The 56,549-nt window shown below is 72.6% G+C and carries 54 protein-coding genes and 1 riboswitch (1 of these 55 running past the window's edge); of the genes, 13 read left to right on the top strand and 41 right to left on the bottom strand.

Annotation, left to right across the window (positions count from 1 at the left end; translation table 11 throughout):
• Positions 1-360: the start of an MFS transporter gene (locus ABEA87_RS36710; protein WP_345637722.1), read on the bottom strand. The gene continues 894 nt to the left of window position 1, outside the view; 360 of the gene's 1,254 nt are visible here — the first part of the coding sequence; it begins with the start codon at positions 358-360; the stop codon falls past the left edge of the window.
• A 120-nt stretch (positions 361-480) separates the two neighbouring features.
• Positions 481-2,025: an MDR family MFS transporter gene (locus ABEA87_RS36705; RefSeq protein ID WP_345637720.1), complete on the bottom strand. Its 1,545-nt coding sequence runs from the start codon at positions 2,023-2,025 to the stop codon at positions 481-483.
• Positions 2,026-2,189: 164 nt separating this feature from the next.
• On the opposite strand from ABEA87_RS36705, the gene ABEA87_RS36700 reads away from it, so the two are divergent.
• Positions 2,190-2,936 (top strand): MBL fold metallo-hydrolase, encoded by a 747-nt coding sequence (locus tag ABEA87_RS36700; protein ID WP_345637719.1) that lies wholly within the window; start codon positions 2,190-2,192, stop codon positions 2,934-2,936.
• Here the strand turns inward: ABEA87_RS36700 and ABEA87_RS36695 are convergent.
• Both ABEA87_RS36695 and ABEA87_RS36690 read right to left on the bottom strand, forming a co-directional pair.
• Positions 2,933-3,142, bottom strand: a complete 210-nt coding sequence (locus tag ABEA87_RS36695) for a DUF1737 domain-containing protein (RefSeq protein ID WP_345637717.1) — start codon at positions 3,140-3,142, stop codon at positions 2,933-2,935. The genes ABEA87_RS36700 and ABEA87_RS36695 overlap by 4 nt on opposite strands.
• 184 nt (positions 3,143-3,326) lie before the next feature.
• A complete protein-coding gene (locus ABEA87_RS36690; protein WP_345637715.1) occupies positions 3,327-3,746 on the bottom strand; it encodes a hypothetical protein in 420 nt (139 codons plus the stop codon).
• Positions 3,747-4,231: 485 nt separating this feature from the next.
• On the opposite strand from ABEA87_RS36690, the gene ABEA87_RS36685 reads away from it, so the two are divergent.
• Together ABEA87_RS36685 and sigJ are read left to right on the top strand one after the other, a co-directional pair.
• Positions 4,232-4,672: a carboxymuconolactone decarboxylase family protein gene (locus ABEA87_RS36685; RefSeq protein ID WP_345637713.1), complete on the top strand. Its 441-nt coding sequence runs from the start codon at positions 4,232-4,234 to the stop codon at positions 4,670-4,672.
• Positions 4,669-5,691 (top strand): RNA polymerase sigma factor SigJ, encoded by a 1,023-nt coding sequence (sigJ, locus tag ABEA87_RS36680; protein WP_345637712.1) that lies wholly within the window; start codon positions 4,669-4,671, stop codon positions 5,689-5,691. Before ABEA87_RS36685 ends, sigJ begins: the two co-directional genes overlap by 4 nt.
• 85 nt (positions 5,692-5,776) lie before the next feature.
• Here sigJ and ABEA87_RS36675 read toward each other — a convergent pair whose 3' ends face one another.
• The 3 genes from ABEA87_RS36675 to glgC form a co-directional block, all read right to left on the bottom strand.
• Positions 5,777-5,986: a hypothetical protein gene (locus ABEA87_RS36675; RefSeq protein WP_345637710.1), complete on the bottom strand. Its 210-nt coding sequence runs from the start codon at positions 5,984-5,986 to the stop codon at positions 5,777-5,779.
• A 102-nt stretch (positions 5,987-6,088) separates the two neighbouring features.
• Positions 6,089-7,735: a phosphoglucomutase (alpha-D-glucose-1,6-bisphosphate-dependent) gene (gene pgm / locus ABEA87_RS36670; protein WP_345637708.1), complete on the bottom strand. Its 1,647-nt coding sequence runs from the start codon at positions 7,733-7,735 to the stop codon at positions 6,089-6,091.
• Complete coding sequence (glgC, locus tag ABEA87_RS36665; protein ID WP_345637707.1) at positions 7,735-8,967, bottom strand: glucose-1-phosphate adenylyltransferase; 1,233 nt, start codon at positions 8,965-8,967, stop codon at positions 7,735-7,737. Before glgC ends, pgm begins: the two co-directional genes overlap by 1 nt.
• A 70-nt stretch (positions 8,968-9,037) precedes the next feature.
• Here glgC and glgA point away from each other — a divergent pair, with 70 nt between their 5' ends.
• The 5 genes from glgA to ABEA87_RS36640 all read left to right on the top strand — a co-directional run bounded on the left by glgA (position 9,038) and on the right by ABEA87_RS36640 (position 16,200).
• On the top strand, positions 9,038-10,291 hold the full coding sequence (gene glgA / locus ABEA87_RS36660; RefSeq protein WP_345637705.1) for a glycogen synthase: 1,254 nt from the start codon (positions 9,038-9,040) through the stop codon (positions 10,289-10,291).
• A gap of 58 nt (positions 10,292-10,349) precedes the next feature.
• Positions 10,350-12,323 carry an alpha-1,4-glucan--maltose-1-phosphate maltosyltransferase gene (locus tag ABEA87_RS36655; protein WP_345637704.1) on the top strand — a complete coding sequence of 658 codons (1,974 nt, stop codon included), beginning with the start codon at positions 10,350-10,352 and terminating at the stop codon, positions 12,321-12,323.
• Positions 12,323-14,452 carry a 1,4-alpha-glucan branching protein GlgB gene (gene glgB / locus ABEA87_RS36650; RefSeq protein WP_345637702.1) on the top strand — a complete coding sequence of 710 codons (2,130 nt, stop codon included), beginning with the start codon at positions 12,323-12,325 and terminating at the stop codon, positions 14,450-14,452. The genes ABEA87_RS36655 and glgB overlap by 1 nt, the downstream gene beginning before the upstream one ends.
• Positions 14,453-14,527: 75 nt before the next feature.
• On the top strand, positions 14,528-15,181 hold the full coding sequence (locus ABEA87_RS36645; protein ID WP_345637700.1) for a hypothetical protein: 654 nt from the start codon (positions 14,528-14,530) through the stop codon (positions 15,179-15,181).
• A gap of 140 nt (positions 15,182-15,321) precedes the next feature.
• A complete protein-coding gene (locus ABEA87_RS36640) occupies positions 15,322-16,200 on the top strand; it encodes a DUF2726 domain-containing protein (RefSeq protein WP_345637698.1) in 879 nt (292 codons plus the stop codon).
• 24 nt (positions 16,201-16,224) lie between these two features.
• Here ABEA87_RS36640 and ABEA87_RS36635 read toward each other — a convergent pair whose 3' ends face one another.
• On the bottom strand, positions 16,225-17,046 hold the full coding sequence (locus ABEA87_RS36635) for an SAM-dependent methyltransferase (protein ID WP_345637696.1): 822 nt from the start codon (positions 17,044-17,046) through the stop codon (positions 16,225-16,227).
• 155 nt (positions 17,047-17,201) lie between these two features.
• Between ABEA87_RS36635 and ABEA87_RS36630 the strand changes: the two genes are divergently transcribed.
• A complete protein-coding gene (locus tag ABEA87_RS36630) occupies positions 17,202-18,413 on the top strand; it encodes a geranylgeranyl reductase family protein (RefSeq protein WP_345637694.1) in 1,212 nt (403 codons plus the stop codon).
• Here ABEA87_RS36630 and ABEA87_RS36625 read toward each other — a convergent pair.
• The 11 genes from ABEA87_RS36625 to ABEA87_RS36575 form a co-directional block, all read right to left on the bottom strand.
• A complete protein-coding gene (locus ABEA87_RS36625) occupies positions 18,410-19,246 on the bottom strand; it encodes an ArsR/SmtB family transcription factor (RefSeq protein WP_345637692.1) in 837 nt (278 codons plus the stop codon). The genes ABEA87_RS36630 and ABEA87_RS36625 overlap by 4 nt on opposite strands.
• A gap of 304 nt (positions 19,247-19,550) precedes the next feature.
• Complete coding sequence (locus ABEA87_RS36620) at positions 19,551-20,192, bottom strand: DNA-3-methyladenine glycosylase (RefSeq protein ID WP_345637780.1); 642 nt, start codon at positions 20,190-20,192, stop codon at positions 19,551-19,553.
• Positions 20,162-21,619: an argininosuccinate lyase gene (argH, locus tag ABEA87_RS36615; RefSeq protein WP_425571022.1), complete on the bottom strand. Its 1,458-nt coding sequence runs from the start codon at positions 21,617-21,619 to the stop codon at positions 20,162-20,164. The genes ABEA87_RS36620 and argH overlap by 31 nt, the downstream gene beginning before the upstream one ends.
• A 73-nt stretch (positions 21,620-21,692) precedes the next feature.
• Complete coding sequence (locus ABEA87_RS36610; RefSeq protein WP_345637691.1) at positions 21,693-22,214, bottom strand: arginine repressor; 522 nt, start codon at positions 22,212-22,214, stop codon at positions 21,693-21,695.
• Entirely contained in the window at positions 22,211-23,143 is a 933-nt protein-coding gene (gene argF / locus ABEA87_RS36605; RefSeq protein WP_345637689.1) for an ornithine carbamoyltransferase, read from the bottom strand. The genes ABEA87_RS36610 and argF overlap by 4 nt, the downstream gene beginning before the upstream one ends.
• Positions 23,140-24,324, bottom strand: a complete 1,185-nt coding sequence (locus ABEA87_RS36600; protein WP_345637686.1) for an acetylornithine transaminase — start codon at positions 24,322-24,324, stop codon at positions 23,140-23,142. Before ABEA87_RS36600 ends, argF begins: the two co-directional genes overlap by 4 nt.
• Complete coding sequence (gene argB / locus ABEA87_RS36595) at positions 24,321-25,214, bottom strand: acetylglutamate kinase (RefSeq protein ID WP_345637684.1); 894 nt, start codon at positions 25,212-25,214, stop codon at positions 24,321-24,323. The genes ABEA87_RS36600 and argB overlap by 4 nt, the downstream gene beginning before the upstream one ends.
• Positions 25,211-26,398 carry a bifunctional glutamate N-acetyltransferase/amino-acid acetyltransferase ArgJ gene (gene argJ / locus ABEA87_RS36590; protein WP_345637777.1) on the bottom strand — a complete coding sequence of 396 codons (1,188 nt, stop codon included), beginning with the start codon at positions 26,396-26,398 and terminating at the stop codon, positions 25,211-25,213. The genes argB and argJ overlap by 4 nt, the downstream gene beginning before the upstream one ends.
• Positions 26,399-26,403: 5 nt before the next feature.
• A complete protein-coding gene (gene argC / locus ABEA87_RS36585; protein ID WP_345637683.1) occupies positions 26,404-27,420 on the bottom strand; it encodes an N-acetyl-gamma-glutamyl-phosphate reductase in 1,017 nt (338 codons plus the stop codon).
• Positions 27,421-27,507: 87 nt separating this feature from the next.
• Entirely contained in the window at positions 27,508-30,180 is a 2,673-nt protein-coding gene (locus tag ABEA87_RS36580; RefSeq protein WP_345637680.1) for an AAA family ATPase, read from the bottom strand.
• A gap of 149 nt (positions 30,181-30,329) precedes the next feature.
• Positions 30,330-31,556 carry a metal-dependent hydrolase family protein gene (locus tag ABEA87_RS36575; RefSeq protein WP_345637678.1) on the bottom strand — a complete coding sequence of 409 codons (1,227 nt, stop codon included), beginning with the start codon at positions 31,554-31,556 and terminating at the stop codon, positions 30,330-30,332.
• Positions 31,557-31,965: 409 nt separating this feature from the next.
• Here ABEA87_RS36575 and ABEA87_RS36570 point away from each other — a divergent pair, with 409 nt between their 5' ends.
• Positions 31,966-33,780 carry a zinc ribbon domain-containing protein gene (locus ABEA87_RS36570; protein ID WP_345637676.1) on the top strand — a complete coding sequence of 605 codons (1,815 nt, stop codon included), beginning with the start codon at positions 31,966-31,968 and terminating at the stop codon, positions 33,778-33,780.
• 62 nt (positions 33,781-33,842) lie between these two features.
• Here the strand turns inward: ABEA87_RS36570 and pheT are convergent, their stop codons facing one another.
• The 11 genes from pheT to ABEA87_RS36515 form a co-directional block, all read right to left on the bottom strand.
• Entirely contained in the window at positions 33,843-36,386 is a 2,544-nt protein-coding gene (pheT, locus tag ABEA87_RS36565; protein WP_345637674.1) for a phenylalanine--tRNA ligase subunit beta, read from the bottom strand.
• A 4-nt stretch (positions 36,387-36,390) separates the two neighbouring features.
• Positions 36,391-37,452, bottom strand: a complete 1,062-nt coding sequence (gene pheS, locus ABEA87_RS36560) for a phenylalanine--tRNA ligase subunit alpha (protein ID WP_345637673.1) — start codon at positions 37,450-37,452, stop codon at positions 36,391-36,393.
• A gap of 113 nt (positions 37,453-37,565) precedes the next feature.
• Positions 37,566-38,465 carry a TrmH family RNA methyltransferase gene (locus tag ABEA87_RS36555; RefSeq protein ID WP_345637672.1) on the bottom strand — a complete coding sequence of 300 codons (900 nt, stop codon included), beginning with the start codon at positions 38,463-38,465 and terminating at the stop codon, positions 37,566-37,568.
• Positions 38,466-38,470: 5 nt separating this feature from the next.
• Positions 38,471-38,872, bottom strand: a complete 402-nt coding sequence (gene rplT / locus ABEA87_RS36550; protein WP_345637671.1) for a 50S ribosomal protein L20 — start codon at positions 38,870-38,872, stop codon at positions 38,471-38,473.
• A 30-nt stretch (positions 38,873-38,902) separates the two neighbouring features.
• The gene (gene rpmI, locus ABEA87_RS36545) at positions 38,903-39,097 is read right to left on the bottom strand and encodes a 50S ribosomal protein L35 (protein WP_345637669.1); all 195 of its coding nucleotides are present in this window, start codon (positions 39,095-39,097) and stop codon (positions 38,903-38,905) included.
• Positions 39,098-39,167: 70 nt separating this feature from the next.
• A complete protein-coding gene (gene infC, locus ABEA87_RS36540; RefSeq protein ID WP_345637667.1) occupies positions 39,168-39,776 on the bottom strand; it encodes a translation initiation factor IF-3 in 609 nt (202 codons plus the stop codon).
• 590 nt (positions 39,777-40,366) lie between these two features.
• Complete coding sequence (locus tag ABEA87_RS36535; protein ID WP_345637665.1) at positions 40,367-40,846, bottom strand: PH domain-containing protein; 480 nt, start codon at positions 40,844-40,846, stop codon at positions 40,367-40,369.
• Positions 40,847-40,893: 47 nt separating this feature from the next.
• The gene (hisG, locus tag ABEA87_RS36530) at positions 40,894-41,739 is read right to left on the bottom strand and encodes an ATP phosphoribosyltransferase (protein ID WP_345637663.1); all 846 of its coding nucleotides are present in this window, start codon (positions 41,737-41,739) and stop codon (positions 40,894-40,896) included.
• A gap of 45 nt (positions 41,740-41,784) precedes the next feature.
• Entirely contained in the window at positions 41,785-42,048 is a 264-nt protein-coding gene (locus ABEA87_RS36525) for a phosphoribosyl-ATP diphosphatase (protein ID WP_425571021.1), read from the bottom strand.
• Positions 42,049-42,152: 104 nt separating this feature from the next.
• Positions 42,153-43,211 (bottom strand): GerMN domain-containing protein, encoded by a 1,059-nt coding sequence (locus ABEA87_RS36520; protein WP_345637661.1) that lies wholly within the window; start codon positions 43,209-43,211, stop codon positions 42,153-42,155.
• Positions 43,208-43,774, bottom strand: coding sequence for a SigE family RNA polymerase sigma factor (locus ABEA87_RS36515; protein ID WP_345637659.1), 567 nt, complete (start codon positions 43,772-43,774; stop codon positions 43,208-43,210). The genes ABEA87_RS36520 and ABEA87_RS36515 overlap by 4 nt, the downstream gene beginning before the upstream one ends.
• Positions 43,775-43,840: 66 nt before the next feature.
• On the opposite strand from ABEA87_RS36515, the gene ABEA87_RS36510 reads away from it, so the two are divergent.
• The 3 genes from ABEA87_RS36510 to ABEA87_RS36500 are packed head-to-tail and all read left to right on the top strand — an operon-like array spanning position 43,841 to position 45,467.
• The gene (locus tag ABEA87_RS36510; RefSeq protein WP_345637658.1) at positions 43,841-44,461 is read left to right on the top strand and encodes a nucleotidyltransferase family protein; all 621 of its coding nucleotides are present in this window, start codon (positions 43,841-43,843) and stop codon (positions 44,459-44,461) included.
• On the top strand, positions 44,458-44,709 hold the full coding sequence (locus tag ABEA87_RS36505; RefSeq protein WP_345637656.1) for a hypothetical protein: 252 nt from the start codon (positions 44,458-44,460) through the stop codon (positions 44,707-44,709). Before ABEA87_RS36510 ends, ABEA87_RS36505 begins: the two co-directional genes overlap by 4 nt.
• Entirely contained in the window at positions 44,706-45,467 is a 762-nt protein-coding gene (locus ABEA87_RS36500; protein WP_345637654.1) for a metallophosphoesterase family protein, read from the top strand. Before ABEA87_RS36505 ends, ABEA87_RS36500 begins: the two co-directional genes overlap by 4 nt.
• 96 nt (positions 45,468-45,563) lie before the next feature.
• On the opposite strand, the gene ABEA87_RS36495 is transcribed toward ABEA87_RS36500, so the two are convergent.
• The 11 genes from ABEA87_RS36495 to ABEA87_RS36445 form a co-directional block, all read right to left on the bottom strand.
• Positions 45,564-45,899 carry an STAS domain-containing protein gene (locus ABEA87_RS36495; protein ID WP_345637652.1) on the bottom strand — a complete coding sequence of 112 codons (336 nt, stop codon included), beginning with the start codon at positions 45,897-45,899 and terminating at the stop codon, positions 45,564-45,566.
• 241 nt (positions 45,900-46,140) lie between these two features.
• Positions 46,141-46,611: a 6,7-dimethyl-8-ribityllumazine synthase gene (gene ribH / locus ABEA87_RS36490; RefSeq protein ID WP_345637650.1), complete on the bottom strand. Its 471-nt coding sequence runs from the start codon at positions 46,609-46,611 to the stop codon at positions 46,141-46,143.
• Positions 46,612-46,666: 55 nt separating this feature from the next.
• On the bottom strand, positions 46,667-47,902 hold the full coding sequence (locus ABEA87_RS36485; RefSeq protein ID WP_345637647.1) for a bifunctional 3,4-dihydroxy-2-butanone-4-phosphate synthase/GTP cyclohydrolase II: 1,236 nt from the start codon (positions 47,900-47,902) through the stop codon (positions 46,667-46,669).
• Entirely contained in the window at positions 47,899-48,495 is a 597-nt protein-coding gene (locus tag ABEA87_RS36480; RefSeq protein WP_345637645.1) for a riboflavin synthase, read from the bottom strand. Before ABEA87_RS36480 ends, ABEA87_RS36485 begins: the two co-directional genes overlap by 4 nt.
• Position 48,496: 1 nt before the next feature.
• Complete coding sequence (gene ribD / locus ABEA87_RS36475; RefSeq protein WP_345637773.1) at positions 48,497-49,516, bottom strand: bifunctional diaminohydroxyphosphoribosylaminopyrimidine deaminase/5-amino-6-(5-phosphoribosylamino)uracil reductase RibD; 1,020 nt, start codon at positions 49,514-49,516, stop codon at positions 48,497-48,499.
• Between the two features lie 168 nt (positions 49,517-49,684).
• Positions 49,685-49,838: riboswitch (FMN riboswitch) on the bottom strand.
• Positions 49,839-49,972: 134 nt separating this feature from the next.
• A complete protein-coding gene (locus tag ABEA87_RS36470; protein ID WP_345637643.1) occupies positions 49,973-50,929 on the bottom strand; it encodes a response regulator in 957 nt (318 codons plus the stop codon).
• Entirely contained in the window at positions 50,926-51,591 is a 666-nt protein-coding gene (rpe, locus tag ABEA87_RS36465) for a ribulose-phosphate 3-epimerase (protein WP_345637641.1), read from the bottom strand. The genes ABEA87_RS36470 and rpe overlap by 4 nt, the downstream gene beginning before the upstream one ends.
• Before the next feature lie 108 nt (positions 51,592-51,699).
• Positions 51,700-53,358 (bottom strand): RsmB/NOP family class I SAM-dependent RNA methyltransferase, encoded by a 1,659-nt coding sequence (locus ABEA87_RS36460; RefSeq protein ID WP_425571019.1) that lies wholly within the window; start codon positions 53,356-53,358, stop codon positions 51,700-51,702.
• Positions 53,355-54,290 carry a methionyl-tRNA formyltransferase gene (gene fmt / locus ABEA87_RS36455; RefSeq protein WP_345637639.1) on the bottom strand — a complete coding sequence of 312 codons (936 nt, stop codon included), beginning with the start codon at positions 54,288-54,290 and terminating at the stop codon, positions 53,355-53,357. Before fmt ends, ABEA87_RS36460 begins: the two co-directional genes overlap by 4 nt.
• On the bottom strand, positions 54,290-54,838 hold the full coding sequence (gene def, locus ABEA87_RS36450) for a peptide deformylase (RefSeq protein WP_345637637.1): 549 nt from the start codon (positions 54,836-54,838) through the stop codon (positions 54,290-54,292). Before def ends, fmt begins: the two co-directional genes overlap by 1 nt.
• A gap of 136 nt (positions 54,839-54,974) precedes the next feature.
• A partial coding sequence (locus tag ABEA87_RS36445; protein WP_345637635.1) for a primosome assembly protein PriA occupies positions 54,975-56,549 on the bottom strand: 1,575 nt, incomplete at its 5' end.

The raw sequence follows: 56,549 nt of genomic DNA, 5'->3' as shown, positions 1-56,549 counted from the left end.
CGCGAAGTGCCCATCGGCGCCCGAGCCGGCCAGCCCGTCGTACAGCAACGCCTCGACGGTGCCACTGATGAGCGCGACGCTGATGCCCCAGAGCGCGAAGCCCGCCGCGAAGCCGGGAAAGCTCGGCAGCCCGAGCCAGAGCCCGTACCCGCCGGCCTCCAGCAGGGCACCGGCGACCAGTGCGCCCCGGCGGGAGTACCGGTCGGCCACCACCCCGGCCGGCACCTGGGCCAGCACGCCGACCACCGACCAGATCGCGAATAGCGCGGAGATCTGGGTGCCGGTCAGGCCGGCGTGCGTGAACAGCAGCGCGTAAAGGGAGTAGAACGGGACGGTGCCGGACAGCGCGGCCCAGCCCACGGTCCGCCGGGCCAGCCGGCGCGCGGGCGCCGGTACCGCGGGCGTGGTTACGGTGCGTCAACCAAAGCGCATACCCGCGACTGTAATGGCCTCCCCGCGGCCTGACCAACGAATTGAGGGTCAGCCGGCGGCGTGCTCGGGCGTCACGGATTCGGCGGGCTCGGGGGTAGCGGTGCGCCGCGGCATGAACAGCAGCACCGCGATCCCCACCGCCGCCACCGCGATCAGCGCCTGGAACACGTGGTGCGTCGCCTCGTACAGGCTCGCCTTGAGGTACTCGGCGACGTCCGTCGGCTGCCCGGCGCTGCCCAGTACCACGCTGGTGGCGTCCGGGCCGCCGGGGATCCGGCCGGCCAGCGCGGCCGGCGGGTGCGACAGCCGGTCGTTGAGCGTCGCGTTGGCGATCGCGCCGAACACCGCCGCGCCCAGCGCGCTGCCGATGGAGCGGAAGAACATGTTGGTACCGGTGACCACGCCGCGCCGGTCCCAGCCCACCACCGACTGCGCCGCCACCAGGATCGGGCTGGCGACCAGGCCCAGCCCCACCCCGATGACGAAGCACGCCCCGGCGAGCGCCAGGGCACTGGTCCGCTCGGACAGCAGCGCGCACATCACGGTGCCGACCACTACCACGCCGCTGCCGATCAACGCGGTGTCGCGGAAGCCGATGCGCAGGTAGACGCGGCCGGACACCGAGGAGGCCAGCGGCCAGCCGATGCTCAACGCGGCCAGTACGAAGCCGGCCACCACCGCCCCCAGTCCGAGCACACCCTGGGCGAAGTTGGGCACGTACGAGCTGAGCCCGATCAGCACCGCGCCGACGATCAGCGCGGACAGGTTGCCGCCCACCAGGGACCGCTGCCGGAACACCCACAGCGGCAGCACCGGCTCGGGCGCCACCCGCTCGACGAACACGAACCCGACCAGCAGCGCCGCGCCGGTGGCGAAGATGAGCACGCTCGGCAGCGACCGCCAGGCCCAACTGGTGCCGCCCTGCAGGGTACCGAGGATGATCAGCGAGCAGCCGGCGATGAGCAGCGCCGCCCCCGGGTAGTCGACGCGGTGTTCGCGGCGGGTGATCCGCTCCTTGAAGTGCCGGGCGAGCATCCAGGACGCGGCCATGCCGAGCGGCACGTTGATGAAGAAGATCCAGCGCCACGACACGTACTCGGCGAAGACGCCACCGAGCGTGGGCCCGAGCACCGACGCGGCGCCCCAGACTCCCGCGAGGTAGCCCTGCACCTTCGCGCGCTCCTCGATCGAGTACAGGTCGCCGACGATGGTCATGCTGATCGGCTGTATCGCGCCCGCGCCGATGCCCTGCACCGCCCGGAACAGGATCAGCGTGAGCATGCTCCAGGAGAAGCCACACAGCACCGAGCCGGCCAGGAACACGGCGATGCCGAAGAACATCACCGGCCGGCGACCGACCACGTCGGCGAGCTTGCCGTACAGCGGCACGGTGACGGCCTGGGTCAGCAGGTACACGGAGAAGAGCCAGGGAAAGTCGGCGAACCCGCCGAGGTCGCGCACGATCGAGGGCACCGCGGTGGCGATGATGGTGCTGTCCAGGGCGACCAGCCCGGTGCACAGCATGACCGAGAGCAGCACGGGACCCCGTTCGGACCGGAACCCCACCCCGGCGGTCTGTACCTGACTCGCCATCGCACCGCCTTCCCTCGACCCGGCCACCGCAGACGCGTGGCTCTCATCGATGATGCCGGACGGCGGCGCCCTCGGGTCCCATCGCGTGGGCCGTGTCACGGTCCGGCCGACGGATTCGAAGATTCACGGCCCGTCCCGGCCCGACCCGGCCATAGAGTCGTGGCATGCGATTGACCGTGCTCGGGGCGTGCGGGGCGTGGCCCGCGGCGGGCCAGGCGTGCAGCGGTTTCCTCGTCGAGCGCGACGGCTTCCGGCTGCTGGTCGACGTCGGTTACGCCACCGTGCCCCGGCTGCTGGAGCACTGCCCCGCCAACCGGGTCGACGCGGTGTTCGTCAGCCACGGGCACCCGGACCACTGCGCGGACCTGAACCCGCTGCTGCGCGCGCGCTCGCTCGGCGCGGCCCGGCCGCCCCGGCCGCTGCCGGTGTACTCGCTGGCGGGTGCCCTGGACCGGGTGCTCGCGCTGGACCGCCCGGGGATGCTGGACGACGCGTACACGCTGCACGAGTTCGGCGCCGGCGAGCAGTGGGAGATCGGCCCGTTCCGGGCGTACACCCGCCTGCTGCCGCACTGGACGCCCAACGCGGGAGTGCGGCTGGAGGCCGGCGGGCGGGCGCTGGCGTACACCGGTGACACCGGCCCGAGCCCGGAGGTGGTGGAGTTGGCGCGCGGCGCCGACGCGCTGCTGGCCGAGGCCAGCTTCGCCGACGAGGTACCGGAGGACTCGCGGCACGACCTGACCAGTGCCGCCGACGCCGGACGACAGGCCGCACAGGCCGGGGTCGGTCGGCTGGTGCTGACCCACCTGTTCCCGGACACCGACCCGGATGCCGCGCGGGCCGCGGCGACCGGGGCGTACCGCGGCGACATCGCGGTCGCGGCCCCCGGCCTCGTGGTGGACCTGCCTTAAAGGCTGTTGGCGGTGGTCTGCGCCGGCGCTGTCCAGACCACCGCCTGAGCGACGATGACGTGCTCGCCGTCGTAGGTGACGGCCGGGCCGCCATGCAGGCGGTAGCCCAGGTCCAGTGCCTCACTGACCCTGCGGCAGAACCTCTCGTCATCCGGTCCGGTGAGCACCCGGTAACGCGGGAGGCCGTCCGGCGGCCCATCCTCCATGGCGACCAACCTCACCCACACCGCTCGCGACCAAGATCTGTCCACACGGTACCCGGGCAACGTGCGCTCTGGAGAAAGTCGGGTGGGCCGAGGTGTCACCCCGTACGGGAGACGGCACGCGCGGACAACCGCGGCGGCCGCCATCGACCCCGGCCTCACCCCCGTGAAATCGGGCCCGCGGCGGCTAGACGGCCGGGGTCTGGGGCGCGGCGGCCGGGGTCGCCTGTGCCGGAATCGCGGCCGGAACCACGGTCATCAACGAGTCGAATTCGTCGCGCCAGTACCGGTTGACGTTCAGCCGGGTCGGCTTCCCGCCGGTCGGGAGCTGCACGTACATCGAACTCCAGACCCGCCCCCGCTTGACCCGCTGCACCGGGAAGGCGTTACGCGGGAAGGAACAGACCACGTCGCCGGGGCGGTTGGTGAACCGGTTGGCGGAGTTGACGACCACCGTGGTGTTGGTGAGCGTGATGAAGTAGAACCGCCGCGTCAGCGCGACGATGAGGCCGAGGAACGGGATCTCGTCGAACAGTCCGTTGAGCCACGGGCTGGGCCCGGTCTCGCAGTGCACGCACGCGATGAACGTCTCCCCGGGCGGGGCCACGCTCGTCAGTTTCTCAATGACCTGCTGCTTTTGTTTAGCGCGACGAATAGCCATAACTCACCTGCCAGACAATCGGTACACCGCATCAACCGCGGTGAAACTGGCCGAGGTTAGCAGGCCGCCGTCGGCACGGTTAACCGCCGAACGGTCGATGGATGCGGGCTATCGGAGTGAATACGGCGGCCCGCGCGGCGCGGCGGCCACGACGGACCGGCCGGAACCGGCAGCAGGCCCGGGCGCTGTTGCGAGCCGGCGCGCGGGCGAGGCCGTCGCGCGCACCCGCGCCGACTCCTCGTGAACGGGCACGGCACGGCATGGCGGGGCAGCACGGCATGGCGGGGCAGCACGGCATAGCGGGGCAGCACGGCACGGGCCGCCGCGGCGATCGGTGACCCGAGTCATAATTCGCCGGAACTGTCACGCGGGGTGCGGTCGCACCCGTCTTCTCACTGTCTGCCACCGAGGTGAGAGGGGAATGACAGGCCATGAAGGAACGCATGCGGATGGAGAAGGTGGCACCGGGTGGGTACCGGAAAGTATTTGAATTGCACACCTACAGCCAGGAGAATGTGGACCCGGCGCTGCTGGAACTGATCAAGGTCCGGGCTTCGATGGTCAACGGTTGCGCCTTCTGTGTCGACATGCACAGTGCCGACGCGATCAAGGCTGGGGAGACTCCTCGGCGCCTGTTCGCCCTCTCGGCGTGGAGGGAATCGCCGTTCTTCTCGGAGCAGGAACGGGTCGCGCTGGCGTTGACCGACGCCGTCACGAAGATCGGCGAGGACGGCGTTCCCGATCAGCTGTGGGATGAGGCGCGGGCGATCTGGTCGGAGAAGGAAGTGGCCGACCTCGTGATGGCGATAATTATGATCAACGCTTTCAACCGGATCGCGATCACCACCCGCAGGCTGCCCGAAGACGTGTGAGTATCGCCGCACCCACCTCCGGGCGGCCGGATGAATACCGGCCGCCCCGGACGACTTTTTCCTATACTTCCGCGGTGGCAGAGGCTCCGAGTCAACCGCGGGACGAAGCGCCCGGTCGACCGGGAGACGAAGGTTCCGGTCGTCCGCGGGACGAGGAGGGCGCGGAGTTCCAGCGGCACCGGGCCAGGCTCCTGAAGGTCGCCTATGGGTTGCTGGGCAGCTTCGCCGATGCCGAGGACGTGGTCCAGGAGGCCTGGTTGCGGTGGTCCGCCGCCGACCGGTCGGCGATCGCGGTCCCCCACCGCTTCCTGATGACGGTGGTCACCCGACTGTCGATCGACCGGATGCGGCTGGCCTACCGCCAGCGCGAAACCTACGTCGGTCAGTGGCTGCCCGAACCCGTGCTCATCCAGGAGGGGCAGCCGCTGGGGCCGGCCGACACCGCCGCGCAACGCGAAACGCTGTCATTGGCCATGCTGCGGGTGCTGCAGCGGCTCTCCGCACCCGAACGGGCGGTGTTCGTCCTGCGTGAGGCCTTCGACCTGCCGTACGCGGAGATCGGCGAGATTCTCGGGCTGAGCGGGGCTCACGCCCGGCAATTGCACCGGCGTGGCGCCGCCCACCTGGCCGGCGACCGCGCCCGTTTCACCGTCGACCCCGGCGTCCACCGTGACCTGGTGGAACGGTTCGTACTCGCGGCCCGCACCGGCGAGAGGGAGACCCTCGACGGGCTCCTGGCCCGGGACGTGACGTTGTGGAGCGACGGCGGCGGCAAGGCGCGGGCCGCGCTGCGGCCCGTATCCGGCGCCGAGCGAGTCTCCCGATTCGTGATCGGCATCATCGCCAAGCAGTCCTCTGTCGACCTCAGGATCGCCGAACTCAACGGTCAGCCCGGACTGCTGATCCGGCTGGGCGCGCAATGGCAGGCCTGCTCGTTCGAGGTCGCGAACGGTCTGATCACCGGTGTGCAATTGATGGCCAACCCGGACAAGCTCGGGCGGCTCATTCCGGCGCGGTGAGCCGCCGCGCCCCGGGCGATCGGGACACGTTGCTCAGCGTGGACGCCGGCGGGCGCGCGACACGCCCGCCGGCGAGTCTGTACGACTACGCGCGGGAACCGCCCGTGCGGCGTGCCCAGCGGCCACCCAGTACCAGCAGCACCAGGCCGACCACGGCGACGATCGGCCCGATCACGGCCCACATGGTCTTCCCGCTCATCGCGGATCCGCCCATGACATCGAAGCCCTGCAGCGACCACAGCAGCCCGACCAGCACCAGCAGCACACCCAGGACGACCGAAACCCAACCCTTCACGGGTCGCCTCCTCGAAACCAGCGGGACCGATTCGAGGGCCGCACGCCGCCCCGGCGGCACGCGGCCCTCGCTCAATCAGCACGTCCCGTGGACCGATTCGGTTCAGCCCTGCGAGAGAACCTCCGACACGACCGCGCGGGCCTCCTCCTGGATGCGCTCCAGGTGCTCCTTGCCCTTGAACGACTCCGCGTAGATCTTGTAGACGTCCTCGGTGCCCGACGGCCGGGCCGCGAACCAGCCCGAGTCGGTGAGCACCTTGAGCCCGCCGATCGCCGCGCCGTTGCCGGGCGCCTCGGTCAGCGTCTGGGTGATCGGCTCCCCGGCCAGCTCGGTGGCCGGCACCTGCTGCGGCGACAGCGAGCCCAGGATCTTCTTCTGGTCGCGGTCGGCCGGCGCGTCCAGCCGCGCGTAGGCCGGCTCGCCGAAGCGTGCGGTCAGCTCGGCGTAGTGCTCGCTGGGTGACCGGCCGGTCACGGCCGTGATCTCCGACGCCAGCAGGCACATCAGGATGCCGTCCTTGTCGGTCGTCCAGGTGCGCCCGTCCATGCGCAGGAACGCGCCGCCGGCGCTCTCCTCGCCGCCGAAGCCGATGGTGCCGTCCAGCAGGCCGGACACGAAGTACTTGAAGCCCACCGGCACCTCGACCAGTGGCCTGCCCAGGTCGGCCGCCACCCGGTCGATCATCGACGAGGACACCAGGGTCTTGCCGATCGCGGCCCGCTCCGGCCAGCCGTCCCGGTTGGCGAACAGGTACGAGATCGCCACCGCCAGGTAGTGGTTCGGGTTCATCAGGCCGGCGTCGGGCGTCACGATCCCGTGCCGGTCGGCGTCCGCGTCGTTGCCGGTGGCCACCTGGTACGCGCTGCGCTGGTTGATCAGTGAGGCCATCGCGTACGGCGACGAGCAGTCGGTGCGGATCTTCCCGTCCGAGTCCAGCGTCATGAACGACCAGGTCGGGTCGACGGCCTTGTTGACCACGGTCAGGTCCAGGCCGTGCCGGTTGGCGATCTCCTCCCAGTACGCCACGCTCGCCCCACCCAGCGGGTCGGCGCCGATGCGCAGCCCGGCGTCGCGCACCGCCGCCAGGTCCACCACCGAGGGCAGGTCGTCGACGTACTTGCCGAGGAAGTCGTACCCGCCGGTGCTGTCGGCGGCCCTGGCCCGCTCGTACGGGATCCGGCGCACCTCGCGCAGCCCGCCGGCCATCAGGTTGTTGGCCCGCTCCTGGATCCACCGGGTCACGTCGGAGTCGGCCGGCCCGCCGCTGGGCGGGTTGTACTTGAAGCCCCCGTCATCGGGCGGGTTGTGCGACGGAGTGACCACCACACCGTCGGCGAACCCGGACTCCCGGCCCAGGTTGTAGCTGATGATCGCGTGCGAGACCGCCGGCGTCGGGGTGTACCCGTTCCGGTCGTCCATCAGCACCCGCATGCCGTTGCCGGCGAACACCTCCAGCGCGTCGCAGGCGGCCGGCTCGCTCAGCGCGTGGGTGTCCCGACCGATGAACAGCGGGCCATCGATGCCGTGAAGTTTGCGGTAGTCGCAGATGGCCTGGCTGATCGCGACGATGTGGTCGGAGTTGAACGCCTTGCGCAGGCTGGAACCCCGGTGCCCGGAGGTGCCGAAGGCGACCTGCTGGGCCGGGTCGGCCGGGTCCGGGTGCTCGTTGTGGTACGCGGCCAGCAGGGCCCCGATGTCCACCAGGTCGGACGGTTGGGCGGGCTGCCCCGCCCGCGAATTGCCGGACATCAGGCCTCCACCTTCTGACCCTTGCCGATGACCACGACGCCACGGTCGGTGACCTTGTAGCGTGCCCGGTCGTGCTCCAGGTCGACACCGATCTCGCAGCCCTCGGGCACCGTCACGTTCTTGTCGATGATGGCGTTGCGGATCACCGCGTGCCGCCCGATGTCCACGCCTTCCATCACCACCGATCCGTCAACGTGCGCCCAGGAGTGCACCCGCACGTTGGGCGAGACGACCGAATTCTCCACCAGCGATCCGGAGATCACGACACCGGGTGAGATCATCGATCCGACCGCCCGACCCGCCCGTTCCGGCCGGTCATGCACGAACTTGGCCGGTGGCCATGGCCCGTGACCGGTGAGGATCGGCCAGTCGGAGTTGTACAGGTTGAATACCGGTTGGACGGAAATGAGGTCCATGTGGGCCTCGTAGTACGAATCCAGGGTTCCCACATCCCGCCAGTACCCGCGATCCCGGTCGGTACTCCCCGGCACCTGGTTGTCCCGGAAGTCGTACACGTTGGCCTCGCCGCGCTCGACGAAGTTGGGGATGATGTTGCCGCCCATGTCGTGCCGGCTGCGCGGGTCCTTCGCGTCCCGGGTCACCGCGTCGATCAACGCGCCTGCGGTGAAGACGTAGTTACCCATCGACGCGTAGATCTCGTCGGGGGCGCCCGGCAGCCCGGTGGCGTCGGTCGGCTTCTCCCGGAACGCCCGGATGCGCCGGCCGTCCGCGGCCACATCGATGACGCCGAACTGGTCGGCCTGTGACAGCGGCTGGCGGATGCCCGCCACGGTGACCGCGGCGCCCGAGGCGATGTGGTCGGCCACCAACTGCTCCGGGTCCATCCGGTAGATGTGATCGGCGCCGAACACCAGGACGTAGTCGGGGTTCTCGTCGTAGACCAGGTTGAGGCTCTGGTAGATGGCGTCGGCCGAGCCGGCGAACCACTGCGGCCCGAGGCGCTGCTGCGCCGGCACCGGGGCCACGTAGTTGCCCAGCAGGGTGGACATCCGCCAGGTCATGGTCACGTGCCGGTCCAGCGAATGCGACTTGTACTGGGTGAGCACCACGATTTTCAGGTACCCGGCGTTGACGAGATTGGACAGCACAAAGTCGATCATTCGGTAGATCCCGCCAAACGGGACGGCCGGCTTGGCGCGGTCGGCGGTCAGCGGCATCAGTCGCTTACCCTCGCCGCCCGCCAACACGATGGCGAGCACCTTGGTACCCATGACAGGACGCTAACCACCACGATGGCTTCGCGCCAGTGCAGAAGGCCGATACGGGACTACTGTGCGGCGCATGGCCGCAAACTCCATGCCCGGCGCACCAGCGCCCGGCCACGCCACCGAGCCGGCCGCCGACCGGCCGCTCCGGGTCGACCTGCTCACCCGGGAATACCCCCCGGACGTGTACGGCGGCGCCGGGGTACACGTCGAGTACCTCGCCGAGAACCTGCGCACCCTGGCCGACGTGCGGGTGCACTGCTTCGGGGCGCCGGGGCCCCGGGCGCAGCCCGGCGTGACCGGGTACGCCACCCCACCCGGACTCCAGGGCGCCAATCCCGCCCTGCGCACCATGGGCATCGACCTGGAAATGGTCGCGGGTGCCGCCGGCACCGGCATCGCGCACAGCCACACCTGGTACGCCAACCTCGCCGGCCACGTCGCGAAGCTGCTGTACGGGGTGCCCCACGTGGTCACCACGCACAGCCTGGAGCCGCTGCGCCCGTGGAAGGCCGAGCAGCTCGGCGGCGGGTACGCGCTGTCGTCGTGGTGCGAGCGCACCGCCCTGGAGGCGGCCGACTCCGTCATCGCGGTGTCCGACGGCATGCGCCGGGACCTGCTCGACTGCTACCCGGCGGTGGACCCCGGCCGGGTACACGTCGTGCACAACGGGATCGACACCGATCAGTACGCCCCGGATCCGGGGACCGGCGTGCTGGAGCGCCTCGGCGTGGACCCGGACCGGCCGTGCGTCACCTACGTCGGCCGGGTGACCCGGCAGAAGGGCCTGCCCTACCTGCTGCGCGCCGCCGACCGGCTGCCGGCCGGCGCCCAGCTGGTGCTGCTGGCCGGCGCGCCGGACACCCCGGAGATCGCGGCCGAGGTCGAGGGGCTGGTGGCCCGGCTGCGCGAGCGCCGCGACGGAGTGGTCTGGGTCCGCCAGATGCTGCCCAAGCGCGAGGTCATCCAGGTGCTCTCGCACAGCACCGTGTTCGCCTGCCCGTCCATCTACGAGCCGATGGGCATCGTCAACCTGGAGGCGATGGCCTGCGAGACCGCGGTGGTGGCCACCGCCACCGGCGGCATCCCGGAGGTGGTCGCCGACCGGGAGACCGGCCTGCTCGTGGCGACCGAGCAGGCGCCCGACGGCACCCCGCGCGACGAGGAGGGGTTCGTCGCCGGCCTGGCCGCGGCGATTACCGAACTGCTGGAGGACCCCGAGCTGGCCGCCCGGATGGGCCGGGCCGGGCGCGACCGGGCGACGCGGCAGTTCTCCTGGGAATCGATCGCCGAGCGGACCATGCGGGTGTACCGGCAGGCGCTCGGATGAGCGCGGGCACCGATCCGCTCGGCGAGAGATCCGCGCCCGGCTGGTTTACGTTGAGACGATGACTGGACGGTTCCCGATCGAGGACGTCTCACCATGCGTCGAGTGCCGGCGCTACCCGGCCAAGGCGGTCGTCGGCGAGCTGGTGCCCATCGCGGCGACCGTCTACCGCGAGGGACACGCCGCGCTGGGCTGCGACGTGGTCTGGCACGGCCCGGACGGCCGGACCCGCCCGTTCACCCGGATGGCGGCCACCGGGTTCGGGCTGGACCGGTGGCACGCGACGATCATCCCGGACGCGGTGGGCTCCTGGGCCTTCGCCGTCGAGGCGTTCGACGACCCGTACCTGACCTGGCGCGACGCCGTCCGCAAGAAGCTGGACGCCGGCCAGGGCACCGACGACCTGGCCGCCGACCTGATCGAGGGCGGGCAGATCCTGGAGGAGGCGCTGGCCGGCGTCCCAGCGGAGGCGCACCGCCGGATCGAGGGGGCCTGCGCCGCGCTCGCCGACACCCGGATCCCCCTGTTCGCCCGGGTCTCCCCCGCCCTCGACCTGGCCGGCGTGCTCTGGCGGTACCCGGTGCGCAGGCTGATCAGCCGGTCCGAGGAGTACCAGCTCTGGGTCGACCGGCCCCGCGCCCTGTTCTCCGCCTGGTACGAGTTCTTCCCCCGGTCCGAGGGGGTACCCGTGCCGGCACCCGGCGAGCCGGCCCGGCACGGTACCTTCGCCACCGCCACCGCGCGCCTGCCCGGCGTCGCCGCCATGGGCTTCGACGTGCTCTACCTGCCGCCCATCCACCCGATCGGCCGGGTCAACCGCAAGGGCAGGAACAGCGCCCTGGTGGCCGGCCCCGACGACGTCGGCTCCCCGTGGGCGATCGGCGCGGCCGAGGGCGGGCACGACGCGATCCACCCGGAGCTGGGCACCGAGCAGGACTTCCGGGACTTCATCGCGGCGGCCCGCGAGGTGGGTCTGGAGGTGGCCATGGACCTGGCGCTGCAGACCGCGCCGGACCACCCGTGGGCCACCGAGCACCCCGAATGGTTCACCCACCGGCCCGACGGGTCCATCGCCTACGCGGAGAACCCGCCCAAGAAGTACCAGGACATCTACCCGCTCAACTTCGACAACGACCCGGCCGGCATCCGGGCCGAGGTACTGCGGATCGTGCTGCACTGGGTGGGCCTGGGCGTGCACGCGTTCCGGGTGGACAACCCGCACACCAAGCCGCTGGACTTCTGGCACTGGCTCATCGGCGAGGTCAGGCGGGTGGAGCCGGGGGTGCTGTTCCTCGCCGAGGCGTTCACCCGGCCGGCCGTCATGCACGGGCTGGGCAAGGTCGGCTTCACCCAGTCGTACACCTACTTCACCTGGCGGACCACGGCCGCCGAGCTGCGCGAGTACTGCGAGGAGCTGGTCGGCACCGCGGACTTCATGCGGCCCAACTTCTGGCCCAATACCCCGGACATCCTGCACGAGACGCTCCAGCACGGCGGCCCGCCGATGTTCAAGATCCGGGCGGTACTGGCCAGCATGCTCGCCCCGTCCTGGGGTATGTACGCCGGTTATGAGCTGTTCGAGCACGAGGCCCGGCCGGGCGCCGAGGAGTACCTGGACAACGAGAAGTTCCAGCTGCGCCCCAGGGACTGGGCCGGCGAGGAGGCGGCCGGCCGCTCGCTGGCCGGCTTCATCACGCTGCTCAACACCATCCGGCGCAACAACCCGGCCCTGCACTGGCTGCGCAACCTGCGCTTCCACGAGGTCGACAACGACGCCCTGCTGTGCTGGTCCAAGCGCGACCCGGCCACCGGAAACACGGTCCTGGTGGCGTGCACCCTCGACGCGGCCAACACGCAGTGGGGCAACGTCACGCTCGACCTGCCGGCGCTGGGCCTGGACTGGCAGGACCGGTTCGCCGTGCGTGACGAGCTGACCGGGATCACCTACGACTGGGGCCAGCGCAACATCGTCGGGCTGGATCCGTACGTTCAACCGGCACACATCTTCACGGTCCACCATCGTGGCGAGGTCTGATGGACAACCTGGTAGGCGCCCTGATCAGTGGCGAGACTCACGACCCGCACGCGCTGCTGGGCGCGCACCCGGGCGACGACGGCCCCGGTGACGCGCGCACCGTCATCCGGACCTACCGGCGCGAGGCCGGCGAGGTCGCCGTGCTCGCCGAGGGCGGGCGGTACCCGATGCGCCGGCTGCACGAGGCGGGCGTGTTCGAGGCCGCCGTGCCCGGCCAGGTGCTGGACTACCGGCTGGACGTGGACGGGCAGCGCGTCGACGACCCGTACCGGTACCCGCCGACCATCGGCGAGCTGGACCTTCACCTGATCTCGGAGGGCCGCCACGAACGGCTCTGGTCGGTGCTCGGCGCGCAGCCGCACGCGGACGGCGTGGCCTTCACGGTGTGGGCGCCCAACGCCCGCGCGGTACGGGTGGTCGGCGACTTCACCGGCTGGGGCGCGTACGACGGCTGGCCCATGCGCTCCATGGGCTCCACCGGCGTCTGGGAGCTGTTCGTGCCCGCCGCCGCGCCCGGCCAGCGGTACAAGTACCGGATTCTCGGCCCCGACGGCGGCTGGCACGACAAGGCCGACCCGCTCGCCGCGCACACCGAGGTCCCGCCCGCCACCGCCTCCGTCGTGTACCGCTCCCGCTACGACTGGGCCGATGCGACCTGGATGGAGCGGCGGGCCCGTTCCGTACCGCACCAGGAACCGATCAGCGTGTACGAGGTGCACCTCGGCTCCTGGCGTCCCGGACTGTCCTACCGCGAACTGGCCGACCAGCTCACCGAGTACGTGGTGGAGCTGGGGTTCACGCACGTGGAGTTCCTGCCGGTGATGGAGCACCCGTTCGGCGGCTCGTGGGGATACCAGGTCACCGGGTATTACGCGCCCACCTCCCGCTTCGGTGAGCCGGACGACCTGCGCCACCTGGTGGACCGACTGCACCAGGCCGGCATCGGGGTCATCCTCGACTGGGTGCCGGCCCACTTCCCGCGCGACGACTGGGCGCTGGCCCGGTTCGACGGCACGCCGCTGTACGAGCATCCCGACCGCCGCCGCGGCGAGCACCCGGACTGGGGCACGTACGTGTTCGACTACGGCCGCCGGGAGGTCCGTAACTTCCTGGTCGCCAACGCGCTGTACTGGCTCGACGAGTTCCACGTCGACGGCCTGCGCGTGGACGCCGTCGCCTCCATGCTCTACCTCGACTACTCGCGCAACGAGGGCGAGTGGGAACCCAACCAGTACGGCGGCCGGGAGAACCTCGAGGCGATCGGGCTGCTGCAGGAGGTCAACGCCACCGCGTACCGGCACCACCCCGGCATCCTGATGGTGGCCGAGGAGTCCACCGCCTGGCCCGGGGTGACCCGGCCGACCACGGCCGGCGGGCTGGGCTTCGGCTTCAAGTGGAACATGGGCTGGATGCACGACACCCTGGACTATCTGGCCAAGGACCCGGTGCACCGGCAGTACCACCACAATCAGCTGACCTTCTCGCTGGTGTACGCGTGGAGCGAGAACTACGTGCTGCCGATCAGCCACGACGAGGTGGTGCACGGCAAGGGCTCGCTGACCGGCAAGATGCCCGGCGACACCTGGCGCCGGCTGGCCAGCGCCCGGGCGCTGCTGGCGTACATGTGGGCGCACCCGGGCAAGCAGTTGCTGTTCATGGGCTGCGAGCTGGCCGACGACCAGGAGTGGAGCGAGATCCGCGGGCTGGACTGGGGCCTGCTGGAGGACCCGCAACGCGCCGGGGTGCAGCGGCTGGTGGGCGACCTCAACACCGCCTACCGCGCCTGCCCGCCGCTGTGGTCGCGGGACACCTCGCCGGACGGGTTCCGCTGGATCGTCGGTGACGACGCGAGCAACAACACCATCGCGTTCATGCGCCTGGCCGCCGACGGGTCGCCGCTGGTGTGCGTGGCCAACTTCTCGGCCGTGCCGCACGAGGGGTACCGGCTGGGACTGCCGGTGGCGGGCACCTGGACGGAGATGATCAACACGGATTCGCAGAGCTACGGCGGGTCGGGCGTGGGCAATCTCGGCGCGGTACAGGCGGAGCCGCTGCCCCTGCACGGCCTGCCGGCGTCGGCGTCCCTGCGGGTACCGCCCCTGGGCGTGCTCTGGCTCAGCCCGAGGTAGCGGGTGCCCTGCCCGAGCCAATCGTCCATTGTGGAGTGAGGCGGCGCCTTGCCGGCGTCGGGTAGATTCCGGCAGATGGGGAGAAAATCGGTCTCGATCAGCGCCGTGGTGGTGTGCCTGCTCGCCGGCGTCGCCGCCTACGTCTGGCATTCGCGTTCGGCCAGTGACTGCCAGCCGCCCCCGAACGAGGACGCGCTACTGGCCGCGTTCAGGGCCGAGCCGGTGTTTCGATTCGTACCCCCGTACGCGACCTTGCAGGGCAGTCCGACATCCGAGAGGGGATGTCAGCGGTTGACCGAAAAGGTGACGGTCCGCGGCAAGGAGCAGGACGCCTACGTCGGTGACACCTCGACCAAGGTCGCGGCAACCTTCGACCTCGGCGTGAGCTTCGGCCAGGACCAGATCACCGCCATGTACGACGCGGGCCTGCGGGGTCGAGGGTGGATGCCGCAGCAGGCGGACTTCCCGCAGGTGATCCCGGGTGACTACCAGGCGGGGCTGTTCTACTGCAAGAACATCGACGGCGTACCGAGCTTCCTCTGGATCGATGAGCGCTGGATCGGCCCTTCACAGGGGACCGCTCCCCGCGGGGGCGCGGCGCCCTCGCCCACGTCGCCTTTTGACCGAGAGGGCACGATCAGCATCAGCATCCACGCGCAGAGCGGAGTCGGCTGCCTACCCTCACCGACCGAGTCCTCGGTGGACCCGGTCGCCAGCCCACCGAGCTGACCCGCCCGCGGGGCGCGCCCGTCGCCTTCACCGCCAAGGTGCCGCTGTTGTGAACCATCGCCCCCGCCGACCCCGCACCGCCCAACGTCCCTACCATTGCGTCAGTCCTGGGGCGGCATGGCGGGAGGAGCACGGACCGCGTGATCAGAGATCGGCTGGCGAGCACCGAGCCGGACGCCTGGCTGCACCCAGTCTCGATGCCGAACGGGGTCGGCGACACCGCCGCCTTCGAGCGCGCCGGCCTGCTCGTGCGGCCCGACCGCAGACTCGGGCAGGTGGTACGCGGCCGGCCGCCGGGCGTCACCGCACACCAGTGGAGTTCCGCCACGCGTACCCCGCTGGCGTTCGTGGTGGCCGAGGCCGCCGGCCAGACTCCGGTGCTGGCCGTCCAGCTGCGTGACCCGGCGGTGCTCGGGGCCGGCGCCGCGCGCGCCGACCGGGCGACCGCCGCCGTGTGCGAGGCCGTCGGCCTGCCGCTGCTGCGCGTCGAATCCGCGGCGCACGGTACCGGTGCGTTCGCGCGGCGCGTCCTCGAGTACGTGCTCGACGCGCACGCGTACACCACGGCCACCGGGGGCGAGCCGCCCGGCTACCGCGACATCACCGGCCGGCTGCCCGACGGCCGGGAGGGGTACGTCAACGACCTCGGCGCAGTCGCCCGCGCGGCGGCGGTCGACGCCTACGTGAGCGGGCGCCTGGTCGACCCGATCGTGCGGGCGCTGAACGTGTCCTGGCGCGACGGCACCGCCGAGGGCTGGGCGTGGCTGGACGTACGCGAGGGGCAGTGCCTGTTCGAGCGGGCCCGGATCCGGCAGCACCGCTTCTCGTGCGGGGTCGATCCGAGCCGGCTCGCGGAGGACCTGGCCACCTCGGCGATCGGCGAACGGCTCAAGCTGCTGGGCATCGCCGAGCCCGCCCTGCACGACAAGCGTGACCTGGCGCGCGAGTTGGCCGGGCTCAAGCGTCGCCGGGACGAACTGGCCACGCCGTTCGCGTTCGACCACGTCTCGTTCGACTGAGCGGGTGCGCGCGCACCAGCCGGCTCACGGAATCCTGGCGACCGCCCCGTACACCGACGTCTCCTCGGCCGACGGGCGGGGCGGCTGCTCGGCCTCGGCGCGCCATTCGGCCACCGACACGATGCCCGGCTCCACCAGTTCCAGACCGTCCAGGAAACCCGCGAACTGTTCGCGCGAACGGAACTGGAAGGGCACCTGGTCGCGGTCGGTGTCGTCCACCGCCGCGGCGGTCTCCGGCGACAGGTAGTCGTTGGTGGCGTGCGTGACGGTCAGGTAGCTGCCGGAGGGCATGGCCTCGACCAGCCGGGCGATCGCCGCGTACGGGTCGTCCGAGTCCTTGAGGAAGTGCAGCACGGCCACCACCATCAGCCCGACCGGCCGGGTCAGGTCGAGGGTGCCCAGCAGCTCCGGGTCGCTCAGGATCGAGTCGGGTTCCCGGATGTCGGCGTCGAGGTACGCGGTGGCGCCCTCCGGCGAGCTGGTCAGCAGCGCCCGGGAGTGGGCCAGCACGATCGGGTCGTTGTCGACGTAGACCACCCGGCAGGACGGATCGACCGCCTGGGCCACCAGGTGGGTGTTGTCGGCGGTGGGGATCCCGGTGCCGATGTCGAGGAACTGGCGCAGGCCGACCTCGCCGGCCAGGAAGCTGACGGCCCGGCGCTGGAACCGGCGGTTCTCGATGACCGCCGTCCGGATGGTGGGGAACACCCCGGCGATGGCGTCGCCGGACGCCCGGTCGGCGGGGAAGTTGTCCGTGCCGCCGAGCCAGTAGTTGTACCGCCGGGCCGGGTGGGCCACCGAGGTGTCCAGCTCCGCCAGCAGCTTCTGTGCGTCCACCTCGGACATCGGCTCTCGACCGCTCACCGCTACCCCCGGTTCATCGATGGTCGTCCTCGTAATCTTAGTACCGGAGCTGGCCTACTCCAGTTTTCCGACCGGTCGCCCGGCCGCGAACACCCGCCGGTCGAGCAGTCGCTGGGGGCGCCCCGTAGGCTCGTGCGATGTCCAAGCGCGAGGAGTGGGACGTCGCCGTAGTCGGCGGCGGGCCGGCCGGGCTGGCGGCGGCGATCACCGCGGCGACCGCCGGCGCCCGGACAGTGGTCCTGGAACGGTCGAGCTACCCCCGGTACAAGACCTGCGGCGGCGGCCTGATCGGCGCGTCGCTGGCCACCGTCGCGCCGTGGATCACCGTTCCCGAACGCGACGAGATCCACGCGGTCACCGCCACCCACGACGGCGGCCGGGAGTTCACCCGGCGCGACGACGCGCGACCGCTGCTGCGGATGGTGCTGCGCGACGAGTTCGACGACGCCCTTCAACGGCGCGCGACCGAGGCCGGGGTCACCATCCAGCAGGATTCGATGGTGCGCGCGATCGACCAGGCCGACGGCGCCGCCGTCGCGCGGCTGGCCGACGGCCGGGAGGTGTGCGCCCGGGTCCTCGTGGGCACCGACGGCTCGTCCGGCGTCAGCGCCCGGCACGCCGGCGCCCGGTTCGAACAGGTGGACCTCGGGCTCGAGGTCGAGGTGCCGGTGCCGGACCCGGTACGTGAGCGGTGGCGCGGCCGGGTACTGCTGGACTGGGGCCCGATGCCCGGCTCGTACGGCTGGGTGTTCCCCAAGTCGGACCGGCTCACGGTGGGCGTCATCGCCGCCCGCGGCCGGGGCGAGGAGACCCGCGCGTACCTGCGGCGGTTCGTCGAGCGCCTCGGGTTGGCGTCCTACCAGCCGGTCCACGACTCCGGCCACCTCACCCGGTGCCGGGCGGCCGACTCCCCGCTGCGCCGGGGTCGGGTCGTCATCGCCGGTGACGCGGCCGGGCTGCTGGAACCCTGGACGCGAGAGGGAATCAGCTTCGCCCTGCGCTCCGGCGCCTTCGCCGGAGCCGCCGCCGCGGCCGCGGCCGCCACGGGCACCGGTACCGAGGCGGAGTTCGACCGCGCCCTGGACCGGTACGCCGCGGACGTGAACCGGGTGCTGATCCCCGAGATGCGGGCGGGGCGGCGGCTGCTGTCCGCGTTCATCCGCCACCCGGGCCTGTTCCACCGCGCGCTGGCCACGCCGCCCGGTTGGCGCGTGTTCATGAGGCTGTGCCGCAGCGAGGTCAGCTTCGCCGGCGCGGCCGACCGGCCCGCGGTGCGTGCCCTCCTGGCCATGTTCGGCGGCAAGTCCGATCCGGCGCAGCTCGGTGCCGCGGGCCGATCGTCTCGTTAGGACACTCGCTCGCCCGGTCGGGCTCCGACCGGTTCGGGCTCGCCGGCGGCGGGCAGCGCCTCGCCGGTCTCCAGCAGGGTCTTGAGGTTGGACAGCACGTGTGGCCAGCCCTGGCTGATCATCCCCTGTAGGGTGCCGCCGGGTTCCAGGTCGTCGTGCACGACGGTCAGCTTGACCAGCCGCCCCTGGGGTTCGATGTCGAAGGTCACCGTCGACCGGCGCTCGGCGGCCAGCCTGGCGAGCGCCTCGTCATCGATCCCGTGGGACCGCGCCCACTCCGGCGTGAACGTGTGCCACGAGTAGGACAGCCGGCGGTACGGGTCGGACTCGATGACGACCTGGGCGGGGTCGGTGGTCCTCACCCCGTTCTCCTCCCAGACCATGGGTGCCCCCACCGTCCACTCCGACTCGAGAGCCAGTCCCCCCCAGTAGCGGCGGGTGAACGTCGGATCGGTCAGCCCCCGCCAGAGCCGTTCCGGGGTGGTGTTGATGTAGGTCGTGTACACGAATGCCGAATCGCTCATTGATGCCTGCTCCAATGCTGTCGTCAGATCGGCGAGCACGCGTGCCCGCTCCCGGTCGTACCGGTGGATCCAGCGCTCGGCGACCGCATTGATCGGCGCCGCGTTCAGGTAGTGCAGCTTCTCCCGGCCTCGCCACAGCGTGGTCACCAGGTTGGCGGCCTCCAGCACCGCCAGGTGCTTGCTGACCGACTGCCGGGCCATGTCCAGGCCGGCGCACAGTTCGCGCAGGCTCTGCCCGTTGCGGGCGTTCAGGCTATCCAGCAAACGGCGGCGATTCGCGTCCGCGAGCGCCTTGAAAACCTCGTCCATCCGGCTCCGACCGATGCCAACATGCAACCGTTCGGCTGCATGTCACCACATTAGGCAGCCAGACGGCTGCATGTCAACACGTTGGCTCCCCTCCCAAAAGCCTCGAACTCGTAGGATGACGCGTTGACCTTTCAGGTCAGGAGGGTCTCGATGGTCGGACGTTCATGACCAACCTGCGGGAAGCGGTCGAGGCATACCTCGAGGAGGTCTCACAACCGACCATCGAGGCCACCCCCCTGGTGACGTCCTTCCAGGTGGGAAGGGCCGCATGAGCCCAGCCCTGGCAGATCTTCCGCTCGCATGGCTACGTCGATGCGCGGCGCGGTACGTGGCGGCGGTAGGCGCTGACCGTCGGGTCGCCCTTGAGCCAGAAGCGCCATGGCAGGTCGTGCGCGCCCGTGACCCCGACCCGCGGCCCCGCCTCGATCTCGCCGACCTTCCCGTCGCGCGGCAGCAGCAGACCCAGGCCCGACCCGTCCAGCAGGTTCGTGCCGTAGAACGCCCGGTCGATGCCCAGCGTGGCGCACAGCCGGGCCGGGCCGCGCGCCAGGTCGATGTCCCGGCGCACCGCCACCCGTCTCGCCCGGGCCGTTTCCAGACCATCCACAATGGACCCCGCCCGGAGCAGCACCGCCGAGGCCTCGCCCTCCACGCCGCACACGACGTTCACGCACCAGTGCATGCCGTACGTGAAGTACACGTACGCGTACCCGGCCGGCCCGAACATCACCGCGTTGCGCGGGGTACGCCCGCGGTGCGCGTGTGACGCCGGGTCCAGGCCGGTACCCGAGTAGGCCTCCACCTCGGTCAGCCGCACCGTCACCCCGCCGGCCACCAAGCGGCACCCGAGCAGCCCGCGGGCGGCCCGGTCGACGGGGCCGGCCAGCAGCTCGGCGAGGCCCGGCTCGCGGCGTGTCAGCGGGGTACCACCCGCTCGCTGGCCCAGGACCGCCACTGGTCGAGGCGGTCCTGCACGGTCACCAACTGGTCGGCCACCGGCCCCGGCCCGGTCGAACCGGGAGTACGCCGGGCGGCAAGCGCGCCCCGCACCGACAACACCTCCCGCACCTCCGGCGTGAGCCGAGGCGACACGGCGGCGAGGTCGTCGTCGGAGACCTCCTCCAGCGCGCACTCCCGGGCGGCGGCCAGCGCGACCAGCCGTCCGGTGATCTCATGCGCGTCGCGGAACGGTACCCCCTGGCGCACCAGCCAGTCGGCCACCTCGGTGGCCAGCGTGTACCCCTGCGGCGCGGCGGCGACCAACCGGTCCACCCGTACCGTCATCGTGGAGATCATCCCCGCCAGCGCCGGCAGCACCAGCTCCAGCGTGTCGACCGCGTCGAAGACCGGCTCCTTGTCCTCCTGCATGTCCCGGTCGTACGCCAGCGGCAGGCCCTTGAGCATGGTCAGCACCGAGACCAGCCCGCCGATCAGCCGGCCGGTCTTGCCCCTGGCCAGCTCGGCGATGTCCGAGTTCTTCTTCTGCGGCATGATCGACGAGCCGGTCGCGAACCCGTCGTCCAGCTCCACCCAGCCGAACTCGGGAGTGGTCCACAGCACCACCTCCTCGCCCAGCCGGGACAGGTGCACCCCGGCCAGGGCGAGCACGAACAGCAGCTCGGCGACGAAGTCCCGGTCGCCCACCGCGTCGATCGAGTTCGGCGCGGCCTGCTCGAAGCCCAGCTCCTGAGCGACCTGCACCGGGTCCAGCGGCAGCGACGAGCCGGCCAGCGCGCCGGCGCCCAGCGGGCTGACCGCCGCCCGGCGGTCCCAGTCCCGCATCCGGTCGAGGTCGCGCAGCAGCGCCTGGACGTGCGCCAGCAGCTGGTGGCCGAAGGTGACCGGCTGGGCGTGTTGCAGGTGGGTCATGCCGGGCGCGGGCGTTTCCACGTGCCGCTCGGCCTGTTCGGTCAGCGCGTCGGCCAGCTCGACCAGCCGGGCCGCCACGCCGCGGGCGTGGTCGCGCAGGTACAGCCGGAGGTCGGTGGCCACCTGGTCGTTGCGGGACCGGCCGGCGCGCAGCTTGCCGCCCAGCGTGCCCAGGCGCTCCAGCAGCCCGCGCTCCAGCGCGGTGTGCACATCCTCGTCGTCCACGGTGGGCCGGAACTCCCCGGAGGCGCACGCCGCCTCCAGGTCGTCCAGCGCGGCCAGCATCCGGCCCAGTTCGTCGGCGGACAGCAGGCCGGCACGGGCCAGCACCCTGGCGTGCGCGCGGGAGGCGGCCAGGTCGTACGGGGCCAGCCTCCAGTCGAACTGCACGCTCACGGAGAGCCGGGCCAGCGCCTCGGCCGGTCCGCCGGCGAACCGTCCACCCCAGAGTCGGGTCGAGCCTTCGGTCAGTGACTGATCGTTCACGTTGGCTATTATGCTCATCGTCAGCTCTGGGCCCTGATCCTCATGGAAGAAGCGGCTGTGTCGCGCCGCGCCGGCTGGCGCCCACTCATGATCATTCGTTGCCTTCCTCACGCCCGGCCCAGCCGGACAGCTTGGCGGCCAGCCGCTGGCCACTGCGGTTGATGGCGTCCTCGCCGGTCTCGCGCGCCACGACGAGGATGGTGTCGTCACCGGCGATGGTGCCGACCACGTCCGGCAGGCCGGAGCGGTCCAGCGCGCTGGCGAGGAACTGCGCGGCCCCGGGCGGAGTACGCAGCACCACCAGGTTGCCGCTGGCGTCGGCGCCGGTGAGCAGTTCGCGCAGCAGCCGCACCAGGCGTGCCGGGGCCTGCTCGGCCGGGCGCAGCACGGGGTTACCGTCCTCCGGAATCAGGTACGCGGCCGGGGCGCCGTCGCTCGCGCGGACCTTCACCGCGCCCATCTCCTCCAGGTCACGGGACAGCGTGGCCTGGGTGACCTGTACCCCGTCGGCCGCGAGCAGGTCGGCCAGTTCGGTCTGCGAGCGCACCGGCCGTTCCCGGATCAGCCGGGCGATCCGGGCGTGCCGGGCGGTCTTGGTCAGCGGCGCGGTCATCGGGTGTCCCCGGCGGACATCAGCCAGGCCAGCAGCGCCTTCTGCGCGTGCAGCCGGTTCTCCGCCTGATCGAACACGGCGCTGGCCGGGCCGTCCATCACCTCGTCGGTGATCTCCTCGCCCCGGTGCGCGGGAAGGCAGTGCAGCACGATCGCGCCGGGCGCCGCGGCGGCCAGCAGCTTGGAGTTGACCTGGTACGGCAGGAACGGGGTGATCCGGTCCCGCCCGTCGTCCTCCTGGCCCATCGAGGTCCACGCGTCGGTGGCCACCACGTCCGCGCCGTCCACCGCCTCGTACGGGTCGCGCACCGACTCCACCCCGCCGCCGGTCCACGCCGCGAGCTCATGCGCCCGGGCCAGCACCGCCGGGTCCGGGTCGTACCCGGCCGGGCCGCTGACCCGTACCCGCATGCCCGCGGTGGCCCCGGCCAGCAGGTACGAGTGCGCCATGTTGTTGGCCGCGTCGCCGACGTACGCCAGCGTCCGGCCGGCCGTGGAGCCCAGCCGTTCCCGGATGGTCAGCAGGTCGGCCAGCAGCTGGCAGGGGTGGAAGCCGTCGGTGAGCGCGTTGACCACCGGTACCGTGCCGCCCGCGGCCAGCGCCGCCAGCCGGGCGTCGGAGAAGGTACGGATCACGATCGCGTCCACGTACCGGGACAGCACCGCCGCCGCGTCGTCGATGCTCTCGCCGCGGCCGAAGTGGGTGGAGCGCGAGTCGATGACCAGCGGCTGCCCGCCCAGCTGGGCGACGCCGGTCTCGAACGAGACCCGGGTGCGCAGCGAGGGCTTCTCGAAGATGAGCGCCACCGGGCGCGGGCCGGCCAGCGGCCGGTGGGCGTACCGGTCCTTCTTGAACTCGGCCGCCAGGTCGAGCACCGTCGCCTGCTCGGACGGGCTCAGGTCGTCGTCGCGCAGCAGGTGACGGGTCATGACTCACTTCCCTGGATGGTCTCGGTGTCCACATGGGACAACGCGCCGACGAACGCGTCGGCCTGGTCGGCGGACAGGATCAGCGGCGGAGCCAGCCTGATCACGTTCGGTTGGATGGGGTTGACCAGGAAGCCGGCCTCCAGCAGCGCCCCGGCGACGGCCTTGCTGACCGGCTGCTTCAGCACGATGCCCAGCAGCAGGCCGGCCCCGCGCACCTGGGACACCAGCGGGTGGTTCATCGCCTCGACGCCCCGGCGGAGCCGCTCGCCGATCCGCTTCACGTGGTCCAGCAGCCCCTCGGAGGAGATGGTGCCGAGCACCGCCAGCGCCGCCGCGCAGCTGACCGGGTTGCCGCCGAAGGTGCTGCCGTGGCTGCCCGGGCCGAACAGGTCGGCGGCCGGGCCGAAGGCCAGGCAGGCGCCGATCGGCAGCCCGCCGCCGAGCCCCTTGGCCAAAGTCATGACGTCCGGCTCGATGCCCTCGGCCTGGTGGGCGAACCAGTGGCCGGTGCGCCCGATGCCGGTCTGCACCTCGTCGAGCGCGAGCAGCGCGCCGTGCCGGGTGGTGATCTCGCGGGCCGCGGCCAGGTATCCGCTCGGCGGCACCACGACACCCTGCTCGCCCTGGATCGGCTCCAGGATCACCATCGCGGTGTCGTCGGTGACCGCGGCCGCGAGCGCCTCCACCGAGCCGTACGGCACGTGGGTGACGTCACCGGGCAGCGGCCGGAACGGGTCGACCTTGCCCGGCTGGCCGGTCAGCGCGAGCGCGCCCATGGTGCGCCCGTGGAACCCGCCCTCGGCCGCCACCACGTGCGTGCGCCCGGTGCGGCGCGACAGCTTGAACGCCGCCTCGGATGCCTCCGCACCCGAGTTGGCGAAGAACACCCGGCCCGGCCGGCCGACCAGGGCCAGCAGCAGTTCGGCCAGCGCCACCGGCGGCTCGGCGATGTAGAGGTTGGACACGTGCCCGAGGGTGGCGATCTGCCGGCTGACGGCGTTGACCACCGCCGGGTGGGCGTGGCCGAGCACGTTGACCGCTATCCCGCCGAGCAGGTCCACATAGGAGCGCCCGGACTCGTCCCAGACCACCGCGCCCTCGCCGCGCACCAGGGCGAGCGGCGGAGTGCCGTAGTTGTCCATCATGGACTGTTGCCAACGCTCGATCAGGGAACTGGTCATGACGGCACCACCATGGTTCCGAAACCCTCCGAGGTAAAGACTTCCAGCAGCGTGGAGTGGGCGACCCGACCGTCCACGACGTGGGCCGCGGGCACGCCGCCGCGTACGGCGCGCAGGCAGGCCTCCATCTTGGGCGCCATGCCGGCCGACAGGCTCGGCAGCAGTTCGGCGAGCGCGTCGGTGCCGATCAGGGAGATCAGGCTGGACTCGTCCGGCCAGGACGCGTAGAGGCCGCTGACGTCGGTCAGCACGACCAGCTTCCGGGCCCGCAGCGCGACCGCCAATGCGGCCGCGGCGGTATCCGCGTTGAGGTTGTGCAGCACGCCGTCGACGTCCGGCGCGACCGTGGACACCACCGGGATGCGCCCGGCGTCGATGAGGTCGGCGACCGCCGACACGTTCACCGCGTCCACGTCGCCCACCTGGCCGACGTCGACCGGCTCGCCGTTGACGAAGGCCGGCCGGCGCACGGCGGTGAACAGCCGGGCGTCCTCACCGGACAGGCCGACTGCGAACGGACCGTACTCGTTGATCAGCCCCACCAGCTCCCGGCCGACCTGCCCGACGAGCACCATCCGCACCACGTCCATCGCCTCGGGCGTGGTGACCCGCAGCCCGCCGCGGAATTCGCTCTCGATGCCCAGCCGGGACAGCATCGTCGAGATCTGCGGCCCGCCGCCGTGCACCACGACCGGCTTGAGCCCGACGTAGCGCAGGAACACCATGTCGGCCGCGAAGTCCCGGCGCAGCTCCGGCGAGGTCATCGCGTTGCCGCCGTACTTGATGACGATGGTGGCGCCGTGGAACCGGGCCAGCCACGGCAGCGCCTCGATCAGGGTGGCGGCCTTGGACTGCGCCACCGCCATGTCACGGGTCAACGATGCGGTCATGTCGAGTACGCCGAGTTCTCGTGGACGTACGCCAGCGACAGGTCGTTGGTCCAGATGGTCGCCTGTTCGCCGCCGGCGTGCAGTTCGATGGTTATCGTCACGGCCCGGCCGGTGAGGTCCACTTTGGACCGATCCTCGGCCGCACCGCCGCCCCGGCACACCCACACCCCGTTGACCGCGACGTCGAGCTGGTCCGGCTCGAACACGGCGCTCGTGGTGCCCACGGCGGCCAGGATCCGGCCCCAGTTCGGGTCGTTGCCGAACAGCGCGGTCTTCACCAGGCTGTTACGCGCCACGGCCCGCCCCACCTGTACCGCGTCCGCCTCGCTCGCCGCGCCGGTCACCTCGATCGTGACGTCCTTGGTCGACCCCTCGGCGTCGGACAGCAGCGCCGCGGCGAGGTTGCCGCACGCGGCGGTCACCGCGCGGGTCAGCTCGTCCCGCTCCGGCGCGATGCCCGAGGCGCCGCTGGCCAGCAGCAGCACCGTGTCGTTGGTGGACATGCACCCGTCGGAGTCGAGCCGGTCGAAGGTCAGGCGGGTCGCCTCGCGCAGCGCGGCATCCAGCGCCTCGGAGTCCGCCACCGCGTCGGTGGTCAACACCACCAGCATGGTGGCCAGCCCGGGGGCGAGCATGCCGGCGCCCTTGGCCATCCCGCCCACGCACCACCCCGATCCCGGGACGACGGTGGTCTTCGGCCGCGTGTCGGTGGTCATGATGGCCAGCGCCGCCGGTGCGCCACCGTCGGCCGACAACTCACCGGCCGCGGCGTCCACGCCGGGCAGCAGCTTGTCCATGGGCAGCCGCTCGCCGATCAGCCCCGTCGAGCAGACCGCCACCTCGCCGGCCCCGATCGAGATCCCGGCGGCGTCCAGTACCCGGGCGGTGTGCTCCGCCGTCGCGTGGGTGTCCTGGAAGCCCGGCGCCCCGGTACAGGCGTTGGCGCCGCCTGAGTTGAGCACCACCGCGCGCACCGCCGGGCCGCGCAGCACCTGCTGGCTCCACAGCACCGGCGCGGCCTTGACCCGGTTGGCGGTGAAGACCCCGGCCGCGCTCGCGTCCGGGCCGTCGTTGACCACGAGCGCCACGTCGAGGCCGCCGCTGGCCTTGAGCCCGGCGGCCACGCCGGCCGCCCGGAACCCCGCGGCGGCCGTAACTCCAACCGATCCCTCACTCACGGGCAACTCGCTCACGGCGCCACCCCGTTCGCGGTCAGGCCGGTCGTCTCGGCCAGGCCGAGCATCAGGTTCGCGCACTGGATGGCCTGGCCGGCCGCGCCCTTGCCCAGGTTGTCGATGGCCGAGACCACCATGATGCGGCCCGAGTCGGTGTCCATCGTGGACTTCAGGTGCGCCGCGTTCGAACCGGATGTCGCGGCCGTGTGCGGCCAGGCGTTGCCGGGCAGTACCCGCACGAACGGCTCGCCCCGGTACGCCTCGGCCAGCACCGCCTCGACGTCGGCGGCCGTGACCCCCGCGGAGGTCGGGCGGGCGGTGACCGTCGCCAGGATGCCCCGCGGCATCGGCGCCAGCACCGGCGTCATGGACAGCGTCCGCGCACCGGTGGCCTGCTTGATCTCCGGTACGTGCTGGTGGGCGCCGACCTTGTACGGCGACAGGTCGCCCATCACCTCGCTGCCCAGCAGGTTCGGCTTGAGCCCCCGCCCGGCCCCCGAGGTGCCCGAGGACGCGACCACTACCACGTCCTCCGGGTCCGCCAGCCCGACCGCGATGAGCGGGGCGAGAGCGAGGATCACCGACACCGCGTAGCAGCCGGTGTTGGCCACCCGGTCCGCCCCGGCGATGGCCTCCCGCTGGCCGGGCAGTTCCGGCAGGCCGTAGGTCCAGGCGCCGGCGTGCGGGCCACCGTAGTAGCGCGCCCACGCCCCGGCGTCACGCAGCCGGTGGTCGGCACCCAGGTCAACGATCTTGACGTGAGCGGGCATCGCCGCCGCCAGCTCGGCGGACTGCCCGTGCGGCAGGGCCAGGAAGACCAGGTCCGCGCCGCCCAGGGTGTCCGGATCGGTCTCGGTCAGGACAAGATCGGCCAGGGTGACCAGGTGCGGATGCACCTCCGCCAACGGGGTTCCCGCCTGGCTGTGCGCGCTCGCCGCCACCACTTCGACCTCGGGGTGCCCGGCAAGCAGGCGCAGCAGTTCACCCCCGGCGTACCCGCTGGCGCCGGCCACCGCCACTCGCGCTCCCATGCATCCTCCCTCGCATCGCTATGCAAAGGAGCGTATCAGCATGCAACGAACGCGTTCAACGGTGATCCGCTCAAGATCCGGATTCGGTCAGCTCCCGTCGATCCCCTGGGCCAGTTGATCACGTCCGCGCACCCCGAACCGCCGGTACAGCCGGGTGAGGTTCGCCTCCACCGCCTTGATCGACAGGAAGGTCGACCGGGCGATCTCCCGGTTGGTGGCCCCGCTGCGCACCAGCTCGACGATGCGCCGCTCGGTCTCGGACAGCCCCGCCCCGCGGGCGCCGTCCAGCCTGGCCAGCTCCCCCTCGGCCACCGCCCGCCAGGGACCCGCCCCGGCCGCCGAGTACCGGCCGATCGCCTCGGTCAGTGCCTCCCGCGCCGCGCCCCGCCGGTGCGCCCGGCGCTCGATCGTGCCCAGCGTGTGCCATCCCCGGGCGAGCTCGATCGGGTACGGGTGGGCAGCCCACCGGTGCAGCCGCTGCGCCAGCCCCTCGGCGGCCGAGCGCGGGTCGCCGCCGGCCGCGAGAAGCACCGCGTCGGCCCGGTCCAGCCCCAGTTCCACCACGTGCCGCTCCAGCCGCCGGGCCTGCGCCCGGACCTCGGCCAGCACGCCGGAGGCCTCGTCCCGGGCTCCGGCCGCGGTCAGCGCCTCGACGAAGTCGGCGTGCCACATGAAGCCGGCGGGGTCCACCGGGCCACGGCGCTGCTCCAGCGCGTACGAGCGGCGCATCGGCTCCACCGCGGCGACCGGGTCGCCGCCCAGCAGCAGGATCTGACCCTGCACCGCGTACGCGCCCTTGAGCCAGTCCTCGTCCTTGGCCGCCTCGCTGGCCTCGATCGCGGCGCGCACGTACGTCTCGGCCTGCTCGACCGTTCCGCCGGCCAGCTCCACCAGCGCCGCGATCAGTAGCCCGTTTCCGGGCGGTCCGGTCGAAATGTCGGAGAACAGCCGCATGCAGTACCGCCCGGCGGCCAGCGCGTCGACGCACCGCCCGGCCCGGGTGTACACCGACGCCACCCCGTGCAGCACGTCGGCCAGGTCCCGGACCGTACCCGAGCGCTCCACCTCGGCCCGCAGCGTCTCGATCCGGCGCACCGCCTCGGCCACCTCGCCCCTGCGCAGGGCGGCCGCGGTGGTGATGTGGCGCGCCTCGACCACCGAGGAGCTGAGCGGCAGGCCACGGGAGAGCGCGGCGGCCCGCTCCATGATCTCTTCGCTGCCCCGGATGTTGATCGCCGCTTCCAGGTGGGCCCGCCAGGCCAGGCTCTTGACCAGCGACTCGGTGTCCGAGGCCCGCTCGGCGGCCTCCTCGGCGCTCTTGACCTCGGCCAGCGCCGACTCGGTATCCCCGTCGTAGAACGCCTTGGCCGCGCGCTGCAGCCGCACCCGGCCGACCAGCCGCGGCACGTCCTCGGCGTCGGCGGTGGCCGCGTCCAGCAGCGGCCCCGTCCCCGACTGGTCCTGGCCGGCCAGCTCCACCAGCAGCAACCGGGCCTCCACCCGGGTGGCCGGCCCGGCCGCGCCCCGTAGGGCCTCGGTGGCCAGCCGGCGCGCCTCGACGATGGAGCCGCCCGCGAACGCGTGCCGCGCGGCGTCCAGCCGGCGCTCGGCGGCGCGCTTCTCGTCGATGCTGCGGTCGGCCGCCAGCCGGGCCAGGTCGGCGGCCACCACCGGCGCGCCGCGCCGCCGGGCCACCGCCGCGGCGTCGGCCAGCGTGCTGGCCAGCCCCTCGTCCGGCGCGTTGCGGGCGAGCGCGAGGTGCCGGGCCCGCTCGACCGGATCGTCGACCGCCGCGGCCAGCCGCTCGTGGGCCAGCAGCCGGGCGGACTGATCGGCGTCCGCGTAGACCATCTCGCGCAGCAGCGGGTGGCTGAACCCGATCATGCCGTTGGCCTCGGCGGCGAGCACCCCCGCCCGCACCGCCTCGGCGAGGTCGGCGTCCGGATCGACGCCGGCGCGCTCGATCAGGGTGCGAGTGGGCCGCGCGGCCGCCGCGACCACCATCAGCGGCACCGCGGCCGTACCGGGCAGTGCGGCCAGCCGCGCGGCGAGCAGCCCACGCAACCGGTCCGGTACCGGCAGCGGCTCGCCGCCGCCCAGTGGACTGACCCGCGCGGACAGCGCCCGGCCGAGCTCGACGGCGAACAGCGGATTGCCGCCCGACGCGGCGTGGATGCGCGTCATCGTAGGGCGCGACAGGGCGCCGTCGAAGCGGTCCCGGAGCAGGTCGGCGACCTCGTCCTCGGACAGCGGGCCGAGCGACAGCTCGGTGCACGGCTCCGGGCACAGGTCGACGTGCCGGGACGAGCCGTCGCTGCGCTCGGTGGCGATCATCTGTACCGCGAGGCCGGACAGCCGGCGGGCGACGAACCGCAGCACCCCGGCGCTGGGCTCGTCGACCCAGTGCAGGTCGTCGATGACCAGCAGCACCGGGCTGAGCGCGGCCAGCACCCGCAGCAGTTCCAGCACGGCCAGCCGCACCGCCAGCTCGTCCTGCGGCGTGGCCGGTGCGACGGTGCGCAGCAGCGCGGCGTCCAGCGCGGCGCGCAGATGGCCCGGCAGCAGCGAGCCGTGCTCGGCCAGCGCGCCGGTGAACAGGTCGAGCAGCGTCAGGTACGGCAGCCCGGACTCGACCTCGGCCGCCGAGGCGCGCAGCACGCGAGACTCCGGCCGGTCCGCGGCCAGGCTGGACAGCACGGTCGACTTACCGATCCCGGCCGGCCCGACGAGCAGGACGCTGCCCGCGTCCGCCAACTGCACGCGCGCCACCCCGAGCGCGTCCTCACGACCAATGGGAATGGGTGGCCGACGTTCCCCCACGACGGGGAGTCTGCCTCGTCCGGCGCGTTCCGGGGACCTTTGAGCGAGGCGTTGTAGCGAAAGCGCAACCATCTGATTCCGGTCCGCATTCATCCCTTGACTCGGTCTCCTCCCTTCCAGACTCCGGTGATGTGCGCGGGTTCGGCGAATATCCCCAGGTCAACAAGGGGATCGGCGTCCAGCGTGAGCACGTCGGCCCGGTACGACTCGATGAGCTGGCCGGAGCGCGGCGCCTGGGGGCCCAGCGTGGCCGGCCCGTTGGCGGTGGCCGCCTCGATCGCCTCCAGCGCGTCGAACCCGCACTCGCCCAGCAGCCCCAGTTCCCGGCCGTTGTGGCCCCAGGAGACCGGTCGGTCGCCGGCCGTCAACGACAAATCGGTGCCCATCGCCACGGTCACCCCCAACTCGTGCGCCAGGGACACCGCGGCCGTGTGCTGGTCGATCAGCGCGTCCAGCTTCGCCTGGGCCCACGGCGGCGCCGACCGCGACTCCCAGATCTCCACTACGATGGTGCGGGTCGGCACCAGGACCGCGCCGGTCTCCCGCATCGCGACGGCGCACTCCTCGTCCAGGTACGTGCCGTGTTCGATGGTGCGCACGCCGGCCTCCAGGGCGGCCATGATGCCCGGCTTGCCGTGGCAGTGCGCCGCCACCACCCGGTCGGCCATCCCCGCCATCTCGACGACCGCGCGCAGTTCCTCGCCGGTGAACTGCTGATGGATCGGATGGTCGACCTCGGACAGCACGCCGCCCGAGGCGCACACCTTGATGACCCGCGCGTCGCGGCGCAGCTGTTCCCGGGCCGCCTTCGCGCACTCCGCCGGACCGTCGGCGAGCCGGAACTCGGTACCGGCGCCGGTGTAGTCGAGCATCCACGGCAGCGGGTACCCGTGCAGGTCACCGTGGCCGCCGGTGGGTGACAGCACGGCGCCGGCCGGATAGATGTCCGGCCCGGTCACGATGCCCTCGCGCACCGCCTTGGCCAGGTGGACGCCCAGGCCACCCATCTCGCGCACGGTGGTCACCCCGGCGTCCAGCGCGGCCCGCAGGTCGGCCGTCGCCCGGGCCGCCCGCAGCGGGGCGGGCTCCACCGGCAGCCTCGCCAGGTCCAGGCTGTATGCGCCGAACAGGTGCGTGTGGCAGTCCCACAGGCCGGGCATCACGGTATGCGCGTGCACGGTCGCGGCATCCGGGGTCGGCGGCGCCTGGGCGGCCGGGCCGGCGTAGCTGATCGCCTCCCCGTCGATGAGCACCACCGCGTCGGGTACCGGGCTTCCCCGGCCGGGAATCAGCTGCGTCGCCTCGATCCGTTGCATGACCTGAGGGTATGCGGCTGTTGACCGCTTGACTAAGCGGGGCTGTTTGATACCGTTCGATGGCGCGGTTGCTTGGTCCGAATTGTACTCATTGAGCTGATATCTATTCATGGCGTGGGGGCCGTTGTGTAGTGGAGGTTGTAAAGGTGGCGCAGGTCGGTTGGGAGCGGCAGTGTGCCTGCGTGTCGCTTGGCGTGTGTGCGGCGATGAGTCGTGAGCACGGGCGTCAGTTGTTGGTTGGTGTGGGTGAGGGTGTGCGGTAGTGGCGGGCGTCTTGGTCTCGACCGCGACGTGTACCGCTTTCCGGGCGATGTGTGGCGGCACCCCTGATCGGCCGGGTGTACCGGTACCTGTGGCGGGGCGGCTTCTTGCACAGCGGGTCGGGTGGCTCGCGGATCTGGTCGGGGCGATGGCCGATCAGGTGATCGCGCAGCGGTGGACGGATGCCTGTCTGGCGCAACTTGCTGGTGGGGTGGGTCCGGATGGGCGGGTGTTGCCGGGTAAGGGTTGGGTGGCGTTGCGCCGGTTGGGGTGGGGTGCAGTCGCTCCGGTGGGTGTGGTGGTGTCGGATCGGGTGCGGCGGGTTGCCGAGGAAGAGGCAGCCCGTGCCCTGCGACTTTCGACCAGTCGCCGGCTGGTGGTCGTCGCGTTGCTGTCCACGTGGCCGCGGAACCCGGCACAGCGCACCGATCAGGAATGGTCGACGTTGCGCCGGTCGCTCCCCGATGGGGTGGACAGCGCGACGATCCGTAACCGGACCCGGCAGATCACCGCGTGGGTGACCCGTTGCGATCGGTTGCCAGTGGATATGTGCGAGTTGGAGGCGGCGCCGGGGGTGGCGCGGCAGGTGAGCCTGGCCGCCGCGGACCGCCAACTGGTCCGCGTGCAGCGGGTCGACGACCGTATGGTGCGGGTGTGGGTGCAGTTGCCGGTGTGCCCGTTGCCGGGCTCGTATGCGGACTGGGTGTGGCACGCGCTGACCGTGCGGGTGCCGGCGACGATGCCAGGCACCCCGACCGTGTGCACCCCGACCCTGCGCCCGGCTGTCGATGGGGTTCGGGTGGACCTACCCTGGCGGGTCGACCACATCCCGTCGACGTTGATGGGTCATACCCGGGCGGTCGGTGCGGACTGGGGTGTGAACACCCTGCTCACTGGCACCTTTGCCGACTCGGACGGGTCGGGCGGGTCGTCGTTGCGGGCGATGGGCGGGCCGTTGCGGTTCGACGCGACCGGCGTGTCGAGTAAATTCGTGCGGCTACGCCGCCACCGCGAACAGTTGAACACCAAGATCGATCACCTGACCCGGCTGGTGCAGGGCCGCCCGGCCGCCGCCGTACCCGACCCGGCCCTACTGACCAAACTCATGCGGTTGCGGACGGAGCATGAGACGGTGTGCGCCCGGATCCGGCACCTCAATCGGGCGTTGGCCTGGTCTGCGGCGCGATGGCTGGTCGACCACGCCACCACCGCCGACGCCACCGTGATCTACCTGGAAGACCTCACCACTCTAGAGGCCCGGAGCGGGTCACGCAGTCTCAACCGCCGCTTGTCCGGCGCGGTCCGCGGCCAGGTATCCACCGCCGTGCACCACCTGGCCACCAAGGCGGGTGTCGCGGTGGTGCGGGTCCCGGCCCGCGGCACGTCCTCGTGCTGTCCCCGCTGCGGCGCCACCGTGCGGCATGTCAAGGCCCCGGACCGGCTGGTGGCCGGCTACCGGTGGACGACCTGCGGCTGTGGGCTGTCGGCTGATCGGGATCACGCCGCGGCGCAGCGCATCGCCGCCCGGGGCCTGGCCAACCAGACCAGAACCCGCCGCGATCCCACCACCGGCGGCGGGATCATCCGCACCGCCATCGACGCCCCGATCCACCCGCACCGCCCGCGTCGGCGGAAGAAGACCCCGGGCGCCGCGGCCCCCAGCAGACCGCGCCGGGACCGGCGCAAGAACGGTCCCACCCGGCAACAAGTTCGACCCGCGACTTTCCGATGTTCACCTCTGCTGCCCTCGCGACGGCAGACTCCCGCCCCGGCAGACTCGCCTCAAGCAGTCACCGGCAAGCGTCCGGCGGGACGGCTACCCCAGGAGACCCACCCAGGCCTCCAGGTACCGACCACGATTCCCACCCGCCCCCACCGGGTCCGCGGGGCACTCCTCGGCCACGGCTTCCACCACTTGGTACACGCCACACCAGTACCAACGGCGAAACGCCCGAATCGCTGAAGATCACACAGGGAATTAGAGACGCTACGCGGCCTGACCGGCCGGTGAACGCAGGCGTACGGCTACGCGCCGCGCAGCACCGCACCGACCCGGCGCGCCGCCTCGGCCACCGCCGCGTCCCGTGCCGCCACTGCCTCGTCGCCGGTGAGCGTGCGGTCCGGCGCCCGGAACGTCAGCTTGTACGCCAGCGACTTGCGCCCCTCGCCGAGCTGCTCGGAGGAGTACACGTCGAACAGCCGTACCGTCTCCAGCAGCGGCCCGGCCCCGGTGACCAGCGCGTCCTGTACGGCGGCGGCCGGCGTCGTCGCGTCCACCACCACCGCCACGTCGATCAGGGCCGGCGGGTAGGTGGAGAAGTCCGGCGCCGCCACGATTCCGGGCAGCGGCAGGGCGTCGAGGTCCAACTCCATCGCGGCGCTGCCCCGGGGCAGCTCGAACGCCTCGCACACCGCCGGGTGCAGTTCACCCGCGTACCCGACCACGGTCTCGGGCTCGCCCGCCTGGCCGGCCAGCACGAACTCGGCGCACCGGCCCGGGTGCCACGGCGCCCGCTGGGCCGCCCGCACCGTGACCCGCGCGCCCGCCGCGTCCACGGTGGTCCGGGCCGCCTCGATGGCGTCGGCCCAGGACGCCGTGCGCCCGGCACCCCACCAGCCGGCCCGCTCGACGTCGCCGACCAGCACCGCGGCCACGTGCCACGGCTGGTGCGGGATCGCCGCCTCGGTCGCGGCCAGGTCGGACTCGGACGGGCGACCGTCCACGCCCATCGCCGGTGCGGCGGGCTGGTCCGGCCGGCGCAGGAACACCGTGCCCAGCTCGAACAGGGCCACGTCGCGCTGGCCCCGGCCCAGGTTGCGCCGGACCGTGCCGAGCAGCGGGGGCAGCAGCGTGGTGCGCAGCAGCGGCTCCTCGTCCGACAGTGGGTTGGCCAGCCGCACGGCGGCCCGGCGCGAATCATCGTCGGGCAGCCCGAGCGCGTCCAGCGCGCCCGCCGCCACGAACGGGTAGGACAGGGCCTCCACGAACCCGGCCTCGGCCAGCGCCCGGCCGACGGTGCGGCGGCGGCGCTGGGTGGGGGTCAGTCCGTTGCCGGCCGGCGCCGCCGGCAGCACGCTCTCGATCTTGTTGTACCCGTCGAGCCGGACGACCTCCTCGACCAGGTCGGCCGGCTGCAGCAGGTCGGGCCGCCAGGTGGGCGGGGTGACCACCAGGGCCGGCACCGCCGCGGGGCCCGGCTCGGCCGGCTGGCCGGGCGAGACCGCGCAGCCAACCTCCTGCAGCAGCTGCGCCACCCGCTGTTCCGGGTACGCGATGCCGGCCACGCGGCCCGGCAGCGACGAGGGCATGACGATCGGCCGGGGCGCCACCACGTGATCGAGGTCCAGCACGCCCGGCTCCGGCCGGCCGCCGCCGAACTCGGTCATCAGCGTCACGGCGCGCTGCAGGGCCACCAGCGGCAGCTGCGGGTCGACACCCCGCTCCCAGCGCTTGGCCGCCTCCGACAGCAGCCGGTGCCGGCGAGCGGTGCGGGAGACCATGACCGGGTCCCAGTGCGCCGCCTCGAACAGCACGTCGACCGAGTCCGGCTGCATCTCGCTGTTCTCGCCGCCCATCACGGCGGCCAGCGACACCGGCAGGCCCGCGCCCGGCGCGAGCGGGTTGTCCAACCCGGTGTCGCAGATGACCATGTCTTCGCCGTCCAGCTCGCGGTCCACGCCGTCCAGCGTGGTCAGCCGCTCACCCGCGCGGGCCCGACGCACCAGCAGCGGCCCGGCCAGCCGGTTCGGGTCGAACGCGTGCATCGGCTGACCCAGTTCGAGCATCACGTAGTTGGTGATGTCCACGGCCAGCGAGATCGAGCGGATGCCGGCCACCGACAGCCGCTGCTTCATCCACTGTGGAGCCTGCGCCGCCGGGTCGATGCCGCGCACCATCCGGACGGCGAACCGGTCGCAGCCGACCGGGTCGTCGACGGTGATCGGGTACGGCGAGGGCTCGGTGGCGCCCGGCGCGTCGATGCGCGCCGGGTCGCGCAGCGGCACCCCGAACGCGTGCGACAGCTCGCGGGCGATGCCGCGCGCCGAGTGGCAGTACCCGCGGTCGGGCGTGATCTCCAGCTCGACCACGATGTCGTCCAGCCCGACCACTGGCCGGGCGTCGTCGCCGGGGTGCAGCCGCTCCGACGGCGGGATCACCATGATGCCGGCGTGATCGTCGCCGAGGCCCAGCTCGCGCACTGAGCAGATCATGCCGTCCGAGACCTTGCCGTACGTCTTGCGCGCGGCGATGGCGAAGTCGCCCGGCAGCACCGCGCCCGGCAGCGCGACGACGACCGTCTCGCCCTCGGCTACGTTGGGGGCGCCGCACACGATCCCGCGCGGCTCGGCCTCGCCGACGTCCACCTGGCAGTACCTGATCGGCTTCTTGAACCCGGTCAGCAGCTCCGCCGAGAGCACCCGGCCGAGCACCAGCGGACCGGTCACGGTGGTGCGCAGGTCGACGATCTCCTCGACCTCCAGCCCCATGCCCACGAGCGCCCGCTCCAGCGCGTCCGGCTCCACCGGTACGTCGACGTACTCGCGAAGCCAGGAAATCGCGATCCGCACCGGATCAGCCCTCCATTCCGAACGGGCGGGCGAAGCGGACGTCGCCCTCCACCATGTCGTGCATGTCGCCGATCCCGTTGCGGAACATCAGCGTGCGCTCGATGCCCATGCCGAAGGCGAACCCGGAGTACTCGTCCGGGTCGATGCCGCACGCGCGCAGCACCCGCGGATTGACCATCCCGCAGCCGCCCCACTCGACCCAGCGCGGCCCGTCGCGGTGCTCCGGGAACCACACGTCGAACTCGGCCGACGGCTCCGTGAACGGGAAGTAGTGCGGGCGCCAGCGGGTGCGCGCCTCGGGGCCGAACATGGCGCGGGCGAAGTGGTCCAGCGTGCCGCGCAGGTGGGCCATGGTGATGCCCTTGTCGACCACCAGGCCCTCGACCTGGTGGAACACCGGGGTGTGGGTCGCGTCCAGTTCGTCGGTGCGGTAGGTCCGGCCGGGCACCACTATGTAGATGGGCAGCGGCCGGGTCAGCATCGACCGCGCCTGCACCGGCGAGGTATGGGTGCGCAGCACCAGCCCCGGCACGTCCACGAAGAAGGTGTCCATCGTCCCGCGTGCCGGGTGGTCCGGCGCGATGTTCAGCGCGTCGAAGTTGTACCACTCGGCCTCGAGCTCGGGGCCCTCGGCGATCTCGTACCCCATCCCGATGAACAGGTCGCCGATCCGCTCCATCATCGTGGTCAGCGGATGCCGGGCACCGCGGGGCCGGCGGTCACCGGGCAGCGTGACGTCCACCGCCTCCTCGGCCAGCACCCGCCGTTCCTGCTCGGCGGCGAGCACCGCCCGCCGGGCGTCGTGCGCGGCCTGGACGGCCGCCCGAGCGGCGTTGACCCGGGCGCCCGCGTCGGCCTTGGCGGCCGGCGGCAGCGCGCCGATTTCCCGGCGGGCCAACGAGACCGGGGCGCGGTCGCCGAGGTGGGCCGGGCGCAGCGCGGTGAGCGCGTCCAGGTCCGCCGCCTCGGCGAAGGCCTTCTCCGCGCCGGCTACGGCATCGTCCAGCGCCGACTGATCCAGCAGCGCGGCCCGCTTGGGGTCGTAGGGGTCGTTGCGGTACGCCATGGTTTCTCGTCTCCCGAACCAGACAACTGCGTCAGCTTACGGATGCTCCGCAGCCCGCGGGTGCGGGAGGGTAGCCGGGTCAGCCCAGCCGCCCGCCGACACCGGCGGGCTGGCTAAATGAGCGACTGGTCTGGGTCGTCGCGCGGCGCCGGACGCGCCAAGCCAGACTGGTCGTGATCACTCTCGGACTCCCGTGCCTCACGGCCGCCGATGGCGGCCAACGCTCTCGCTGAAGCGTACAGGCAGACCGCGGCGGCTGCCGCGAGGTTGAGGCTCTCCGCCCGGCCATGGATCGGCACCCGTACCCGGGCGTCCGCGGCCTCGGCCAGGTCGGCCGGCAGCCCGTGCGCCTCCGAGCCGAACATCCACGCCACCGGCCGGTCCAGCCCGCCGCCCTCGGCCAGTTCGTCCAGGTCGGTCTCGCCGTACGCGTCGGCCGCCAGTACCGGCAGCCCGGCGGCCCGGATCGCGGCCACCACCGAGTCCGGCTCCCGGTGCCGCACCACGTCGACGTGGAACAGGCTGCCCACCGACGCGCGCACGCACTTGCCGTTGTACGGGTCGACCGCGTCCCCGGCGAAGACCACCGCACCGGCCCCGGCCGCGTCCGCGGTGCGCAGCACCGTACCGGCGTTGCCCGGGTCCCGGATGCCGGCCAGCACCGCCATGAGCCCCGGCCCGCGTCCGAGCGCGTCGGGCAGCGGCACGTCCACGAACTCGCAGACCGCCACCAGCCCCTGGGGCGCGACGGTCTCCGCCAACGCCGCCAGGGCGTCGTCCGTGACCGGGGACACCCGGCCCGACCGGGCCACCAGCTCGGGGTGCCGGTCCAGCGCCTGTGGGGTGCCGAACAGCTCGACGATCCGGGGTGCCTCGCCGATCGCCTGCGGCCCCTCGGCGAGGAAGCACCCGGCCGCCTCCCGGTCCCGGCGGCGCTGCAGGCGGCGAGCAGCAACGACCCGGGGCGTCCGCGTCGTGAACGGATCGGCCCCGGGTCGGTACGGTGTGGTCAAGCGACTCAGGCGGCCAGCCCGTCCGTGTCGGACGGCCCGCCGGTCCCGGCGGCGACGACGGCCGCACGAGCCACCTCGACGATGCCGGCGAACGCGGCCTCGTCGGTCACCGCGAGATCGGCGAGGATCTTGCGGTCCACCTCGATGCCGGCCAGCTTGAGGCCCTGGATGAGGCGGTTGTAAGTCATGCCGTTGGCGCGGGCCGCGGCGTTGATCCGGGTGATCCACAGCTGGCGGAAATCGCCCTTGCGGTCGCGCCGGTCCCGGTACGCGTACTGCATCGAGTGGAGCATCTGCTCCTTGGCCTTGCGGTACAGCCGGGAGCGCTGCCCCCGGTACCCGCTGGCACCCTCCAGGACGGTACGGCGCTTCTTCTGGGCGTTGACAGCCCGCTTCACGCGTGCCACGTCAGTGTCTCCTCTTTGTCCGGGCGCGCGTCAGCGGCCGAGCAGCTTCTTGATCCGCTTGGTGTCGACCTTGCTGACCTCAACCGTGCCGGTCAGCGCGCGGGTCTTGTGAGACGACTTCTTCTCCAGGTTGTGCCGCAGGCCCGTCTGCTGGACCACGATCTTCCCGGAGCCGGTCACCTTGGCCCGCTTACCCATGCCGGTGTGGCTCTTCATCTTCGGCATCTGAACGTCTTCCTCCCGATTCGGGCCGCGTGGTACCGCGATGGCACCCGCCAGCGACCCGTGCCTGTACCTACTCTTCGGCCGCGTTCGGTTCCGGCGCGAGCGCGGCCAGGTCCACCTCGGCCACGTCGATATCGTCACGCTCCTTGGTCGCCACGCCGCGCGCGGTGGCGGCGGCGGCCTTCGTGGCCCGGTGCGGGGCGATTACCATGATCATGTTACGGCCGTCCTGCTTCGGTGCGGCCTCGACAAATCCCAGCTCAGCGATCTCCGAGGAGAGCCGGTCGAGCAGGCGGCGACCGAGTTCCGGGCGGCTCTGCTCACGACCGCGGAACATGATCGTCACCTTGACCTTGTCGCCCGCCTTGAGGAACCGCACGACGTGACCCTTCTTGGTCTCGTAGTCGTGCGGGTCGATCTTGGGGCGGAGCTTCATCTCCTTGATGACGGTCTGCTGCTGGTTACGCTTGGCCTCGCGCGCCTTGAGCGCGCTCTCGTACTTGAACTTGCCGAAGTCCATGAGCTTGCACACCGGCGGGCGCGCCATGGGCGCGACCTCAACCAGGTCCAGGTCCACGTCGGCGGCCAACTGAAGGGCGCGCTCCAGGGGGACGATGCCCACCTGCTCGCCCTCAGGGCCGACCAGCCGGACCTCACGAGCCCGGATCTGCTCGTTCACGCGTGGTTCGACGCTGATGGGGCCTCCTTAGTCAGTTTCTTTTCCCCACGACCGACCCCAACACGAAGGCCCCGGCGAATATGCCAGGGCCCGCTCGACCGGTCACACGCCCCACGCCGGGGACGCTACGCCCGCGACGGCGGCGTCACGAACGACGCCGCTACGAGCGTTGACCGGACCCGGCAGCCGTAGCCACTCGGGTGGGAGCGGGTGCTCCGCTTGAGGCACCGTGAAGATCACGGTGGGTCGACCCACCAACTGTACCAGCATGTGGGCCCCCCGGGCGAACGCGCCGCCTGGGCAGATTAGAGGGCAACCGGAGGCAGGCCGCTCGTGACGATCAACCTTGAGCTGCCGGCGGCGCTACCCATGACCGCGAGGTCGTCTCGCCGGAGTCGAAGGAGCGGGATCGAGCGAACAAACCCCTGGAGTGCGCCGCCGCTGGCATCCCCGAGTTCCGGCTGGTCGAGGAGGACGAGCAGGATCCGGACGACGCCGCGATCAACATCTTCCGGCTCATCCTCGGTCCCACCGGTCAGGCATATGCCCTGCGGCGGCGGGTCGGCCTGGCGGCCCTGAAAGACGAGTAGCTACTCGGCCACCGGGGCGGCGTCGGCGGTGGCCTGGTGGGCGGCCAGCAGGCTGCGCAGCGCCCGCACCGCGGCCAGCGCGTACGCCTTGTCCGCCGCCTGGACCGCCATCACCGAGACCACCTCGTCGTCGGCCAGCTCCAGGCTGGCCCACGGGGCGCCGTGGCCGAACTGCACCGACCGGACCACGTCCCAGGACAGCTCGTACCCGCCGATCAGGTTGCGCACCCGGATCCCGCGCGCGTCGGCTTCCATCCTGGGCCGGGTCAGCGTCAGCAGCCCGGCCGCGGCCAGGATGCCCAGGACGATCAGGGCAACCTGGTCGCTGGGCTGGAAGACACCGGTGCCGCTGTCGGTCTTGCCGTGCAGTCCCACGCCGACGGCCGTGAAGATCACAACTACCGCCACGGCCGACACCCGGGCGATCGTCGTCGCCCGGCGGGGCCGGGCCCGGACCATCTGCAGGACCGCTTCGCTCATGTCTGATCAGTCTGCCACCGGCGCCCAGCGCGGCGCATGCGCCCCCGTCACAATCGGCAGGCGTGCACGTCCGTGACCAGGATCGCGCGGGCTCCGAGGTCGTACAGCTCGTCCATGGTCCGGTGTACCCCGCTGCGGGCGACCATCGCCTGGACCGCCACCCAGCCCTGCCGGTGCAGCGGCGACACGGTGGGCGACTCGATGCCGGGGGTCAGCGCGCTGGCCTCCTCCAGCAGCTCGACCCGCACGTCGTAGGCGAGCATCACGTACCTGCGGGCCACCAGTACGCCCTGCAGCCGGCGCAGCAGCTGGCCGACCGGCCCGGTGCCGGAGGCGCCGGCGCGGCGCACCAGGACCGCGGTGGACTCCAGGATCGGCTTGCCGATCGGGGTCAGCCCGGCCTGGCGCAGCGTCTTGCCGGTCTCCACGACGTCGGCGATGGCGTCGGCCACGCCGAGCCGGACCGCGTTCTCGACGGCGCCGTCGAGCCGGACCACCTGCGCCGACATGCCCAGCTCCGTCAGGTGCCGGGTGACCACGCCCGGGTACGCGGTGGCGATCCGCCGGCCGGCCAGCTCGCTGACGTCCTTCATGGTGTCCACCGGGGCGGCGAACCGGAACGTGGCCGGCGCGAAGCCGAGGTCGAGGACCTCCTCGGCCTCGCTGCCCGAGTCCACGAGCAGGTCGCGGCCGGTGATGCCGAGGTCCAGATCACCGGAGCCGACGTAGGTGGCGATGTCCCGGGGGCGCAGGTAGAAGAACTCGACGTCGTTGTCGGAGTCGCGGCAGATCAGGTCCCGATCGTCGGTGCGTTGGCTGTAACCGGCCTCACGCAGCATGTCGGCGGCCGGGCGGGACAGGGTGCCCTTGTTGGGCACGGCGATGCGAAGCATGGACAGAACACCTCTTTGGGGGAAGTCGTGACCGGACCGGGGCGGTCAGAGATGTCGGTACACGTCCTCCAGCTTCAGATCGAGGGCGAGCATGAGCACCTGGGCCTGGTAGAGCAGCTGGGAGATCTCCTCGGCGGCCCGCTCGGGGCCCTCATGCTCGGCGGCCATCCAGGATTCGGCCGCCTCTTCGACGACCTTCTTGCCGATGGAGTGCACGCCGCGGGCCAGCGCCTCGACGGTGGACGATCCGGGCGTACCCGCTGCGGCCTTGGCCGACAGTTCGGCGTACAGCCCCTCGAAGGTCTTCACGGTGGTCCATTGTCCCAGGCCGGCACGGAGGGTGGCGAGCCCGGGGCGGGCCGGCGGCACATGCTGAGACGCCCCGCGATGCCCGCCGGCGCCCGGCCGCCTGATCAGCCCACCGTGAACCGGTGGTCGTCGGGCCACTGCTCGCCGCCGCCCCGCGCCGGGGCCACGTACCCCTCGACCGTGTACCCCCCACTGGGCAGGTCATCGATGGCCACGCTGGCCGTGCCGACCTGCGGTGCCGCCGCGCTCAGCCGGACGGTTCGATCGATGATCACCGCACCGGCCGCACCCAGCACGCGCAGCCGCATGGTCGCCCCTGGCACGATCCCGGCCAGGTTGACCGTGAAGCTGTGCCCCTGGACCGTGCCCTGCTGCGGGTCGATCACCCAGACCGGGGCGAGCACCTCCGCCGCCGGCCCCCGGCGCAGCGGCTGGGCGGGCAGTGGCGTACCCCACAGCGAGGTCGCCGGGCGCCCGTCCAGGAGCAGCCGGACGCCGGACAGGCCGGTGGCCTGGCCGGGCAGCACGCTGGTCGCGGTGGCGGTCCAGACCAGCTGCTGGACCGCCATCCGGGCGGTCGCCGGATCCGCGTCGCCGGTCCCGGCGCCGGTGAGGTCGACGCTGGCCGTGGCGCCGTCGACGGTGACCGCGCCGACCCGGGCGCCACCCGGCCACGGGCTGCGGTAGTCCGGATCGGCGGCCGGCAGGCCGAACATCGCGCCGAGCGCGGCCTCGATCCGCCGCGCGGCCGACGGGCCGGCGACCGGGATCTGGTGGTACTCGCGGTAGAGCCGGCCGCCGACGCCCGACGGGCCGAGGTAGTACACGGGCAGGTTGGCGGTGGGCACCGGCCGCCCCGGGTGGGCCGCCCCGGCCGGGTTCGGCGGTCGCGTTCCGCCCGGCCGGGGCAGGGCGCCGCCGAGCCCGGCGAGGATCGCGGCGACCACTGCCGCGGCCGTCGCGGCCACCGCGCCCACCCGCAGCGGACCCGGCCGCCACACCCACCGGCGGGCCCGCCGGCGCCGGACGCTCCCCCTGATGCGCCCCAGCGCGTCCGGCGACACCCCGACGGTCTCCGCCTCGCCGGCCAGCGCCCGGCGCAGCAGTTCCTCGGTCCCGGCGGTGTCGGGGGCCCCGGCGGATCCGGACTTCCTCACGGTCATGACCCCGGCTCCAGGATCTGGCGCAGGGCGGCGAGCCCCCGCGCGGCGTGGCTCTTCACTGCGCCCCGGCTGATGCCCATCGCCTCGGCGATGTCGGCCTCGGACAAGTCCGCGTAGTAGCGCAGCACCAGTGCCTCCCGCTGCCGGGTGGGCAGGCCGCGCAGCGCGTTGATCACAACCGCGTGGTCGAAGGCGGTGATCGTCTGGCTCTCCGCGCTCGGCGCGTCCGGCAGCGCCGTGAGGCTGTCGGTGTACCGGCGGGCCACCACCCGCCGACGCAGTGCCGACCGGGCCCCGTTGATGACGCTGGTCCGCAGGTAACCGAGCGCCCGGTCCGGCTCGCGCAGGGTCCGCCACCGCTCGTGGAGCCGGATGTACGCGTCCTGGACGACCTCCTCGGCCAGGCCCGGGTCGCCGAGCAGCAGCGCCGCCAGCCGCACCAGCTGCCGGTAGTGGCTGGCGAACAGCCGCGTGAGGGCCTCGTCGGCGGTCCACCTCTCGGCCCGCGCCGGCACCGCCATCAGGTCACCGTCCAGGGTCGCTGACCCCAGTGTCGCGCTCACGCCAGTACCACGCGCAACCCCGTGCCGTGGTTTACCGGCTGCCCCCGGATGGGTAAGCCGTCCGCTATGGCCAACGGGACCGATGAGGATCTCACTCTCACCATGAAGCGGGTGGGATGCGTGCTTAAGCAGGCCGGCATCCCGTTTGCCCTCGCCGGCGGCTTCGCGGCGTACGCGCATGGGGGCACGTCCAGTGATCATGACGTGGACTTCCTGCTGCGCAGCCAGGACGCGGACCGGGCACTGGAGACGCTCGCCGCGGCGGGCTTCGAGATCGAGCGCCCACCCGAGGACTGGCTGGTCAAGGTGTATGACGAGGGCCGGCTGGTGGATTTGATCTACCGGCCGGTGGAGCAGCCGGTCACCGACGAGACGCTCGCCGACACCAGCCCCATCTCGATCAACGCCATCCAGCTGCCGGTGATCTCGGCGACCCTGCTGATGGAGCACAAGCTGCTGGCCTTCAGCCAGCAGTACTGCGACCTGGCCAAGGCCCTGCCGCTGGCCCGCTCGCTGCGGGAGCAGATCGACTGGCCCCGGGTGCGGCGGAACACCGCCCACTCCCCGTTCGCCCAGATCTTTCTGATCCTGCTCGATCGCCTCGGGGTGGTACCACTGGCCGACACGATGCCGGCCGGCACCGACCTGGCCAAGATGGAGCTTTTCCTGGAGGGGGTGACGGCGTGACTGCTTCCGGGGACGCGTATGTGGAGGCCGCCGTGCAGCGGCTGCTGACGGAGGACCCCGACCTGTCCGAGCAGGGGCTGACGCTGCGCCAGGGCGAGGGCAACCTGCTGGTGCAGGGGGAGGTCGAGAGCGCCGACCGCCGGGAGGCGATCCTTCGGCGGTTGACCGAAAAGTTCCCGGACCTCCGCGTCCAGTGCGACATTGGGGTGACCCGGACACAGGCTCCGGTCGACGCGGAGGAGCTTTGATGGTCCGGATCGCCGCGGTCGGGGACGTCCACATCGATCAGGACGTTGTCGGCAGGTACCGCCCCGCCCTGGAGCGGCTGCCCGAATGCGCCGACATCCTGCTGCTGGCCGGCGACCTGACCCGGCACGGTACGGCGGCCGAGGCGGCCTGCGTGGCGCAGGAGTTCGGCGAGCTGGGGGTGCCCATCATCGCGGTGCTGGGCAACCACGACTACCACTGCGACGAGGTGCCGGCGGTGACCTCGATCCTGCGCGACGCCGGGATCCTCGTGCTGGAGTGCGAGTCCGCGACGGTGAACATCGGCGGCGTCCGGCTCGGCGTGGTCGGCGCGAAGGGCTTCGGTGGCGGCTTCGCCGGCCGGTGCGCCAGCGAGTTCGGCGAGCCGGAGATGAAGGCGTTCATCCGCACCACCTGCGACGTGGCCGACCGGCTCGGCGAGCAGCTGCGCCAGGTGTCCGAGTGCGACCTGCTGGTGGCGTTGACCCACTACTCGCCGGTACCGGACACCCTGGCCGGCGAGCCGCTGGAGATCTACCCGTTCCTGGGCTCGTACCTGCTGGGCCAGGCCATCGACTCGGCACCCACCAACCTCGCCCTGCACGGCCACGCGCACGCCGGCACCGAGCGCGGCCTCACCCCGGGCGGGGTACGGGTGCGCAACGTCGCCCACCCCGTGATCAAGCAGGCGTACAGCGTGTACCACCTGAACCCGCAGGAATCCACCGATCAGCGACGGGAGCCCGCGCCGGCCGCCTGACCGTCCGCCGCCGGGCCTGTAACGGTCGTTGGGTCAGTGACGTCGGCCGGGCCAGTGACGCGAGCCGGGCCAGTGACGTCAGCCGGGCCAGTGACGTCAGCCGCCGGTGGCGGCGCGCACCGGGATGATCCGGTCGACCCCGCTGATCCGCAGCACCTCGCGCACCGTCTTGCGTGGCGCGTACGCCACCAGCCGGCCCTGCCCCGCCGCGGCCCGCCGGTACAGCCAGACCAGCGCGCCGACCCCGGTCGAGTCGCAGAACGACAGGCCCGACAGGTCGAGGACCACCTCCTGGCCGCCGCCGCAGGCCGGGCCCACCGTGGTCTTCAGCAAATCCACAGTGGACAAGTCGAGGTAACCAGTCAGCCGGAACAGCGCCGATTCCTCGGCGGCCATCCGCTCGACGCGCAGACCCTCGGAGTCGTCGGTCATGTCGGGTCTCCCGCTTCACGGTGAACGCCGGGCCGGCTGTCCCGATGGAAAGGGCCGCGGGACGCTGTCGACGGACACTGTACCGCCGCCCCAGGAGACCGGGCAGTCCCGGCCCGCGACGTGCCGATCCGCCGGCGCCACCCGAGCCCGGCCGGGGCGTGGCGGCCCGATGGCCCGCGACGGCCGAACCGGCCCGGGAATTCGCGGGTGCCTCCGGGCCGGCCGGCGCGGAGCGACGCGGTCAGTCCAGCTTCGCCAGCGTCAGCGCCGCGTCGAGCGCGGCCACGGTCGCCGACCAGCCCTTGTCCTCGGTCGAGTCGGGCAGCCCGGCCCGCTGCAACGCCTGGTCGACGGTGTCCACCGTCAGCACGCCCTGCGCCACCGGCGTCGACTCGTCCAGCGCCACCCGGGTCAGCCCGTCGGTCACCGACTGGCACACGTACTCGAAGTGCGCCGTGTCGCCCCGGATCACCACGCCGAGGGCCACCACCGCATCGGTGCGGCGAGCCAGCGCCTGCGCCACCACCGGCAGCTCCACCGAGCCGGACACCCGGGCCACGGTCACGTCCGTGACGCCGCACGCCTTGGCGGCGGCCAGCGCCCGCTGCAGCAGCTGCTCGGTGATCTCGTGGTGCCACCGGGTGGCGACCACCCCGAGTCTCAACCCCGAGCCGTCCACAGTGGACAAATCGGGGGTGCCGAAGCCGGCCATCCGTCTTTCCCTTCCCTTTCCGGGGCCCGGATCCCGGGCCCCCGCGCTCCGGCCGTCAGGCCTCGGCCATGTCGTCGAGCTGGTCGAGCAGGTGGCCCATCCGGTCCCGCTTGGTGCGAAGGTACCGGACGTTCTCCGGGTGCGGCTGCACCGGAAGCGGTACCCGGCCGACCACCTCCAGCCCGTACCCCTGCAGCCCGGCCCGCTTGGCCGGGTTGTTGGTCAGCAGCCGCATCGTGCGCACCCCGAGGTCGTAGAGGATCTGCGCGCCGGTGCCGTAGTCCCGCGCGTCGGCCGGCAGGCCCAGCAGCAGGTTCGCGTCCACCGTGTCGCTGCCGGCGTCCTGCAGCTCGTAGGCGCGCAGCTTGGACAGCAGCCCGATGCCCCGGCCCTCGTGTCCGCGCATGTACAGCACCACGCCGCGGCCCTCCTCGGCCACCCGGCGCAGCGCCGCCTGCAGCTGTGGCCCGCAGTCGCAGCGCTGGGAGCCGAACACGTCACCGGTCAGGCATTCGGAGTGCACCCGGACCAGCACGTCCTGCCCGTCGCTGACGTCGCCGTAGACCAGCGCGATCTGCTCGGCTCCGTCCACCGTGGCCCGGTACCCGTACGCGGTGAACTGCCCGTACTCGGTGGGCAGCCGTACCGTGGCCACGCGCTCCACCTGCTGCTCGGTGCGCCGCCGGTACGCGATGAGGTCGGCGATCGAGATCAGGGTCAGCTCGTGCTCCTTGGCGAACAGGGTCAGCTCCGGCAGCCGCATCATCGTGCCGTCGTCGTTGACCAGCTCGCACAGCACGCCGGCCGGTCGCAGGCCGGCCAGCTGCGCCAGGTCGATGGCGGCCTCGGTGTGCCCGGGCCGGCGCAGCACCCCGCCGGCCTTGGCCCGCAGCGGCACCACGTGTCCCGGCCGGGACAGCTGGACCGCCGAGGTCGCCGGGTCGGCCAGCAGCCGGATGGTGTGCGCCCGGTCGGCGGCGGAGATGCCGGTGGTCACGCCGTCACGGGCGTCGACCGTGACCGTGTAGGCGGTGCCCCGCGGATCCTGGTTGACCCGGTACATCGGCGGCAGTTCCAGCCGGTCCGCGTCCGACTCGGTCAGCGGCGCGCAGATGAAGCCCGAGGTGTACCGAACCGTGAAGGCCAGCAGCTCCGGGGTGGCCAGCTCGGCCGCGAAGATCAGGTCGCCCTCGTTCTCCCGGTCGGCGTCGTCGACGACCACGACCGGGCGGCCGGCCGCGATGTCCTTGATTGCCTGCTCGATCGTGTCGAAGGTTCCCGGCTCGGTCATGACTCCCGCTCCCCCACCAGCTTCTCGACGTACTTGGCGATCACATCGACTTCCAGATTCACCGGGTCACCGACGCCCTTGGTACCCAGCGTCGTCAGGTTCAACGTGGTCGGGATCAGGCTGACCGCGAAGTCACGCTCGGAGACCGACGTGACGGTCAGCGAGACGCCGTCCACCGTGATCGAGCCCTTCTCCACCACATACCGGGCCAGCTCGGCAGGCAGCGAGACGGTGACGATCTCCCATTCCCGGCCGGACTGCCGGAACAGGATCTCGCCCACCCCGTCCACGTGCCCCTGCACCAGGTGCCCGCCCAGCCGGGTGGACAGCGTCGCGGCCCGCTCCAGGTTCACCCGGTCGTCGGGGGTCAGCCCGCCCAGCGATGAGCGGTCCAGCGTCTCCTTCATCACGTCCGCGGTGAACGTGCCGTCGGCCGTCTCCACCACGGTCAGGCACACGCCGTTGACGGCTATCGAGTCGCCGTGGCTCGCGTCGGCGGTGACCAGCGGCCCCCGAACGGTCAAGCGGGCCGCGTCACCGAGGTCGGTGACTCCGACGACGTTGCCCAACTCCTCCACGATGCCGGTGAACATGTCAGCTCCTCCTCCGGGGGACAGCGGTGATCCGCAGGTCCGGTCCCATCCGGGTAACGTCGGTGAGTTCGAGATCGATGGCGGCCGAGATCGTGGTCACGCCGGCCGGTCCGCTGGCCGCCAGTCCCTCGCCGAGCAGCTTGGGCGCGACGTACCCGACGACCTCGTCGACCAGCCCCGCGGCCAGGAACGCCCCGGCCAGCGTGGGGCCGCCCTCGATCAGTGCGGCGCGCACCCCGCGCGTGTACAACGCGGCGAGCAGCTTCTCCAGGTCGACCCGGCCGTCGGCCCCGGCGCCGACCTCGGCGGCGGTGGCGATCCAGGTGGGCGCGGCATCGTCGAGCACCCGGGCACCCGGCGGGGTACGGCCGGCCGCGTCCACCACCACCCGCAGCGGCGCCCGGTGCAGCCCCGGTACCCGGACGGTCAGCGCCGGGTCGTCGGCCAGCACGGTACCGATGCCGGCGATGATCGCGTCCATCTCGCCGCGCAGCGCGTGCACGTCCGCCCGCGCCCGCTCGGAGGTGATCCACTTGCTGGTACCGTCGGCCGCCGCCGACCGCCCGTCCAGGGTGGCGGCGTACTTCCAGATCACGTAGGGGTGGCCCCGCCGCACGGCGGTGCGCCAGTACCGCGACAGGTGCCCGGCCCGCTGCTCGCCCAGCCCCCGCGCGATGTCGACGCCGGCGCCGCGCAGCGTGTCGGCGCCCCCGGCGGCCAGCGGATTGGGGTCGGCGACCGCGTACACCACCCGCGTCACCCCGGCGGCGATCAGCGCCTGAGTGCACGGGCCGGTGCGCCCGGTGTGGTCGCAGGGTTCGAGGGTCACCACCGCGGTGCCGCCCCGGGCCCGGTCTCCGGCGGCGGTCAGCGCCGCCACCTCGGCGTGCGGCCCACCGGCCGGGGCGGTCCGGCCCTCGCCGGCCACCGTGCCGTCGGCTGCCAGGATCACCGCGCCGACGCTCGGGTTCGGGCTGGTCGAGCCGAGCCCCCGCGCGGCAAGGTCCAGGGCGCGGTCCATCGCGTCCCGTTCTGCCGGGCTGAACTCGGTCACCGCCGGGCCCCCTTTCGTCGCGGTGCGCGGCGGGGGCATGACGACCGGCGGGCAGGGGTGGCGACGCGCCACCCGACGGGGCGACGCCCGGACACTGCCGGACGGGCCCGGGAACGCCGTGGTGGCGCTCCGCCCGCGCGCTGTCTCCCATCCGGACTTTGACCGTCGGCCCCGGAGTCTCACCAGGTCCACCGCTCGACACGAGGTCGATCGGGTCGCGGGCTTACCGGGGCCGCAAGGCCGCCGGATCACCGCCGGTTCGGAATTTCACCGAGTCCCGCCAGCGCGTGGTGGGTACGTGGTTCGAGTCTTGCACGCCGGTGCCCGCAGCGTGCCCCGCAGGCGACGCGCATCACACCACTGGGGGCATGGCGGGGCTCACCCGCTGCACGGATAGGGGTCGGCGGTCGACCCGGAGGCGGTTCAGCGTTCGGTGCGCCGGTCCACCGCGACGTACGAGCCGGGCTGCGTCTTGGCCACCGTCTTCATCTCCGAGGCCGCCGCCACCACCTCGCGGGGGTCGGCGTAGGGATGGTTGGTCGACAGCGCCACCCCGATGGAGATCGTCACCAGCCGGGCCCGCTTTACTTCGCCCTTTTTGTCGGTGAGCTCCAGGTATCCGCGCTCGGAGTCCACCGGGTCGTAGAGCTTGTCCGCCGTGCTCTCGAAGTCGGTCACCGCGCGCTCGGTCAGCGGGCGGATCTGGTCGGGGGTGCACACGATCACGAAGTCGTCGCCGCCGATGTGGCCGAGGAACGCCGGGGGCAGCCCGACCTCCATCACCGCGCGCTGCACCGAACGGGCCAGCGCGGAGATGAACTCGTCGCCGCGGGCGAAGCCGTACGCGTCGTTGACGCTCTTGAACCGGTCGATGTCGACGTGGCACACCGCGTAGTCCGAGCCGCCGCGCACCCGGTCGGAGATCTCCCGCAGGATGCGGGTGTTGCCGGGCAGCCCGGTCAGCGGCGAGACCTCGCGGTACTCCTGGTTGCGCCGCAGGATGGAGTTGACCCGGGCCACCAGTTCCAGCGTGTCGAACGGCTTGACCAGGTAATCGTCGGCCCCGGCGGTCAGCCCGAGCACCTTGTCCACGGTCAGCCCGCGCGCGGTCAGCATGATGATCGGCATCGACGAGGTCAGCGGGTTGGCCCGCAGCCGGCGGGTCAGCTCCAGCCCGTCGACCTTGGGCATCATCAGGTCCACGATCGCCAGGTCCGGCGAGCCGCCCGCGACCAGGTCCAGCGCCTCGGCGCCGTCCCGGGCCACCAGCACGTCGAAGCCCTGCAGCTGCAGGTTCACCTCAACGAACCGGGCGATGTCGAGGTCGTCGTCGACGACCAGAATCTGATGCTTGCGCGCCTCGTCCGACGGGGCGGTCACCTGCCGGCCGCCTGGCGCAACGCCCGCACCGCGGCGGCCGGGTCGGCGGAGGCGTAGACGGCGGTACCGGCGACGAACGCGTCCGCGCCCGCCTCGGCCGCCGCCTCGATGGTGTCCCGGGCGATCCCGCCGTCCACTTCGATGCGCAGCTCCAGGTGGCCGGCGTCGACCTGGCGGCGGGCGGCGCGCACCTTGTCCAGCAGCTCGGGCATGAACGCCTGGCCGCCGAAGCCCGCCTTGATCGTCATGATCAGCAGGGTGTCGAAGTGGGGCAGCAGCTCCAGGTACGGCTCGACCGGCGTGTCCCGGTCGATCGCCAGGCCGGCCCGGCTACCCGCGGCGCGCAGGTTCTTGGCCAGCGCGACCGGGTCGTCGGCGGCCTCGACGTGGAAGGTGACGTTGTACGCGCCGGCCTCGGCGTACCCGATCGACCAGCGCTCCGGCTGCTCGATCATGAGGTGCACGTCGAACGGCAGGGTGGAGGTCTTGATCAGGCTCTGCACGACCGGCAGCCCGATGGTGAGGTTGGGGACGAAGTGGTTGTCCATCACGTCCACGTGCAGCCAGTCGGCCGCGCCCTCGACGGCTCTGGCCTCCTCGGCCAGGCGGGCGAAGTCGGCGGCGAGGATGCTGGGGGCGATGATCGGTGGCGGCACGCTCACCTCGCCAGTGTATTGGCTGCTCCTCGCCGACATCGGACTAGGAGTCCGTCGCCCGCCGGTCAGATTCGGGTATGGTTTCGCCCCGATCAGCCGGTCCGGCGCACCCGATCAGCCGGTCCGGCGCAGCAGGGCGATGAACATCGCGTCGGTACCGTGCCGGTGCGGCCACAGCTGCACGGTCGGCCCCGTACCCAGGCCCGGCATGCTCACCGATCCGGCGGCCACCCCCGACCGGGCGTCGAGCAGCTCCACCGGGTGGGGGCTGCGGCGGGCCGACTCGGTGACCGTCACCTGGGTCTCCACGATGTGCGGCGAGCACGTGACGTACCCCACGACCCCGCCCGGGCGCACCGCGCGGATGGCGGCGGTCAGTAGCTCCCGCTGCAGCCGGGTCAGCGGCGGCAGGTCGCTGGGGGTACGGCGCCAGCGCGCCTCCGGCCGCCGGCGCAGCGCGCCGAGCCCGGAGCACGGCGCGTCCACCAGCACCCGGTCGAAACCGGCCTCGGGGAGATCCGGACCGCCCACGTCCCGGCCATCGGCGCACAGCACGGTCACCGGCAGCCCCCGGGTCGCCTTCTCCACCAGCTCGGCCCGGTGCGGCGCCACCTCGACCGCGGTCAGCCGGGCGCCACGCAGCGCCGCCAGCGAACCGAGCAGCGCGGCCTTACCGCCCGGGCCGGCGCACAGGTCCAGCCAGCGGGTGTCCTCGCCGACCACCTCGGCGTCGGCGAGGGCGAGGGCGGCCAGCTGCGAACCCTCGTCCTGCACGTGCGCCCGGCCCTCGCGCACGGCGGCCAGCTCGCTGGGCGCCCCGCCGTCCAGGTACACCGCGTACGGCGAGAAGGCACCGGGCGCGCCGCCCACCTCGTCGGCCAGCTCGACCGCGTCGACCAGGCCGGGACGGGCGCACAGGTGCACCGCCGCCGGGTAGTTGTCCTCGACCAGCAGCGCCTCGGTCTCCTCCTGGTCGCCGCCGAGCGTCTCCTCGAATGCCCGCACAATCCACTGCGGGTGGCTGTGAGTGAGCGCCAGGTAGCCGACCGGGTCGGCGTCGCGGGCCGGGGCAAGGTCGGCCAGCCACTCGTCGCGGGTACGGCCGCCGATCTGGCGCAGCACCGCGTTGGCGAAACCGGTCGCGCCCGGGCCGTCCGCCGAGCGCAGCAGGTCCACGGTGGTCGACACCGCGGCGTGCGCCGGCACCCGGGTGTGCAGCAGCTGGTACGCGCCCAGCCGCAGGGCGTCGCGGGCCGGCGGGTCGATCCGGTCCACCTCCCGGCCGGCGGCCGCCGCGACGATGGCGTCCAGGGTGCCCATGGCGCGCAGGGTGCCGTAGGTCAGCTCGGTGGCGAACGCCGCGTCCCGGCCGTGCACCCCGAACTCCCGCAGGATCTGTGGGAGCACCAGGTTGGCGTACGCGCCGTCGCGGTTCACGGCCGCGATCGCCTGGTACGCCGCCTGCCGGGCCGGGTCACCGCCGCGGGCCACCGCCCGATGCGCCCGATCCGCCCCGACCTGCCGGGCCGATCTCCGGTCCCCGGAGAATCCGCGATCCCCGGAGGATCCGCGATCCCCGGTCGATCCGCGCTCCTGGCGCGGGCCACGGTCCCGGGCCGCGCCGGACTCCCAGCGCCGTCCGCGCTCCCGGTCCCCCGAGTCCCGGTTCCCCGCGTCCCGGTCTCCCGAGTCCCGCTCCACAGCGCCCGCCCTTCCCGTGTTCCGCTCCACCGCGCCCGTCCTTCCCCCGTCCGAACTCACCCCGGCGCTCATCCGAGCCGCTCGCCGGGCTCCGGACGCACACCACGCGCCCAGTCGGTCGCCGCCATGGCGCGCTTGCCGGCCGCCCGCACCTCGCCCAGCGCCACCGGCCCGGTACCGGTGCCGATCAGCACCCGCGACCGCTGCGCCTCGATCTGCCCGGGCGCCAGCGGCGCGGTGCCCGGCACCGGCGTCACGGGCGTCACCGGGCCGAGCTTGACGCGCTCGCCCCGGAACGTGCTCCAGGCCCCGGGCGCCGGGGTGCTGGCCCGCACCCGCCGGTCCACCCCGAACGCCGGCTCCGCCCAGCGCACCTCGGCGTCCTCCACGGTCAGCTTGGGCGCGAGCGAGACCCCGTCGGCCGGCTGCGCCACCGCGCTCAACGTGCCCGCCTCGATGCCGTCCAGGACCTCCACGAGCAGCCGGGCACCCGCGCCGGACAGCCGGTCGAGCAGGTCGCCGGACGTGTCGGTGGGGTTGATCGGCTCGGTCAGGGTGCCGAACACCGGGCCGGTGTCGAGGCCGGCCTCCAACTGGAAGACGCTGGCCCCGGTCACCTCGTCGCCGTGCAGCACCGAGTACTGGACCGGCGCCGCCCCGCGCCAGGCCGGCAGCAGCGAGAAGTGCAGATTCACCCAGCCGTGCCGGGGAATCGACAGCGCGGCCGGCGGCACCAGCGCGCCGTAGGCGACCACGGGTACGCAGTCCGGGGCGATCTCCTCCAGCCTCGCCAGGAACTCCGGCTCCCTGGGCCGCTGCGGGGTCAGCACCTCGATGCCCCGCTCGTCGGCCCAGGCGCCCACGGGCGACCGCACCAGCCGCCGGCCCCGCCCCGCCGGGGCGTCGGGCCTCGTGAGCACCGCGACCAACTGGTGGTCCGAGGCGGCGATGGCGTCCAGCGCCGGCACCGCGACGGCCGGGGTACCGGCGAAGACCAGGCGCATCAGCCGGCCTGCCCGCTCGCGGGCGCGTGCGGACTGACCTTGATCGTCATGCCGGCCTCGTACCAGTCCGTGGCGCGGATCGCCTTCATCGCCTCTTTGCGGGCCTTCGCGTCCAGGCGGTCGATGAACAGCACTCCGTCGAGGTGGTCGGTCTCGTGCTGGGCGCAGCGCGCCATCATGCCCGAACCGACGATCTGCACCGGGTCGCCGTACTCGTTGAAGCCCTTGGCCACCACGTTCATCCGGCGCTTGGTGTCCACGTAGACGCCCGGGATCGACAGGCAGCCCTCCTGGCCGTCCTGTTCCTCCTCGTCCGGGAACTCCAGCACCGGATTGACCAGATGCCCGACCACGTCGTCGACGTCGAAGGCGAACACCCTCAGGCCGACCCCCAACTGCGGCGCGGCCAGGCCGGCGCCCTCCTGGTCGCGCATGGTGTCGACCAGGTCGGCGACCAGCTTGCGCAGCTCCTTGTCGAAATCCACCACCGGGTCGGCCGGGCTGCGCAGCACGGGATCACCGAACAGACGGATCGGCGTGACGGTCACGGGCCTACTCTCCTCGGGCGGTCGGATCCTGGCGGCCGGTCGCAGGACAACTGTTCCAGTCTACGGAGTACGCACGGTTCGCCCACCGCCGCCAGGGCTGGAGCGGGCCGGCGAGTGGTTGGCGGGGGCAGCGGCCCTAGAGCAACTCCAGCGGGTCGACCTGCACCCGGACCGGATCGGGTGCCTTCCGGGCGCTGCGTACCCCGGCCGCCTCGCGCAGCGCCGAGGCCAGCGCGGCACCGCCCGACCGGGTGGTACGCAGCAGCATCCGCTCCTGCCCGTCCCCGGCCGGTACCGGCCCGAGCGGCTGCACCCCGTCCGGCAGGTGCGCGGCGGCCAGCAGGTCGGCGACGGAGTCCGGGGTTCCGGTCAGCGACGCCATCCGTACCGCCGGCGGAAAGCCCAGCTCCCGCCGCTCGGCCAGCTCACGGGCGGCCAGCCAGCCCGGGTCGAACCTGATCAACGCCTGTACCGGCGACAGCCCGCCGTCCGCGACCACCACCACCCGGCCGCCGGCCACGCCCGGGCGGGCCAGCGCCGCCGCCGCCAGCCACCGGCGCAGCGCCTCCTCGCCGGCCCGCAGGTCGGCCCGGGTGAGCAGCGCCCAGGTGTCCAGCAGCAGCACCGCGCCGTACCCCGCCCCGTCCGGTACCGGCTCCGCGCCCGGCGTGGCGACCGCCAGCCCCGGTTCGTCCGGGACCGTGGCCAGCACCCCGTCCCGGCCGGACGTCCAGACCGGTACCCCCGCGAAGGCGCGGCCCAACTCCTCGGCGGTACGGCGGGCACCAACGACCGCGGCGCGCAGCCGGCGCGCGCCGCACACCGGGCAGGCGTACCCGGCCGCGGCCCGGCCGCACCAGCGGCACACCGCGGTGCTCGCGGAGCCGGACAGCGACAGCGGCCCCCGGCAGTGCGGACAGCGCGCCGGGGTGCGGCACTGGGCGCACGCGACCGCCGGCAGGTAGCCGCGGCGGGGCACCTGCACGAGCACCGGCGCACCGGCCGCCAACGCGTCCCGGGCCGCCCGCCAGGCCAGTGTGGGCAGCCGGGCGGCGACCTGGTCACGGAGATCGTCACTGGTCGCGTGGACGGCCGGCGCCCGCCGCCGGAGCGTGTCGCGGGCGGCCTCGATCGGCCTGGCCCACCCGGTCTCCAGCAGCTGCTGCGCCTCGGCGCTGCGCGCGTACCCGCCCACCAGCACGGCCGCCGAGGCCAGCTGCGCCCTGGTCAACAGCACTTCGCGGGCGTGCGGGTAGGGGGCGCGCGGCTCGGCGTGCAGGTCGTCGCCGTCGTCCCAGATCGCCACCAGCCCCAGGTCGGCGGCAGGCGCGAAGACCACGGCCCGGGTACCGATGACGGCGCGGACCCGGCCGCGCCGCACCGCCAGGAACCGCCGGTACCGCTCGGCCGGCCCGACCGCGGCGGACAGCGCCACGTGCCGGTCCGGCCCCAGACACTCGCGGAGCGCGGCGTCCAGCCGGTCCAGGTCCCGGGCGTCGGCGACGGCCACCACGACACCGCGCCCACTGTGCAGGGTGGCGGCGACCGCCTCCGCCAGGCGGGCCGGCCAGTTCTCGCCGGGCAGCGCGGTCCACACCGCGCGGGGTGCCCGGCCGTCGGCCAGGGCGGTGAGGAACCCGGGCCCGTTGGGGTAGTCCCGCCAGCGCGTCGGGTCGAAGTCGACCGGTGCACCCGCCGGCCCGGCACCCAT

The sequence above is a fragment of the Rugosimonospora acidiphila genome (assembly GCF_039543385.1).
GTDB classification, from domain to species: Bacteria; Actinomycetota; Actinomycetes; order Mycobacteriales; family Micromonosporaceae; genus Rugosimonospora; species Rugosimonospora acidiphila.
The sequence above is the reverse complement of the archived record's forward strand: the minus strand, read 5'-3'. Positions and strand labels throughout refer to the sequence as shown.

Excerpts from the sequence above, each read along its gene's own strand:
- ABEA87_RS36570 (WP_345637676.1), top strand. The coding sequence starts at position 31,966 with ATGGCCGATCAGGTGATCGCGCAGCGGTGGACGGATGCCTGTCTGGCG.
- pgm (WP_345637708.1), bottom strand. The coding sequence starts at position 7,735 with ATGTCCGGCAATTCGCGGGCGGGGCAGCCCGCCCAACCGTCCGACCTG.
- ribD (WP_345637773.1), bottom strand. The coding sequence starts at position 49,516 with ATGGACCGCGCCCTGGACCTTGCCGCGCGGGGGCTCGGCTCGACCAGC.
- argC (WP_345637683.1), bottom strand. The coding sequence starts at position 27,420 with ATGGGAGCGCGAGTGGCGGTGGCCGGCGCCAGCGGGTACGCCGGGGGT.
- ABEA87_RS36630 (WP_345637694.1), top strand. The coding sequence starts at position 17,202 with ATGTCCAAGCGCGAGGAGTGGGACGTCGCCGTAGTCGGCGGCGGGCCG.
- ABEA87_RS36520 (WP_345637661.1), bottom strand. The coding sequence starts at position 43,211 with ATGACCGTGAGGAAGTCCGGATCCGCCGGGGCCCCCGACACCGCCGGG.
- ABEA87_RS36610 (WP_345637691.1), bottom strand. The coding sequence starts at position 22,214 with ATGACCGCGCCGCTGACCAAGACCGCCCGGCACGCCCGGATCGCCCGG.
- ribH (WP_345637650.1), bottom strand. The coding sequence starts at position 46,611 with ATGGCCGGCTTCGGCACCCCCGATTTGTCCACTGTGGACGGCTCGGGG.
- ABEA87_RS36460 (WP_425571019.1), bottom strand. The coding sequence starts at position 53,358 with ATGAGCGCCGGGGTGAGTTCGGACGGGGGAAGGACGGGCGCGGTGGAG.
- argB (WP_345637684.1), bottom strand. The coding sequence starts at position 25,214 with ATGACCGCATCGTTGACCCGTGACATGGCGGTGGCGCAGTCCAAGGCC.
- fmt (WP_345637639.1), bottom strand. The coding sequence starts at position 54,290 with ATGCGCCTGGTCTTCGCCGGTACCCCGGCCGTCGCGGTGCCGGCGCTG.
- ABEA87_RS36685 (WP_345637713.1), top strand. The coding sequence starts at position 4,232 with ATGAAGGAACGCATGCGGATGGAGAAGGTGGCACCGGGTGGGTACCGG.
- rpmI (WP_345637669.1), bottom strand. The coding sequence starts at position 39,097 with ATGCCGAAGATGAAGAGCCACACCGGCATGGGTAAGCGGGCCAAGGTG.
- ABEA87_RS36700 (WP_345637719.1), top strand. The coding sequence starts at position 2,190 with ATGCGATTGACCGTGCTCGGGGCGTGCGGGGCGTGGCCCGCGGCGGGC.
- ABEA87_RS36485 (WP_345637647.1), bottom strand. The coding sequence starts at position 47,902 with ATGACCGAGCCGGGAACCTTCGACACGATCGAGCAGGCAATCAAGGAC.
- ABEA87_RS36480 (WP_345637645.1), bottom strand. The coding sequence starts at position 48,495 with ATGTTCACCGGCATCGTGGAGGAGTTGGGCAACGTCGTCGGAGTCACC.
- ABEA87_RS36535 (WP_345637665.1), bottom strand. The coding sequence starts at position 40,846 with ATGAGCGAAGCGGTCCTGCAGATGGTCCGGGCCCGGCCCCGCCGGGCG.
- ABEA87_RS36635 (WP_345637696.1), bottom strand. The coding sequence starts at position 17,046 with ATGTCCGAGGTGGACGCACAGAAGCTGCTGGCGGAGCTGGACACCTCG.
- argH (WP_425571022.1), bottom strand. The coding sequence starts at position 21,619 with ATGAGCATAATAGCCAACGTGAACGATCAGTCACTGACCGAAGGCTCG.
- ABEA87_RS36655 (WP_345637704.1), top strand. The coding sequence starts at position 10,350 with ATGACTGGACGGTTCCCGATCGAGGACGTCTCACCATGCGTCGAGTGC.
- argF (WP_345637689.1), bottom strand. The coding sequence starts at position 23,143 with ATGACCCGTCACCTGCTGCGCGACGACGACCTGAGCCCGTCCGAGCAG.
- ABEA87_RS36705 (WP_345637720.1), bottom strand. The coding sequence starts at position 2,025 with ATGGCGAGTCAGGTACAGACCGCCGGGGTGGGGTTCCGGTCCGAACGG.
- ABEA87_RS36575 (WP_345637678.1), bottom strand. The coding sequence starts at position 31,556 with ATGCAACGGATCGAGGCGACGCAGCTGATTCCCGGCCGGGGAAGCCCG.
- pheS (WP_345637673.1), bottom strand. The coding sequence starts at position 37,452 with ATGGCGTACCGCAACGACCCCTACGACCCCAAGCGGGCCGCGCTGCTG.
- glgB (WP_345637702.1), top strand. The coding sequence starts at position 12,323 with ATGGACAACCTGGTAGGCGCCCTGATCAGTGGCGAGACTCACGACCCG.
- ABEA87_RS36600 (WP_345637686.1), bottom strand. The coding sequence starts at position 24,324 with ATGACCAGTTCCCTGATCGAGCGTTGGCAACAGTCCATGATGGACAAC.
- glgC (WP_345637707.1), bottom strand. The coding sequence starts at position 8,967 with ATGGGTACCAAGGTGCTCGCCATCGTGTTGGCGGGCGGCGAGGGTAAG.
- hisG (WP_345637663.1), bottom strand. The coding sequence starts at position 41,739 with ATGCTTCGCATCGCCGTGCCCAACAAGGGCACCCTGTCCCGCCCGGCC.
- ABEA87_RS36510 (WP_345637658.1), top strand. The coding sequence starts at position 43,841 with ATGGCCAACGGGACCGATGAGGATCTCACTCTCACCATGAAGCGGGTG.
- glgA (WP_345637705.1), top strand. The coding sequence starts at position 9,038 with ATGGCCGCAAACTCCATGCCCGGCGCACCAGCGCCCGGCCACGCCACC.
- ABEA87_RS36625 (WP_345637692.1), bottom strand. The coding sequence starts at position 19,246 with ATGGACGAGGTTTTCAAGGCGCTCGCGGACGCGAATCGCCGCCGTTTG.
- ABEA87_RS36645 (WP_345637700.1), top strand. The coding sequence starts at position 14,528 with ATGGGGAGAAAATCGGTCTCGATCAGCGCCGTGGTGGTGTGCCTGCTC.
- ABEA87_RS36495 (WP_345637652.1), bottom strand. The coding sequence starts at position 45,899 with ATGACCGACGACTCCGAGGGTCTGCGCGTCGAGCGGATGGCCGCCGAG.
- ABEA87_RS36695 (WP_345637717.1), bottom strand. The coding sequence starts at position 3,142 with ATGGAGGATGGGCCGCCGGACGGCCTCCCGCGTTACCGGGTGCTCACC.